This window comes from Pseudomonas bharatica, from assembly GCF_048586865.1.
In the GTDB taxonomy this organism is placed as follows: domain Bacteria; phylum Pseudomonadota; class Gammaproteobacteria; order Pseudomonadales; family Pseudomonadaceae; genus Aquipseudomonas; species Aquipseudomonas bharatica.
This window is the reverse complement of record NZ_JBMAWR010000012.1, coordinates 113,422-166,719: the sequence shown is the minus strand read 5'-3', so window position 1 is coordinate 166,719 and position 53,298 is coordinate 113,422. Positions and strand designations below refer to the sequence as shown.

Here is a 53,298-nt window from a genome sequence, read left to right as displayed (position 1 = left end):
TACCTGTGGGAGCCGGCGTTGCCGGCGATGAGGCCCTGACCGACAACCTCCCTCTCAAGGCCTGGCAGCCAGCAACAAAACCCCCGGCAGCCTGGGGCAAGACGTGCAATGGAGTGCGGCGCAGAGTGGCGCACAACCATAACAACGGCACTTGAGGTCTTCACCATGTCGCTCAACGACACGCTCAGCGCGCACCTGAACCGGGGCACGATCGGGTTTCCCACCGCCCTGGCCAGCACCATCGGCCTGATCATGGCCAGCCCTGTCATCCTGACCGCGACCATGGGCTTCGGCATCGGCGGCAGTGCCTTCGCCATGGCGATGCTGATCGCGGTGCTGTTGATGCTGGCGCAATCGACCACCTTCGCCGAAGCCGCGGCGATCCTGCCGACCACCGGCTCGGTCTACGACTACATCAACTGCGGCATGGGCCGTTTCTTCGCGATTACCGGTACCCTCTCGGCGTACCTGATCGTGCATATCTTCGCCGGTACCGCCGAGACCATCCTCGCCGGGGTCATGGCCCTGGTGAACTTCGAACACCTCAACACCCTGGCCGAGTCCGCCGGCGGCTCCTGGCTGCTGGGGGTGGGCTTCGTGGTGGTCTTCGCGATCCTCAATGCCTTCGGCGTCAGCGCCTTCGGCAAGGCGGAAATCATCCTCACCTTCGGCATGTGGACCACCCTGATGGTGTTCGGCGTGCTTGGCCTGGTCGCCGCGCCGGCGGTGCAACTGGATGGCTGGTTCGGCGAGTCCATGGTCGGGACTGACCTGGTCACCGTGCTGTCCCTGGTGGGCATGGCGATGTTCATGTTCGTCGGCTGCGAGTTCGTCACCCCGCTGGCCCCGGACCTGCGCCGCTCGGCGCGGACCATGCCGCGGGCCATGGCCCTCGGCCTGCTGGGCGTGGCCAGTTGCATGTTCATCTACGGCGCAGCCATGAAGCGCCAGGTGGAGAACGTGGTGCTCGACGCTGCTTCCGGCGTGCATCTTCTCGACACGCCGATGGCCATTCCGAAATTCGCCGAGCAGGTGATGGGTGACATCGGCCCGCTGTGGCTGGGCATCGGCTTCCTGTTCGCCGGGGCCGCGACCATCAATACCCTGATGGCCGGCGTGCCGCGCATCCTCTATGGCATGGCCGTGGACGGCGCGCTGCCCAGGGTCTTCACCTACTTGCACCCGCGTTTCAAGACCCCGCTGCTGTGCATCCTGGTGGCGATGCTGATTCCCTGCCTGCACGCCCTGTACCTGGGCGGCAACACCGACAACATCATGCACCTGGTGCTGGCGGCGGTCTGCGCCTGGAGCACCGCGTACCTGCTGGTGACCCTGTCGGTGGTGATCCTGCGCATCCGCCGCCCGGACCTGCCGCGTGCCTACCGCTCGCCGCTGTTCCCGCTGCCGCAGATCCTGTCGAGCGTCGGTATTGTCCTGGGCATGTGGTTCATCACCCCGCCGGGCATGAATCCTGCGGACGTCTATGTGCCGTTTGCCTGGATGCTCGGGGGCACCGCGGCCTATGCGCTGTTCTGGACGCTGGTGGTGCAGCGGGTCAATCCGTTCAAGCCAGCCTCGGTCGAGGACGTCCTGGCGAAGGAGTTTGCCAACGAACCTGGAGTCCATCATGGCAGCCACTACGCCGAACCTCTGGCAAAAACTGTTTGACCGTGCACCCTCGGGCTATCGCCCGGGGGTGACTCTGGAGCATTTGCGACGCAATCTCGGCCTGGCCGGGTGCCAGGTACTGGAGCCCGGCCGGGCCTGTTTCAGCCTGGCGGACGCGGTGGCGTTCGAGGTGCGCGAGCGCACCGAATCGCAGCTGCTCATGCACATCGTGGTCTGCGAGTTCCGTTTGCAATGCAGTGCCGCATCCGCGGGCAGTGCGACTCTGGAATTGCACCACACTGGCGCGATTCGTCGCAGCGGTCTGGGCTGGAAGCAGAAGGGCGGTGAGGCGGGGTTGATGGAGACCCTGCGCCAGCGCCTGGAGCAGGACCGGACGCTGTACCAGGCGCTGATGCCACTGGATTTCAAACGCCTGCGCCTGGAGCGCGCCGAAGGGCAGTGGACGGTGGTCCTGGAGCATATGGGCGGTAGTGAAGTGGTCAACCGGATGCCGGCGTTTCGGCGGTATATCCGCGTTGATTCGCAGCAGAGGGAGCTGTTGCTGACTGCGTTGATTGGTTTCAAGAGACTGCTGACCCAGGCCTGACCGAGATCCCACAGGCTCGGTGTAAACCAACCTACCGAAAGGTTGGCACTCAATATGCTTCCACACAGGTGCTTACAGAATTGTTGCGTGCATATAGATAACATGTTAACTATTGCCCGACAAAAACAAGATGCCACTGTGGAGGTACGTCATGAGTATCCATCAGGCTACCGGCTCGGCCCTGGATCGCTGGAACGCGGCAATGCAGGCAACGTGCGGGTATTTCGAAACCGAACTTGCGTTCAACCGCTCGCTGTTCATCGGCGAGATTTCCACCTGGTCGCGGGGTGGCCTGGGCATGGCCAACCTGCGCACCAACGCCGGGGTAATCCGCCGTAACGGTCTCAAGGCCGATCGCGACAACGACCGGCATTGCTTCCTGGTCAGCCAGCGCACCGGTTTTTCCCAGATCACCCAGAACGGCACCAGCCTGCAACTGGCTCCCGGCGAGATGCTGCTGATGGACTCGGTGGGCGCCTGCGAAATCACGCCCTTCGGCCTGATCGAACACGCGTCCCTCGGCCTGTCCCGCGATGAAGTCTGCCGCCAGCTGGGCAGTGACCAGCGGATCTTCGGCAAGATCTCCCAGAGCAAGGCCTGCGGGCGCATGCTGCACCTGCTGATGGACCAGTTGTGCAAGGAGAGCGGCACCCAGGATGGCGAACAAGCCGAAGGCGACGCGCTGCACAGCGCCTTCCTGTCGCTGCTGGGCTCGGCCCTCGAAGGCAGCGACCACGACAGCCGTGCGCCTGCCGCCTTGCAAGGCGCCGATTTGCGCAGCTATGTGCAGAAGGTCATCGATGAGTCCCTTGGTCAGCCCGGCCTGACCCCGGTCAGCCTGGCCAGCCGCCTGAACATATCGGTACGCCACCTGTATCGCCTGTTCGAAGAGCAGGGCGACAGCGTCTGCCGCTATATCCAGCGTGCACGCCTGCAACGCAGCGCCGACGACCTCGCCAACCCGATCCACAAGACCGAATCGATCACCACCATCGCTTACAAGTGGGGCTTCACCGATTCGGCGCACTTCAGCCGTTCGTTCAAGAAACAGTTCGAGCAATCACCCAAGGACTTCCGCAGCAGTAGCCTGGCGGGCCTGGTCCTGAGCTGAAGCGACAGTCGAACATGGGTTGACCTGAGCCTGGGCGGATCGCACCAGGCTGGCCCGAGGTGACTACCTATCGGTCGCTAGGTCGTGGAATATTCGCCCGTTTGATCAAGGAAGTTATGCAATGAGAGTGCTGTCGCCTTCGGCGGAGAAGATTTGCCTGGTAGCTGTCGAGCAGTTCGCCGAATCCGGCTACGACGCCGCCTCGCTCAACGATATCGCCGTGGCAGTGGGTATGCGTAAACCGTCGTTGTATGCCCATTTCAGCGGCAAGGTGGACCTGTTCGAAGCGGTGTTCGAGCGGGCCATCGAGGCCGAGCGGCTCTATGTGGAAGGCTGTTTTGCCGCCGATGACGGCTTGCCGGGGGCGCTGTATGCGCAGCAGTTGTCCGAGCGCTTCCTGGCGTCGGCGCATTTGCGCTTCCTGCTGCGGGCGGCGTTCTTTCCGCCGGCGGACCTGCGGCCCTTGGTCTCCTCGGGTTTCGAGGGCTATCTGGCGCGGATGGGCGAGGTCTTCGGCAAGGCGCTGGAACGCCAGTTCCCGCAACTGGACGGGGGCAGGCGAGAGCTGTTCGTGGATGCCTATCTCGGGGTGGTCGACAGCCTGATCGTCGAGCTGATCTATGCCGGGCAGGCGGCGTACGAGCGGCGGTTGCGGGCGATGTGGACGATCTTTGCGGCTTCGCTTCGGGCTGCGGTGTAGATCTTGAGGGCTTCATCGCTGGCAAGCCCTCAAGGTTTATAAAGAAACTCAGGCCACCGCGAAGTAGTGCTTCACGAAGCTCTCGCTCAGGATTTCCCACAGCACCGGCGTGCCCTTGGTCACGAACCAGCTGTCACCCACCTTGTACTCGGTGACCTGCCCGGTGCTTTCGTCGGTCAGGCGCACCGCGCCCGTTACCACCACGGCCTGTTCATTGAACGGGTAGACCATGCGGAACCTGCCTTGGGTAGTGCCGAAATAGGCACTGCTGATGGCGTCGGTCGGTGCGCCGAAGGTCATCTTGCCGAAGGCGCGGACTTCACCTTCGAGAATCTCCGAACCCAGGTCGGCAACGGTGCCCCAGGCGTCGAGTTCGCTGAGCTGGATGTCGTGTTTGGCGGCGTGCAGGGTCATGGCAGGTTTCCTTTAAGGAGGGAAGAAAGGCTGTCATTAACGCCGTTGCAGGGGATGCTGTCTTGCCCCTCCGTGCCGGTGCATTTGATCGGTGATGCCACGCACTGTTAGCGGCCGGACTTTTTGTTAAAGTGTTAACAAGATCAATCTGAGCCCCTTACCACTTCATGTCCAGCCGTCCTCGCCAGTCCCTGACCCTGACCTTGTTGCAAGCCCGCGAAGCCGCGATGCGCTTTTTCCGTCCCTCCCTCAACGAACACGGCCTGACCGAACAGCAGTGGCGGGTGATCCGTATCCTGCGCCAGCAGGGCGAGATGGAGATCTACCGGCTGGCCGACCAGGCCTGCATCCTCAAGCCGAGCATGACCGGCGTGCTGGTGCGCATGGAGGCGGCGGGACTGGTGAAACGGCGCAAGGCCGAGACTGACCAGCGGCGGGTGCTGGTGGAGCTGGCGGAGAAAGGCGAGCAGTGCTTTGCCTCGATGAGCCAGTGCATGGAGGCCAACTACCAGGCGTTGCAGGGGCAGTTCGGGGAGGAGAAGCTGAAGCAGCTGCTGGGGCTGCTGGATGAACTGAAGCAGGTGCGGCGGTGACTGCACCGGCCTCATCGCCGGCAACGCCGGCTCCCACAGGTATCGAGTCCAGCTCATGGACCTGTGGGAGCTGGCTTGCCAGCGATGACTGACTAATAGACGCCGCCGGAGGTTGGCTGTACCACCTGGCCTTCCTTGAACTTCGCCGCCAAGCCCTGCAACCCGCGCATCAGCACCGTGGTATCCACCCCCACCGCGACGAACCTGGCCCCCAGTTCGATATAGCGCCGGGCCAGTTTCTCGTCGGCGCTGAGGATCCCCGCCGCCTTGCCGGCCTTGGTGATCCGCAGGATGGCGTCCTCGATCGCCGCCTGAACCTGCGGGTGCCCCGGATTGCCGCGATGGCCCATGGACGCACTCAAGTCCGCCGGCCCTATGAACACGCCATCGACTCCTTCCACGGCCACGATCTCGTCCAGGTTAGCCAGCGCCTCCAGGTTCTCGATCTGCACCAGCAGGCACATCTGCGCATCGGCGTGATCGAGGTACCCGGGAATGCTGTTCCAGCGCGACGCCCGCGCCAGCGCGCTACCCACGCCACGCACGCCCCTGGGCGGGTAATGCATGGCACGCACCAGTTGCCGCGCCTGCTCGGCACTGTCGACCATCGGCACCAGCAAGGTCTGCGCGCCGATATCGAGGATCTGCTTGATCAGCGCGGTGTCGCCGATCACCGGGCGGATGATCGCCTCGCTGGCATAGGGCGCCACCGCCTGCAGTTGCGCGAGCATGCCGCGCAGGTCGTTCGGCGCGTGCTCGCCGTCGATCAGCAGCCAGTCGAAACCGGCGTTGGCCGCCAGCTCCGCGCAGTAGGCGTCGGCCAGGCCGAGCCACAGGCCGATCTGCGCCTGGTCCTGCTGCAGGCGCTGCTTGAAGCGGTTGATGGGCATGTCCATGGAGACCTCCTGATCAGACGAAACGGCAGGCGATGGAGCCGAGCATGTCGTAGTCGACATGGAAGGTATCGCCCGGGCGCGCCGCCACCGGGCGGGTGAAGGAGCCGCCGAGGATGATCTGCCCGGCCTCCAGGGTGACGTCGTACGGCGCCAGCTTGTTGGCCAGCCACGCCACGCCCTTGGCCGGGTGGTTGAGCACGGCGGCGGAAACCCCGGATTCCTCGATCACGCCGTTGCGGTAAAGCACTGCGGGGACCTTGCGCAGGTCGATATCGGTCGGCCGCACCGGGCGTCCGCCCATGACCACGCCGGCGTTGGCCGCGTTGTCGGAGATGGTGTCGAAGACCTTGCGGGTGACCTGGGTCTGCGGATCGACCTGCTGGATGCGCGCGTCGATGATTTCCAGGGCCGGAATCACCCACTCGGTGGCGTCGAGCACATCGAACACCGTGACATTCGGCCCCTTCAGCGGCTTGCCGAGGATGAACGCCAGCTCCACTTCCACGCGCGGCACGATGAAGCGCTCGAACGGGATGTCGCTGCCTTCCTCGAACAGCATGTCGTCCAGCAGCGCGCCGTAGTCCGGTTCGGTGATGTTGGAAGAAACCTGCATGGCGCGAGAGGTCAGGCCGATCTTGTGGCCGACCAGCTTGCGCCCGTCCTTGATCTTCTGCGCCACCCAGGCGCGCTGGATGGCATAGGCGTCCTCGATGGTGATGCCGGGGTGCTCCAGGGAAAACTGGCGCACCTGTTCGCGGTTGCGTTCGGCCCGGTCCAGTTGGGCCGCGGCGCTGAGGATCTGGCTGTGGTCGAGCATGATCGAGTCTCTTACTGAGGGTTGACGGTGGCGGCGTGGGTGCGCAGCACCAGCAGGCCGCCAAGGGTGATGAAGAAGGCCAGCACGTACAGGGCAAGGCTGGCGCTGTGGGTGGTGTCGCGCATCCAGCCGATCAGGTAGGGCGCGGCGAACGAAGCGATGCTGCCGAACGAGCTGATCAGGGCGATGCCGGCGGCCTGGGTGGTGTTGGCCAGGAAGGCCGGGGGCAATTGCCAGAACATCGGCAGGGCCGCGCTGGCGCCCATGCCGGCGACGATCAGGCCGCTCATCACCAGGGTCGGGTTCTGTGGTGATATGCCGGCCACGGCGATGCCGACGGCGGACATCAGCAGCGGTACGCACAGGTGCCAGCGTCTTTCGCGGCGGCGGTCCGAGGAGCGCCCGCAGGCGATCATGAAGCAGCAGCCGGCCAGGTACGGCACGGCGCTGAGCAGGCCGACACGGCCGTCGCTGCCGATGCCGGCGGCGTGGATCAGGGTCGGCATCCAGAAGGCCAGAGTGTTCACCGCCAGCATGACCGCGCAGTACACCGCCACCAGCAGCCAGACCCGGGCGTCGCCGAGGATGCCGCTGAAGGAAGTGATCGACTTGCGTTGCTCTTCCTTGTCCAGCTCGTCGCGCAGGCTTTGTTTTTGCTCGGCGCTCAACCAGTCGACACTGGCGAAGCTGTCCGGCAGGCACTTGAGGACGACCATGCCGAGCAGGATGACCGGCGCACCCTCGATCAGGAACATCCACTGCCAGCCGCGCAGGCCGGCGGCGTCTTGGAACAGCTCGAGGATGCCACCCGACAGCGGCCCGCCGATCACCCCGGCCATGGGCACGGCGATGGCGAACAGCGCGGTGATCCCGGCGCGGCGCCGGGCCGGATACCACCGGTTGAGATAGACCAGGATACCCGGGAAAAACCCGGCCTCGGCCACGCCCAGGAGGAAGCGCAGCACATAGAAGCCGGTGGGCGTCTGTACCAGCAGCATGCTGGTCGAAAGCGCGCCCCAGACCACCATCAGCGTGGCGATCCAGCGCCGCGGGCCGAAGCGATCCAGGGCAATGTTGCTCGGCACGCCGAACAGCGCATAGGCAATGAAGAACAGTCCGGCGCCGAAGCCGTACACGGTGTCGCTGAAGTGCAGGTCGGTGCTCATCTGCATCTTGGCGAAGCCGATGTTGATGCGGTCGAGGTGGGCGAACAGGTAACACACCAGCAACAGCGGCATCAGCCGCCAGGTCACGGTGGAATGGGTCGAATCCTGACGGGCAAGGGTGACGCTATCTGCGGTATTGGCTGTGCTCATGATCTTGTACTTTTTGTCAGAGTGGCCATGGGATTTTCAGGCGGGGAGGTCAACCCGCCTGGTTGTCGAGAAACGCGTGGACGTTGTTTTGCTTGAAGTTGAGTTGCGGGTGCAGTTCGCTCATCTCGAACGACAGGGCCAGCAAGCGCTCGGCCTGCAGGGCGGCGAAGTGCTCGGTGATCACGGCAAAGAGCTGCTCGGCGACTTTCGTGCGGGTTTCCAGGTCGCGGCCGTGGCCGACCTTCAGGGTCATATGGACGAAGGCGTAGTCGTGCTTGCCGTCGGCCATGCGCCAGGTGTCCAGGCGCACCGCGCGGCTGCGGATGCCGCCCAGGGGAAACACGCCGCTGGCGCCGAGGGTGGCATGGACCTTCTCGAACAGGCCGGGCAGGTCGGCCTGGGCTTCGATGTTGTCGGTGATTTCAGCGATGAAATGGGGCATGGGGCCTCCTTGGAATCAGAGCGGGAAGATGGCGTTGATCTGCCCGGTGCCGGAGCTGCCGAAGGCCTCGGTCAGGACCTCCACCGGCTTGTCGTAATCGGCGCCGCCGAGCAGGCCGAGGAGCATCGCGGTGTCGTGCATGCCGCCTTCGCCGTAGCAGGCCGTGGCGTAGTCGGGGAGCATCGCGCAGAACTCCTTGAAGCGACCCTGCTTCCACAGTTCCACCACGCGCAGGTCGACCTGCTTGTCGAATTCGCGGGTCCAGTTGTGGATGTTGGCTTCGGCGTTGCGGTCGTCGGAGAAACGGTGGGAGAGGGAGCCGGAGGCCAGCACCAGGACCTTGCGGTCGCTCTTGTCGATGGCCCGGCGCACGGCGGCGCCGAAGGCCAGGCTGTCCTCCAGACGGTGCCAGGCGCACCAGGCGGCGATGGACACCACCTTCAGGCGTTCTTCCTCCGGCACGCCCATATGCATGTAGCGCATCGGCACCAGGGTGCCGTATTCCAGCTCCAGGCTCGGGATATTGTGGGCCTGGGTACGCACACCGGCGGCGTTGGCCTCGGCGGCGATCAGTTCGCCCAGTTCAGGACAGCCGGGATACTCGAAGGCCATGTCCTTGATGAAATGCGGCAGTTCGTTGCTGGTGTAGACGCCTTTGAAATGCTCGCCGCAGTTGATGTGGTAGGCGCTGTTGACCAGCCAGTGCACATCGAACACCACGGCGGTATCGGCGCCCAGTTCGCGGGCGCGGCGGCCGATTTCCTTGTGCCCGGCGATGGCCGCTTCACGACAGCCGTGGTGCTTGCCGGGCAACTCCGACAGGTACATCGAGGGGACGTGGCAGACCTTGGCTGCCAGGACGACTTCGCCCATGGTGGAACTCCTGGTTTCTTGTTCGTTACGCGGACCCCTGTGGGAGCGGGTTTATCGGAACGCCGAGCCGCCGCGATTGCGGTAGTGAAGCCACCACCGCAATCGCGGGTGAACCCGCTCCCACAGGTTCGGTGTACACCCTGGATCTAGGCGGGCTTACACACCCCAACGCGGAATGTGGTGGCTGCCCATCGAGATGCACACGTTCTTGATCTCGGCGAACACCTCGAAGCTGTACTGGCCGCCTTCGCGACCGGTACCCGAGCCTTTCACGCCGCCGAACGGCTGGCGCAGGTCGCGGACGTTCTGGCTGTTGATGAACACCATGCCGGCCTCGATGCCACGGGCAAGGCGGTGGGCCTTGCCGATGTCCTGGGTCCAGATGTACGAGGCCAGGCCGTACTCGGTGTCGTTGGCCAGTTGCAGCGCTTCGGCCTCGTCCTTGAACGGGATCAGGCAGACCACCGGGCCGAAGATTTCTTCCTGGGCGATGCGCATCCGGTTGTTCACGTCGGCGAACACGGTCGGCTGGATGAACTGGCCCTTGGCGAGGTGCGCCGGCAGGTTGGCCGGGCGCTCCAGGCCACCGGCGAGCAGGGTGGCGCCTTCCTCGATGCCGATGCGGATGTAGCCGGTGACCTTGTCGTAGTGCGCCTGGGTGATCATCGAGCCGACCTGGGTCTTCGGATCGGTCGGATCGCCCACGATCAGTCGCTTGGCGCGCGCCGCGAACTCGGCGACGAACTGCGGGTACACGCTTTCCTGGATGAAGATCCGGCTACCGGCGGTGCAGCGCTCGCCGTTGAGCGAGAAGATGGTGAACAGCGCGGCGTCCAGTGCCCGCTCCAGGTCGGCATCCTCGAAGATCAGCACCGGCGACTTGCCGCCCAGTTCCATGGAGTACTTCTTCAGGCCGGCGGTCTGCATGATCTTCCTGCCGGTGGCGGTACCGCCGGTGAAGGAGATCGCGCGCACGTCCGGGTGGCGCACCAGGGCGTCGCCGGCGGTGGCGCCGTAACCCTGGATCACGTTGAGCACGCCATTGGGAATGCCGGCTTCCACGGCCAGGCGGCCCAGTTCGTTGGCGGTCAGCGGCGACAGTTCGCTCATCTTCAGCACCGCGGTGTTGCCCAGGGCCAGGCACGGCGCGGTCTTCCAGGTGGCGGTCATGAACGGCACGTTCCACGGCGACACCAGGCCACACACACCGACCGGCTGGTACAGGGTGTAGTTGAGCATCTGGTCGTCGACCGGGTAGGTGTGGCCGTCCATGCGCGTGCAGACTTCGGCGAAGAAATCGAAGTTGTGCGAGGCGCGCGGGATCAGCACGTTTTTGGTCTGGTGGATCGGCAGGCCGGTGTCCAGGGTTTCCAGTTCGGCCAGTTGCGGTACGTTCTGGTCGATCAGTTCACCCAGCTTGCGCATCAGCCGCGCGCGTTCCTTGGCCGGGGTGTTGGCCCATTTCGGGAAGGCTTCCTTGGCCGCCGCGACGGCCTGGGCAACTTCCTCGGCACCGCCGCTGGCGACCTCACCGATGGCTTCGCCGGTGGCCGGGTTGTAGTTGACGAAGGTGTCCTTGCTCTCGACCTCGCGGCCGTTGATCCAGTGCTTGATCATGCTGCTCATGCCTCTTTTTTGTATTGGGCGAAGAACTCGGCTTCGCTGACGATGCGGTTGACCAGGCGGCCGACACCTTCCACTTCCACCACCACTTCATCGCCCGGCACCACGTCGGCCAGGCCTTCCGGGGTGCCGGTGGCGATCATGTCGCCGGGTTGCAGGGTCATGAAGCTGGACAGGTATTCGATCAGGTAGGGGATGTCGAAGATCATGTCGCGGGTCGTGCCTTCCTGTTTCAGCTCACCGTTGATCCAGGTGCGCAGGGTCAGGGTGGACGGGTCCGGCACGTCGGCCACGTCGACGATCCACGGGCCGACCGGGGTGGTGCAGTCGCGGTTCTTCACCCGCAGGTTGGGCCGGTAGTAGTTCTCCAGGTAGTCGCGGATGGCGTAGTCGTTGCAGACCGTGTAGCCGGCCAGGTACTCCAGGGCGTCCTCGCGCTTGACGTTGCGCGCCGGCTTGCCGATCACCGCCACCAGCTCGCACTCGTAGTGCATGTACTTGATGTTGTCCGGGCGCCAGGTGACCTGGTTGTGGCCGGTGTAGGTGCCGGGCGACTTGACGAACGCCAGCGGCTCGGTTGGCGGGGCGAAGGCCAGTTCGGCGGCGTGGTCGGCGTAGTTCAGGCCGAGGGCGAACATGCTGCCGTTGGCAGGCGGCAACCACTCGACCTGGTCTTCGCCGAGCAGCCTGCCATCGGCCAGGCGCACGGCGTTGTCGGCTTCCACGGTCACCGCATGGACTTCACCCTGGAAACGGATACGAGCGTGTTTCATCAGTGGGCCTCCTGTTCGGCGACGATGGGATTGGCCAGGCGCCCCAGCCCGGTGATTTCGATTTCGACCTGGTCGCCCGGCTGCACATCGACACGGCCTTCCGGGGTGCCGGTGATCAGCACGTCGCCTTCATGCAGGGTCATGAACTCGGTGATTTCGGCGATCAGTTGCGCAATGCCGCGCACCAGGTTGGCGGTGCTGTTCTGCTGGCGGACTTCGCCGTTGATGAACAGGCGGATGTCCAGGGCATGCGGGTCGGCGATCTGTGTCACCGGCACCAGCTCCGGGCCGATCACGCAGAAACCGTCACGGCACTTGGCCTTGACCGCCGGGCGGTAGTAGCTCTCTTCCGGCAGGCTGAATTCGTTGACGATGGTGAAGCCGGCAACGTGGTCCAGGGCCTGTTCGGCGCTGACCCGGGTGGCGCGCTTGCCGATCACCACACCCAGGGCGGGGCCGGCCTGCAGGCGCTCGACGCCCTTGGGATAGACCACCGGCTGGCCGTGGCCATTGCGGGTGTTGGGGGTCTTGATGAACAGCACCGGCTTGACCGGTGGCTTCTGGTACGGCGCCTGTTCGAATTCGGCGAGACGCTGTTCCAGCAGCCCCTTGTAGTTCAGCGCAACGCCGAACAGGGTGCCGGTGGCAACGTCATGCAGGGCACGGCTCATGCTCTTCTCCTGGCAGTGGGCGGGACGACACGGGGTGCCCCACGTGGGTAATTGTTAATGTGTTAACGTTATAATTAAGATGTTAACGAAATGCAAGCTGCCGATCGCCGGGCGCAGGGGTAAGCTGGCGGGCAGAACAAGAAAGCGGCAAGAGGTGAGGGCAGTCATGAGCGATCGCACGCCGATCCCCAACATCAACATCGGCCAGGTCTACGACCAGCGCTACAGCGACTCGGAAGTGCATTACGACAAGCTCGGCAACCTGGCCGGGTTTTTCGGGCGCAACATGCCGGTGCACCGCCATGACCGGTTTTTCCAGGTGCACTACGTCAAGTCGGGGACGGTGCGGGTCTACCTGGACGACCAGCAATACGTCGAGTCCGGGCCGATGTTCTTTCTGACGCCGCCGACCATTCCACACTCGTTCGTCACCGAGGCGGATGCCGACGGGCATGTGCTGACGGTGCGCCAGCAACTGGTGTGGCAGTTGCTTGAAGCCGACCCCGGCCTGGCGCCGGGAGCCCAGGTGGCGCCGGCCTGCGTGGCCTTGAGTGGCCTGGAAGGAAAGTTCGCGGTCGAAGCGCAGCGCCTGGAAGTGCTGTTCGACCTGTTGCATGGGGAAGTGGAAGGAACCGAGGCGGGCAGGGAGGCGGCGCTGCACAGCCTGACCCGGCTGCTGATGACCAGCCTGCTGCGCCTGTGTGCCAGGTCACTGCCGGCGCGGACCACGCGGCATGAGGACTTGCACATCTTCCATCGCTTCAATGAGCTGATCGAGGCGCATTACCTGGAGCACTGGCCGCTGTCGCGCTATGCCGAAGGCATCGGGGTGACCGAGGCGCGGCTGAACGATGTCTGCCGGCGAATCGCCGACCTGCCGTCCAAGCGCCTGGTGCTGGAAAGGGTGATGCAGGAGGCCAGGCGGCTGCTGCTGTTCACCGGAAGCTCGGCGAACGAGATCTGCTACAGCCTGGGGTTCAAGGATCCGGCGTATTTCAGCCGGTTCTTCATGAGGTATGCGCAGGTGACGCCGGGGGAGTACCGGTTGCGGCAGGGCGGGTTGCGCTAGGGTGTTCTCTCTGGCCCTATCGCCGGCAACGCCGGCTCCCACAGAGTTCAGCGGTGTACCCAATACCTGTGGGAGCCGGCGTTGCCGGCGATGAGGCCCGAAAGAGCAATGAAGAGCTATCAGCCAGCCACTTTAAGCCCAGGCAAAGCAGCCCGCTTCAACGCCTCCCGCTCCCCGCGGAAATGCGGAAGGATATGCTCCCCCAACCGATAAGCCTCCTCCAGATGCGGATACCCCGCCAGGAAGAACACATCGATCCCCAGTTCGTTGTACTCGCGGATCCGCGCCACCACGTTTTCATAGCTCCCCACCAGCGCCAGCCCCGGCGGAATGCCGATGTAGCCGAAGCCCGCCCAGACGTTCGGGTAGATGAAGAAGTCGTCGAAGCGCTTGCTTTGCTCGCGGTCGCCGTATTCTTCCTCATAACTGAGCTTGCGCGCGGTGCGCAGCCCGGCATGGGCCGCCGCGGCCTTGATGGTGTTCTTCGCCACGCCTTCGTCGAAGAAGCGCTTGGCCTCGGCATGAGCCTGTTCCTCGGTCTCGCGGGTGATCACATCGATGGACAGCCCGAAGCGGATATCGCTGCGCCCGTATTTCAATGCCCGCTCGCGGATATCGGCGATCAGTTCACGGATCCTGTCCGGATGCTCGGCACGCATCAGGTAGAAGTCGGCATGCTTGGCGGCGAACTCCCGCGCCGGGATCGATGACCCGGCGGTGCAGATCAGCGGCAGTTCGGCCTTTTTCTGCGGGCCGCGCAATCCGCCGCCGCCAGCCTTGAAGAAGCGCCCGTCGTAATGGAAGTTCTCCGAGTTCCAGTAGCCGCGCACCACGTCCATGAACTCGGTGGCGCGCTCGTAGCGCTCGTCATGCTCGAAGAAATCCCCGACCTGGCGCTGCACCGCATCAGAGCCACCGTTGATGATGTTCCAGATCAGCCGGTTGCCGGTGGCCCGCTGGTAGGTGGCGGCCTGCTGCACCGCGACCCACGGGGTGTAGTGGTACGGCTGGAAGGCTGCCACGTAGTTCAGCGTGCGGGTTTCCCGGGCCAGCAGCGAGCAGACGGTCCAGGGCTCTTCGCCATAGGGCGCGTTGACCATCAGCACGCCGCCGAAGCCGTTGATCTCCGCGGCCTTGGCGATCTGCCCCAGGTAGTCGATGTAGGTGAAGTGGTCACCGACGCGAAAGCCCGATACCGCGCCGGTGCTGTCGCCGCCGGGGTGCCAGTCGCCGCGGTTGCGCGGGTCGCCCGGGAGGAACTGGGTTTCGCCGTGCAAGGGCAGGCGGGTGAAGAATTCGATACTCATGGGGCGCTGTCCTTATTGCACGCTGGGGTTGCAGACCGGGGCGACGGTTTCGCCGGCGAAGACCTTGCGGGCGAACGGCAGCGAGTCCTTGAGCGAGGCATTGACCGTCTCGCTATGGCCCAGCCCCTTGTACAGATGGCCCTCGACCACCGAGCCGGCCTTGCAGGCGTCCTGCATCAGGGCGACCTGGGTCGAGGCGGCGGGGGTCTTGTCCTCGGCGCCGGTGCCGATGAAGATCGGTTGTGCCAGCTTCAGGGTCGGGTAGCTGACCTGCGCCTGCCAGGCCTTCAGTTGCTCGCCGTCATTGGCCTTGCGCGTATTGGCCGGGGTCAGGCCGGTGCCGATCACGTCGGCGGTCAGTTGTGCCAGGCAACTGGTGCGGGCCTGTTCGAACAGCGGCAGGGCCTTGTCGGTGTAGTAGTCGCGCGGGTCGATCTTCGGGTTGTACTGCTGCGCCGCAAGCAGGGTGTAGAAACCGTAGGCGAGGGCGGCATCGACCTTGTTCGGGTCCTGCTCGCCGACGTTCTTGCTGCCGACGGTGTAGATCACCCCGGTGCCGACGCTGCCCTTCAAGCCCAGGTCCGGCGCGTAGGTCGGCGCATAGGCGGCCGCGGCGAAGGCGCCGGCGCCACCCTGGGACTGGCCGAGCACCAGCACCTTGTTGGCCAGGCCCGGGACGCCGGCGATCACCGCCCTGGCGGCGTCGAGAATGCCGTAGGCGGCCATGCGGTTGTTCAGCAGCGGATGGCCGCCGGGGACGCCGAGGCCCTGGTAGTCGGTGGCGACGATGGCATAGCCCTCGTTCAGCCAGCGCGCCAGGTACTGCACGTCACGATAGGAGCGCCCCGACCAGGACGGCGCGCAGATGTCCGCCACGCCAACCGTGCCATGGCCCCAGGTCACCACCGGCCAGCCACCTTCCGGCGCCTTGCCGTGGGGGATGAACAGCGCGCCGGAAACGGCGATCGGCGTCTTGCCGTCGATACCGTCGGTGGAGCTGTAGAGGATGCGCAGTTGCGAGGCGGCGCCGGGCAGGCTGAGGGTCTGCTCCAGGGGTTCGCTGCGCAGCAGTTTGCCCGGTGTGGCGGGGATCGCCTTGTCGAAGGTGTAGAACGCCGAGACCCGGCCGTCGCCTTGCAGCGGATCGGGCTTGGGTGCGTAGGTTTCGGCGGCCAGGGCAGTCAGTGACAGGGTCAGCAGGCTGAGGCCGATGGTGAGGGCGTGGGGCAGTTTCATGAAGGGTCCTTGAGCGAGACGACGGTCGATACCCTCACCCTTGAGCGAAAGCCATGCCAGTTATCCGGGAAAGCCCCGCAGGCCTTGCCTGGCGCAGCTTTGCGCCGGGCGGCCGGACGCCGGTGGCGGTCGCTGTGCTGACCAGGGAGCACCTCGGTGCTGGCTGATTGCTGCTGGAGCAGCAATCCATCCGCTTGATTCTTTTGGGAATATACAAATGCAAATTAATAATTATTTGTTCTAATTTGTTTCGTGCACTATGAAGGCGCGCCACCCATGCCAGGAATGCCTTCTATGTCGCTGATTACCCATCCCAATGCCCGCGAGTTGAGCAAAACCGTTCGCGCTACCGTCCTGGTGTTCAAGGACCCGCGTTCCCAGGAACTGCTCAGCCGCATCGAGCGCCTGGCGCCCAGCGAAGCCAATACGCTGATCATCGGCGAGACCGGGACCGGCAAGGAACTGGTGGCGCGGCATATCCATCAACTCAGCCGTCGTGGCCGCGAGCCGTTCGTGGCGGTGAACTGTGGCGCCTTTGCCGAAACCCTGGTGGAAAGCGAGCTGTTCGGCCACGAGAAGGGCGCCTTCACCGGGGCGACCAATGCCAAGGCCGGCTGGTTCGAGGCGGCCAACGGCGGCACGCTGTTCCTCGACGAGATCGGCGACCTGCCGTTGAACATGCAGGTCAAGTTGCTGCGGGTGTTGCAGGAGCGCGAGGTGGTGCGCCTGGGCTCGCGCACGCCGATCCCGATCAATGTGCGCCTGGTTGCCGCCACCAACGTCAACCTGGCCGACGCAGTGGTGGCGGGGAATTTCCGCGAGGACCTGTTCTACCGCCTGCACGTGGCGACCATCCGCCTGCCGCCACTGCGCGAGCGCCCGGGGGATATCCTGCCCCTGGCCGAATTCTTCCTTGAGGAACACTGCCAGCGCCTGGGCTACAACCGCGCCAGCCTCAGCCCGGAAAGCGAACGCAAGCTGCTGTCCCACAGCTGGCCGGGGAACATCCGTGAACTGGAAAACGCCATCCACCACGCCTTGCTGGTGTGCCGCCAGCAACGGGTGCAGCCGGGTGACCTGCACCTGGTGGACATGCGTCCGACCGGGGTGCGCCACGAGGAGCATGCCCTGCCGCAACGCCTGCCGGCCGCACCGCCGGATCTGGAAGCGGCGCTGACGGCGCTGTTCGAACAGAACATCCCCGACCTCTACGAGCATATCGAGGAGACCGTGTTCCGCACCGCCTACCGTTTCTGCCACGGCAACCAGTTGCAGACCGGACGCTTGCTGAACATTAGCCGCAATATCGTCCGCGCGCGGCTGGAGAAGATCGGTGAACTGCGCAGCAACAGCGCCTGATCAGATAAAGCGGGTCAGCAGCCAGTACAAGGTGGCGGACAGCAGGATCGACATCGGCAGGGTAAGGATCCAGGCCATCGCCAGGTTGCGGATGGTCCTGCCCTGCACCCCGGAGCCGTTGGCGACCATGGTTCCGGCCACCCCTGAAGACAGCACGTGGGTGGTGGACACCGGCAGGCCGAAATGGTCCGCCGCGCCTATGGTGCACATGGCCACCAGTTCCGCCGAGGCGCCCTGGGCGTAGGTCAGGTGGGTCTTGCCGATCTTCTCGCCGACGGTCACCACGATGCGCTTCCAGCCGACCATGGTGCCCAGGCCAAGGGCCAGGGCCACGGCCACCTTGACCCAGAGCGGAATGAAACGCGTGGCATCGTCGATCGCCCCCTTGAACTGCTGCACGGTCTGGCGCGTGGCGGTGTCCACCTCCAGCAGCCCGTGCTTGTCCATCAGGCGGATCGCCTCGCTGGTCAGGTACATGTCGTTGCGCACGTTGCTCACCGCCTCGGCGGGAATGCCGGCAATGCCATAGCTGTCCACCTGGTGACCAATGTCCCCGGCCAGCGCGGCGAGCGCCGGAACCAGCAGGGGGCTGGCTTGCGGAGTGCGGATGAACTGGGTCAGGACCTCGCGTGGTTTCGCGTTGAGCAGGGGCTCGGTGATGTAGCCCGAAAGTGCCTGGCGCGTGTCCTCGGCGACCACGACGAACTGCTGCGATTGCTCCTCCGGCATGGTCCGGTTCAACGCGTAGGCCATGGGCAGGGTGCCGACCAGGATCAGCATGATCAGGCCCATGCCTTTCTGTCCGTCGTTGGAACCGTGGGCGAAGGACACGCCGGTGCAGGTGATGATCAGCAGGCTGCGGATCCACAGCGGTGGGGGCTGGTCGCCCTTTGGCGCTTCGTACAGGGCGCGGTTCTTCACCAGCTTGCGCAGGCCCAGCAACAGCACGGCGGCGCAGGCGAAACCGAGGATCGGCGAAAACAGCAGGGCATAGCCGACCTTGCCGGCCTGGGCCCAATCGACTCCGGAGGTGCCGTCGCGCCCGTGCATCAGCGCATTGGCCACGCCGACGCCGATGATCGAACCGATCAGGGTGTGCGAGGAAGACGCCGGCAGGCCCAGCCACCAGGTGCCGAGGTTCCAGATGATCGCCGCCAGCAACAGGGCGAAGACCATGGCGAAGCCGGCCGAGGAGCCAACCTGGAGAATCAGTTCCACCGGCAGCAGGGCGATGATGCCGAAGGCCACCGCGCCGCTGGAAAACAGCACACCAAGAAAATTCCACAACCCCGACCAGACCACGGCGAAGCGCGCCGGCAGGGAATTGGTGTAGATCACCGTGGCCACTGCATTGGCGGTGTCGTGGAAACCATTGACGAATTCGAAGCCCAGGGCGATCAGCAGCGCCAGGCCGAGCAACAGGAAGGGGGTCCAGGTGGTGATTACCGTGCCGCTGGCGTCGATATCGCGCAGCAGGCTCCAGGCGGTGTAGAGCAGGGCGCCGATCAGCAGGCTGCAGAAAACCACGGCGGGGGTTCGGCTCGCGCGGGAGCCGGCGGAGGGTGTAGCGAGCACGGCCGAGGGAGTGGCGGCGCTGGTCTGGGTAGTCATGAACGGGTCCGGGGGCGACATTTTCAGGCTCCTGCCTGTACCAGGGCAGCGTACTAGCATAGGCACTGATCGAGCTGACGCCAGTCAATGAAAGCGGGTGTAAGCTCCATTGATTTCAGTGATGGAGGGGGGGCTCATGATCCGTTGGCGACAGGTCCTTGCAGCATCGAACGGGCAGCGCGCGCCATGACCCTGCAACTGCGCCGGGCCGGCGACCTCGACCTGCCCTTTGCCCGTGACCTGACCCGGCGCGGCATGCTGCGCTACTACTGCGAATTCGACCTGCTGTGGCAGGAAGAGGCCTTCGACCAGGCCTGGGGCTGGCGCGAGCAGTGGCTGGTCATGGACGACGAACGGCGCCTGGGCTTTTGCAGCCTCAGCCAGGACATGCGTGCGTTGTATATCCGCGAACTGCATATCGCCCGGGAGTGCCACGGTCGGGGCACAGGCACCTGGGTATTGCGCGAATTGAACGCCTGGGCGGCGCAGCGGCGGTTGTCGTGGCTGCGTTTGACCGTATTCAAAACCAATCCGGCCCGTCAGCTTTATCTGCGTGAAGGATTTTGCGAAGAAGGCACCGAGGAATGCTTCATCCGCATGCAGCGCAGCGTCCGCTGACACCCTTCGAAAGGCGTAGGATGGCTTGTGCAGGACTTCGCCGCGCAGGCATAGTTCACGCTTGTTGACGGTGCAGTGGATGTACCGGGTTTCCTACCCGCTATCGGGTGTTTTGCAAAGGATTATGTATTCGTATGAAGGGTATTGGACTACGTCTCAGGGAAGAACGTGAACGCCTCGGCCTCACCCAGCGGGCATTTGGCGACATCGGCGGGGTCGAGCCCAACGCCCAGGGCAAATATGAAAGTGGCGAGCGCACCCCGCGTGCGGACTATCTCGCAGCGGTCGCGGCACGCGGGGTGGACGCCCTCTATGTGCTCAGCGGCGTGCCGACGCCGGCAACCCTCGACGATCTTCGCCCCGGCGAAAACCATCTGCTCGACTGCTACCGGCGCTTGCAACCGGCGGATCAGCAGGCTGTAAGACATCTCCTGGAGAGCTTGGCGGGCAATGCCGTGTCGCCTGTAGGCAAAGTGGCATCGGCTTGATACGACAGAGCGAAACCGGAGCGTCGAAAAAATGAAATCTGACGTCATATTCGTGACGCAATCTGTTAGGTCCCCCCTGCGATTTTTTGATAAGGTGGCCGGATCCAATTCAGACCGTAAGGCGAGGTGTCTGCTTGATTAGGGTTCTGGTGGTCGATGATCACGATCTGGTACGTACCGGTATAACCCGCATGCTGGCCGACATCGACGGTCTGCAGGTGGTGGGCGAAGCCGACTCCGGCGAAGAAGCGCTGAAGAAGACCCGCGAACTGAAGCCGGACGTGGTCCTGATGGACGTGAAAATGCCCGGAATCGGTGGCCTCGAAGCCACCCGCAAGCTGTTGCGCAGTCACCCCGACATCAAGGTGGTAGCGGTCACCGTCTGTGAAGACGATCCGTTCCCCACCCGCCTGCTCCAGGCCGGCGCCGCCGGTTACCTGACCAAGGGCGCGGGGCTGGAGGAGATGGTCCAGGCCATTCGCCTGGTGTTTGCCGGGCAGCGTTACATCAGCCCGCAGATTGCCCAGCAACTGGCACTCAAATCCTTCGAGCCGAAGAACGCATCGCCGTTCGACAGCCTGTCGGAGCGGGAAATCCAGATCGCTTTGATGATCGTCGGTTGCCAGAAGGTGCAGATCATTTCCGACAAACTGTGCTTGTCGCCGAAAACGGTGAACACGTACCGTTACCGCATCTTCGAAAAACTCTCGGTCACCAGCGATGTGGAACTCACCTTGCTGGCGGTCCGCCACGGTATGGTTGATGCCAACCTCTGAACATGACCCCCGCGTTTGATCCAAGTGCTTTTCTGGCGACCTGCAGCGGCCGTCCGGGTGTCTACCGGATGTTCGACGCTGGCGGTCGCCTGCTTTACGTAGGCAAGGCCAAGAATCTCAAGAAACGCCTGGCCAGCTATTTCCGCAAAACCGGCCTGGCACCCAAGACCGCTGCGCTGGTCGGGCATATCGCCAATGTCGAGACCACCATCGTCTCCAGCGAGACCGAGGCGCTGCTGCTCGAACAGACGCTGATCAAGGAATGGCGCCCGCCCTACAACATCCTGCTGCGTGACGATAAATCCTACCCCTATGTTTTCCTGTCCGACGGCGAGTTCCCGCGGCTGGGCATCCACCGTGGTGCCAAGAAGCAGAAGGGCAGGTACTTCGGGCCCTATCCCAGTGCCGGCGCGATCCGCGAGAGCCTGAGCCTGTTGCAGAAGACCTTCCACGTTCGCCAGTGCGAAGACAGCTACTACGCCAACCGCACCCGGCCGTGCCTGCAATACCAGATCAAGCGCTGCAAGGGGCCGTGCGTCGGCCTGGTGGACAGCCAGGAATACGCCGACGATGTACGCCACTCGGTGATGTTCCTCGAAGGCCGCAGCCATCAACTGACCAACGAGCTCAACGCCGACATGGAGAAGGCCGCCATGTCCCTGGAGTTCGAAAAGGCCGCCGAGCTGCGCGACCAGATCGCCCTGCTGCGCCGGGTCCAGGACCAGCAAAGCATGGAGGGCGGCAGCGGCGACGTCGATGTGGTCGCGGCGTTCGTCAACCCGGGCGGCGCCTGCGTGCACCTGATCAGCGTGCGCGGCGGGCGGGTGCTGGGCAGCAAGAACTTCTTTCCCCAGGTGGGCATCGAGGAGGAGGTGGCCGAGGTCATGTCGGCCTTCCTGTCCCAGTACTACCTGGGCAACTCCGAGCGCGAGCTGCCTGCGGAACTGATCGTCAACGTGCTGCACGAAGACTTCGATGCCCTGCGCGACGCCGTGGAGACCCTGCGCGGCCGGGAATTGAGCATCAGCCACCGGGTGCGTGGCACCCGCGCCCGCTGGCAGCAACTGGCGGTGACCAACGCCGAGCAGGCATTGATGGCCCGTCTTGCCAACCGCCAGCATATGGCGGCGCGTTTCGAGGCCCTGGCCGAGGTGCTCGGTCTGCCCGAGGTGCCGCAGCGTCTGGAGTGCTACGACATCAGCCACTCCAGCGGCGAAGCCACGGTGGCCTCCTGCGTGGTGTTCGGCCCGGAAGGCCCGCTGAAATCGGACTACCGCCGCTTCAATATCGAAGGCGTCACCGCCGGCGACGACTATGCCGCCATGCAGCAGGCCCTTACCCGGCGCTATGGGCGGATCAAGGACGGCGAGGGTAAATTGCCGGACGTGCTGCTGGTGGACGGCGGCAAGGGCCAGCTGAACATGGCCCGGGAAGTGATGCAGGCGCTGCTGGTGCCCGACCTGACCCTGCTCGGCGTGGCCAAGGGCGTGACGCGCAAGGCCGGTTTCGAAACGCTTTACCTCAACGATGTACAGCATGAATTCACCTTGCGCGGCGACTCCCCGGCATTGCACCTGATCCAGCAGATCCGCGACGAGGCCCACCGTTTCGCCATCACCGGCCACCGCGCCCGGCGTGGCAAGGCGCGGCGCACGTCGAGCCTGGAAGATGTCGCCGGGGTCGGGCCGAAGCGCCGCCGCGACCTGCTGAAACATTTCGGCGGCCTGCAGGAATTGTCCCGTGCCAGTGCGGAAGAAATCGCCAAGGCGCCGGGAATCAGCAAAAAGCTCGCCGAGTCGATTTATGACAGCCTGCATAGCGAGTAGAATCCTCCGCTCACCTTGTGGCCAGTTGTCCTGATGAATATCCCGAATCTGCTTACAGTTCTTCGTGTCCTGCTCATCCCGATCTTCATTCTGCTGTTCTATCTCCCGTATCACTGGAGCTACGTAGCAGCCAGCAGCGTGTTCGCCATCGCCGCCGCCACCGACTGGCTCGATGGCTACCTGGCCCGACGCCTGCAGCAGAGCACGCCGTTCGGCGCCTTCCTCGACCCGGTGGCGGACAAACTGATGGTTGCCGTGGCGCTGGTGCTGCTGGTGCAGGTCCACGCCAACCTGTGGCTGACCCTGCCGGCGGCGGTGATCATCGGCCGCGAAATCGTGGTCTCGGCGTTGCGCGAATGGATGGCGGAGCTGGGGGCGAGGGCGCATGTCGCGGTTTCCAACCTGGGCAAATGGAAGACTGCGGCGCAGATGCTGGCGCTGGTCATCCTCCTGGCCAACCCACCGGCCTTCACCGCCTGGGTAGTGCTCGGCTATGCCTTGCTGATGATCGCGGCGGGCCTGACCCTGTGGTCCATGCTGCATTACCTTCGTGCCGCCTGGCCGCACCTGCGCGAAGGCTCCGAGAAAAAATAAAGTTTTTTGAATCAAGGGCTTGACGATATATTTCAAGTCTATACAATGCCCACCATCAAGACGACGCGGGAATAGCTCAGTTGGTAGAGCACGACCTTGCCAAGGTCGGGGTCGCGAGTTCGAGTCTCGTTTCCCGCTCCAAATATGGCGCTTCAGAGTGATTTCTTTGGTCATTCTGGAGTGAAAGAAAAAAGGCCCTTCGGGGCCTTTTTTCGTTTATGCCATATACCTTCTTCCCTCTCCAGCACGCCTGTCTGCTCAATGGACACCATGCTAAGATTTGGTCAGGACTGGAGACCTGAAATGACCCGATCTTCTGATATCAGTGTTGCCACTGAAGTACGAAAGCTTGCCAAAAAGCATAACGTTACCGCAGCGCGTGACGGGGTGAGTGGTATGGCAGTGACTATCAGTCGCCTGGCTGGTGACGTTGTCAATCTGGACGTTGTCGAGCAGTTGTTGGTGAACCTTAAAAGGAAAGGCGTGCTAAGCAAGGTTGAGATCATTGCGCTTCAAGGGCGCTATCTCGCTGAAAAGAGGCGCACCAGGAAACCGATCAGCGCATGACTTTTGACCCGTTCGGAGATTTCGAGACGGCAGGTTATCTGCAGAACGCGCTGCAGCTCAAAGATTCTATCGAGGTTAAAGAGTCGGAGCATTTGGCATTCGAAGCCAGTATCGAGGATGCGCTCGCATTTCTGAAGAATGAGCGTTCGATCGGCTACGCCGCAGTTCTCAAGGCGAAATTCGCGATCCGTCGACCGGGCATCTTGACCGCTATCTACAGCCGTTTGTGGTAGAAATTTCCAGCCGGGAAGAGTGGCCGGGGATCATCAGCGGTATCAAAGGGCTGGATGGGCTGGACAAAGAGGGCATTACGTACGAAAGCCTCGATAATCCCGAAATTCAGCAGATCTACAAAACCTATCGTACTACTGCAAAGGCACTGATGACCGGTAAGGCGAAAGCTGAAACCGAGTCGTGATTCGGGCCTCTTTCCCCGCTCCAAGCGTTGCGTCGAATTTGTCCCAGGACGAATGAACCGACTCATGCCCAAGACTTGACGCCATTTTTCCAGCTTACTAATATCGCCCAGCCAATGATGGCATAGTGATACCGGCAAGGATTCTGGCTCATGCATTTCCACCACCTCGCGATGAGGTTGTGCCTTCTGGCCCTGAGCCTGGGCGCCACTCTACCGTCCTTCGCCGCCACCCCGGGCGACCAGGACCTGATCCGCGATCGACAGGACCGCCTGCTCCAGGAGCAGCAACGCCGCCTTGAGGAGCTGCGCGATCTACCAGGCCAGTCCGCCACGCCGCCGGCTGCCCCCGCCGCCCCAGATAGCCGCTGCTTCCCCATCGACACCATCGAGATCAAGGGCGCCGACCAGCTGTCCCAGACCGACCGCGACAGCCTGGTCAAACCCTGGCTGGGCCAGTGCATCGGTGTCGAGCAACTCAATGCCTTGCTCAAGGCCATTACCGATCACTACCTCGCCCGTGGCCTGGTCACCAGCCGGGCCTACCTGCCGCAACAGGACCTGAGCAGCCGCCATCTGGAAATCCAGGTCGTCGAAGGCCGCCTCGAAGGACTGGATGGCAACGGCGTGTCGCCCCGCGAACTGGCGATGACTTTTCCGGGGCGGGTGGGCGAACTGCTCAACCTGCGCGATATCGAGCAGATGGTCGACCAGCTCAATCGCCTGCCGTCCAACCAGGCCAAGATGGAACTGGTGCCCGGCAGCAACGTCGGCGGCAGCACCGTGCAGGTCGGCAATACACCGAAAAAACCCTGGCGCGCCAGCATTTCGCGCAACAACGACGGCCAGCTCGCCACCGGCGAACAGCAGTGGGGCTATGGCCTGGAATGGGACAGCCCGCTGGGCCTGGCGGACCAGCTCATGCTGCGCGGCGGCCATGACGCCGTGAGTGATCACCAGCGTACGTCCCACAGTGAAATGCTCTTCTACAACCTGCCCTGGGGCTGGTGGAACTTCAGCTACTCGTACAGCCAGAGCGCCTACCGCTCCCGGGCCGAGGCCAACAACTTCACCTTCAAGCAGACCGGCGACACGCAAAACCACCAGTTGCGCGCCGAACGGGTGATCCATCGCGACAGCCTGTCGAAAACCTCGCTCAACAGCGGCATCGCCTACCTGCGCTCGAACAACTACATCGAAGACAGCCGCCTGGAGAACAGCAGCAACCGCCTCAGCGAAGCCCAGTTCGGCATCAACCATGGCCGGCGTATCGGCAATGCCTTCGTCAACCTCGACCTCGGCATGCAGCAGGGCATCGGTGCCTTCGACGCCCAGGCCGATCGCCAGGAGCAGCCCGGCGACCCCGATGCCCGCTACCGCAAGTACAGCCTCACCCTCAGCTACCTGCAGCCGTTCAGCCTGTGGGGCGAGAATTTCAGTTTCAGCAGCCTGGCCACCGGACAGCGCAGCGAGGATCCACTGTACAGCCCGCAACGCCTGAGCCTGGGCGGGCTGTCGTCGGTGCGCGGCTATAAGGACCAGTCCTTGACCGGCGACAGCGGCGGCTACTGGCGCAACGACCTGCGCTGGAGTCGCCCGGTCACGCTTGGCTGGCTGCAGCCGGTGCTCGGCGAGTACGGCGCCAGCCTGGGCTACGACCGCGGGGTGATCCGCGGCGATCGCTACAACGGCGACCAGCACGGCCAGGTCTCCAGCCACTCCATCGAATTCTTCGCCCGCGGCCAGCACCTGGCCGCCAGCGTGACCTTTGCCCATTCCCTGGAGCGCCCGGACGTGATCACCGAGCGCGAAACCCCCGTTTACTTCCGCGTGGAGCTGCTCTTGTAAGCATAGGTATCTAACACACCCCAATCAGGTACAACCCAGCCCTCTGTGGGAGCGGCTGTTAGCCGCGATTGGGCGCGAAGCGGCCATAAAACCTGTTCCTTCGGAGTGTCAGGCAGACCTGGGACTCAGGTTTTACGACGGCTTTGCCGCCGATCGCGGCTAACAGCCGCTCCCACAAGGTACCTGGTTGAGAAGTGTGGATAGCCGTGCTTGTGAGCCCCGCCAAGCCCGAACCGAGACCACGACATGGACGTCCGTCAATTCGCTTTCCTGGCCCGTCTGCCTTCGGCGACCGTGCAACCGCGCGAGTCGTTCTGCGGCATTCCGAAGCGGGCGCTGGCGTTCCTGCTGGCCAACGTCATGTTCTGGCAGCCGGTCTGGGCGCAGGCGGATGGCATCGCGGTCAGCGCGGCGGGCACGGGCCTGGCCCAGGCCGGCAACGGCGTGCCCATCGTCAATATCGCCGCGCCCAATGCCAACGGTCTGTCCCATAACCAGTTCAAGGACTACAACGTCGATGCCAAGGGGCTGATCCTCAACAACGCCACGGATCGCACCCAGGCCACCCAGCTCGGCGGGATCATCGTCGGCAACCCGAATTTCAGCGGTCGCGCCGCCGATATCATCCTCAACGAGGTGAATGGCGGCAGCTCCAGCCAGTTGCGCGGCTACACCGAGGTGGCGGGCAAGTCCGCCCATGTCATCGTCGCCAACCCCCACGGCATCACCTGCGACGGCTGTGGCTTCATCAACACCCCGCGCGCTACCCTCAGCACCGGCAAGCCGGTGATCGAGAACGGCCAGTTGAGCCGCTACCAGGTGGACCAGGGCAACGTCGCCATCCAAGGCGCCGGGCTCAACGCGAGCAACGTCGACCAGTTCGAGATCATCACCCGCGCCACCCAGATCAATGCGCAACTCCAGGCCAGGAAGCTGGATATCGTCGCCGGGCGCAACGACGTCGATGCGCGCACCCTGGCCGCGACGGCCCGCGCCGCCGATGGCAGCCAGGCGCCGGAACTGGCGATCGACTCCTCCGCGCTGGGCGGCATGTACGTCGACACCATCCGCCTGGTCGGTACCGAAGCCGGGGTCGGGGTGAAGCTGGCGGGCGACATGATGGCCGGTGGCGATATCCAGATCGATGCCAACGGCAAGCTCGGCATGGGCCGGGTCTACGCCGGCAAGGACCTGGCCGTCAGCGCCAAGGGTGATGTGACCGGCACCAGCCTTGCCGCGCGCGACCGCCTGAGCATCGACAGCAGCGCGCGGTTGATCAACCAGGGCGTGATCGAAGCCGGGGTGAATGCGGACAACAGCCGCAATGCCCAGGGTGACCTGCGTATCAGCGCACAGGGCATCGACAACAGCGGTCGGACGCTGGTGGCCAGCCGTGACCTCTCGATCACTAGCGCAGCGCTGGCCAACCAGGGCGGTACCGTTAGCGCCGGCGGCAATGCCCAGGTCGATGCCAGCCAACTGGACAACCAGAATCGTGGGCGGGTCCTGGCCGGGGGCAATCTCTCCAGCACCAGCCAGGCCCTGCTCAACGGTCAGGGCGGGTTGCTGAGCAGTGGCGCGGCCTTGAACCTGAACAGCGGCAGCCTGATCAACCGCAAGGGCGAGCTGGCCGGGGCAGGGCAGGTCACATTGCGCGTGGCGAGCCTGGATAACGTCGCGGGGCTGCTCAGTGCCGGCCAGGGGCTCGGCCTGTATGTCGCTGCACGGCTGGACAACAGCGGCGGCGGTCAGATCAGCAGCCGCCAGCAGATGATCGCCAGCCTCGGCAGCCTCGACCAGCAAAGCGGTGGTCGCCTGCGCAGCGACGCCGGCCTGAGCCTTGACCTGCACCATGGCCTGCTGGACAACCGCAGCGGCGTGATCAATGCCGCCGGCCAGTTGACCCTGGACAACCTCGCCACGGTCGATAACCGCCAAGGCGAGATCTCCAGCCAGCGAGCCTTCACGCTCGCCGCCAGCGGCCTCGACAACGGCGCGGGCAAGCTGCTCAGCGACCAGACCCTGACCTTGCGCATCGCCGGAGCCCTGAACAACGCCGCCGGGCTGGTCGCGGCCCAAGGGCTGCAGATCGATGCTGCCAGCCTGTTCAACGGCCAGCGGGGCACCCTGTCCAGCCGCGGCACCCTGGCCGCGCGGATCGGCGCTGCGCTGGACAACCATGACGGCAACCTCAGCGCCCAGGGCAATATCCAGCTCGCCGTGGGCAGCCTGGACAACAGCGCCGGGCGCCTGCATGGCCAGTCGGGCATCAGCCTCGACCTCAACCGTGGCCACTGGAACAACCAGGGCGGCCTGTTCACCGCCCCGGGCCAGGTGCAACTGTTCAACCTCGCCAGCGTCGCCAACCAGGCCGGCGAGATCTCCAGCACCCTGGGCTTCCAGTTGCGCGGCGACAGCCTGGACAACCGGGGCGGCACGCTGCGCAGCGACGCCAGCCTCGACCTAGTGCTGGGCGGCGGCCTGGACAACCGCGGCGGCCTGCTGAGCAGCGCCTCGACCCTGAAGGTCAAGGCCGGAGAACTGGACAACCGCAGCGGCGGGCGCCTGCTCGGTCGCGAGCTGGACGCCAGTGTTGGCGGGCTGCTGCAATCGGCCGGCAGCCAGCTGTATGCCAAGGATGTACTGAGCCTGGACCTGAACAACGGCCATCTGGATAACCAGGCCGGCCTGATCAGCACTCCCGGCCAACTGCTGTTGCACAACCTGGCCAGTGTGGACAACCGCGCTGGCGAGATCTCCGGCAGCCGCGCCTTCGAGTTCGCCGCCCGCAGCCTCGACAACCGTGGCGGCAAGTTGCTCGGCGACCAGTTGCTGACCCTGCGCATCGCCCAGGCCCTGGACAATGCCGCTGGCCTGGTCTCGGCCGCACGGCTCGACGGTCGCAGCGCCAGCCTGAACAACGCCGGCGGCAAGCTGAGCGTCGGCAGCGACCTGGTGTTCAGCACCGCCGGCCTGCTCGACAACGGCAACGGCGAGCTGCTGGCCCGCGACCTGGTGCTCAAGGCTGCCGCGCTGAACAACCAGAACGGCATCCTGCGCGCCGAGCGCAGCCTGGATCTGCAAGCCGGGCAGGTGAGCAACGGCGCTGGCGGGCGCATCAGCGCCGGCGAGCAACTGACCGCCAGCGTCACCGGCCTGGACCAGCAGGGTGACGGCCAGTTGCTCAGCCAGGGCCGCCTGACCCTCGACCTGAACAACGGACATCTGAACAACCAGGGCGGGCGGATCAACGCCCCCGGGCAGTTGCTGTTCAACAACCTGGGCACGGTCGATAACCGTAATGCCGAGATCTCCAGCAACCTGGCCTTCCTGCTGGCGGCGGGCGCACTCGACAACACCAGCGGCAAGTTGCTCAGCGAGCAGGGCCTGACCCTGCGTATCGCCCGCCTGCTGGATAACGCCAAGGGCCTGGTCTCCGCGCCCGTGCTGGATATCCAGGCGGGGCGGCTGCTCAACCAGGGTGGTAGCCTGAGTGCCGGCAGCGAACTGGCCCTTGCGGTCGATGAGGCGCTGGATAACCGCGACGGCAAGCTGCTCGCCGACAACGCCGTGATCCGCCTCGGCAGCCTGGACAACCGCCAGGGCCTGCTGCAGGCCGATACCCGCATGGCGCTGGTCAGCCGCGCAGCCCTGGACAATCGCCAGGGCACCCTGTTCGCCGGGCAGCACCTGAGTGCAGGCGCCGCCAGCCTGGACAATACCGCTGGGCGGCTGAGCAGCCTTGGCAGCGTCACCCTCGACCTGAACAACGGCAGCCTGAACAACCAGGACGGCCTGATCAACGCCCCGGGCCAGTTGCTCCTGCGCAACCTCGGCGAAGTCGGCAACCAGCGCGGCGAGATCTCCAGCAAGCTGGCCTTCGAGCTGGCTGCGACCGGCCTCGACAACACCAACGGCAAGCTGCTCAGCGAGCAGGAGCTGACCCTGCGCATCGCCCGCGCGCTGCTCAACGGCCAGGGCCGGATCGGCGCGGCAGGCGTGGACCTGCGCGCCGCCAGCCTGGACAACCGCGAAGGCCTGGTCGAGGCCCGCAACGGCCTGGCCCTGGCTGTCGCCGGCGTGCTGGGCAACCAGCAGGGCAAGCTGCTCGGTGCGCAGACCTCGGTCACCAGCCAGGCGCTGGACAACAGCAACGGCTTGATCCAGGGTGATAGCAGCCTGGTGTTGCAGCAGACGGCCGAATTGCTCAACGCTGACGGCCAACTGCTCGCCGGCCAGCATCTGAACCTCACCGCCGGCAGCCTGGACAACACCCAGGGCAGCCTGACCAGCGATGGCCGGCTCGACGTGCAGGTAAGCGGACAGGCGATCAACCAGCACGGTCTGCTGGCGGCCAAGGGCGACGCCAATCTGATCCTCGGCAGCCTCGACAATCGCGAAGCCGGACGCATCGCCAGCCAAGCCAACCTGTCGCTGCGCAGCGGCAACCTGGATAACCGTGGCGGCGTCCTGGCTGCAGAACAGGGTCTCAACCTGCGGGCCGGGCAGGTGAGCAATGGCGACGGCGGGCGCATCAGCAGCAGCGGTCAACTGACGGCCAGCGCCAGCGGTCTTGACCAGCAGAACGACGGCCAGTTGTTCAGCCAGGGCGGCGTCAGCCTTGACCTCAAAGGTGGCCTGCTGGACAACCGTGGCGGGCGGATCAACGCCCCCGGCCAGTTGCTGTTGAACAACCTCGGCAGCGTCGACAACCGGGGCGGCGAGATTTCCAGCCAACTGGCCTTCCTGCTGGCCGCCGCTGCGCTGGACAACGGCAGCGGCAAGCTGCTCAGCGAGCAAGGCCTGACCCTGCGCATCGCCCGCCTGCTGGACAACACCCGGGGCCTGGTCTCGGCGCCCCGTCTGGATATCCGCGCCGGCAGCCTGGTCAACCCGTCCGGCAGCCTGAGCAGTTCCGGCGCGATCGACCTGTTGGTAGACGGCGCCCTGGACAACCAGGGCGGCAAGCTGCTGGCCGACAGTGCGGCGATCCGCGTCGGTTCGCTGGACAACCGCCTGGGCCTGGTGCAAAGCGATACCCGCCTGGCTATCACCAGCGTGGGCGGCGTGGACAACCGCCAGGGCACCCTGTTCGCCCGGCAGGGCGTCGAGCTCGGTGCCACCAGCCTGAACAACGCTGGTGGCCGCCTCTATGGCCTGGCCGATATCACCCTCGATCTGAACGGCGGCCCTCTGCACAACCAGGGCGGCCTGATCAACGCACCGGGCCAGTTGCTTCTGAAAAACCTCGGCAGCGTGGCCAACCTCGATGGCGAGATCTCCAGTGCCAGGGCCTTCGAGCTGGCCGCGAACCGTTTCGACAACGGCGGCAAGCTGCTCAGCGAACAGTCCCTGACCCTGCGCATTGCCCAGGCACTGGACAACACCAAGGGCCTGATCAAGGCCGCTGCCCTGGATGTCCGTGCCGGCAGCCTGGTCAACCGGCAGGGCACCGTTGAAGCCGGCAACGGCCTGACCTTGCTGGTGGACAGCAGCCTGGACAACCAGCAAGGCGAAATTCTCGGCACCAGCACAGGGGTGATCAGCGCCACGCTGAACAATGGCGCCGGCCTGATCCAGGGCGACAAGCGCCTGACCCTCGACCTGTCCGGCGCCGGCAGCAATGCCGGCGGCCGTCTGCTGGCCGGCGAAGCCCTGGGCCTGACCGCCGCCAGCTTCGATAACAGCCTCGGCCGGGTTGCCAGCGATGGCACCCTGGAGATTGCCGTTGGCGGGCAATTGCTCAACCGCGACGGCCTGCTGGGTTCGGTCGGCACCTTGCAACTGAGCGCTGCCAGCCTCGACAACCAGCTCGACGGCCTAGTCTCCAGCCGCAGCAACCTGACCCTCGACGCGACCCGCATCGACAACCGCGGCGGCAGCCTGATCGCCAGCGGGCAACTGCGGGTACGTGGCAGCGAACTGGACAACCGCCAGGCCGGCCTGCTCAATTCCGGCGGCGCCATGGCCCTGTACGTGACCGGCGTGGACAACCGTGCCGGGGAAATCTCCAGCGTCTCCGGCCTTACTGTCAACGGCAGCCGCCTGGACAACAGCGGCGGCGGTCGCCTTGTCGCCAACGCTGCCCTGCAACTGACCCTGGCGCGCCTCGACAACCAGAACCAGGGCATGGTCTCCGGGCAGCAGTCCGTCTCGATCACTGCCGGCCAGGTCAACAACGGCGCCCAGGGTAGCCTGTACGGCAAGACCGGCCTGTCGTTGCTGCTGCGTGGCGGCAATGGACTTGCCGGGCAACTGGACAACACCCAGGGTGTGCTGCGCAGCGATGCCGGCCTCGGCCTTGACCTGATCAGCCTGGTCAACGACGGCGGCCGTATCAGCAGTGCTTCGACCCTGCTGGTGACGGCAGGGCAGGGCATCAGCAACCAGGGCGGTCGCCTGACCAGCAGCGATCGCCTCGACCTGAGCGCCGCGCAGGTGGACAACCGCGGCGGCCGCATCGCCAGCGCCAGGGCCCTGACCGCCAGTATCAGCGGCCTGGACCAGCGCAACGGCGGCGAGCTGTACAGCAACAGCGCCCTGACCCTCGACCTCAACCACGGCGTACTGAACAACAGCGGTGGCCTGATCAACGCACCGGGGCAGTTGCTGCTGCGCAATCTTGCCGCCGTGCACAACCGTGGCGGCGAGATCTCCAGCGAACAGAGCTTCGAGCTGAATGCCGAAAGCCTCGACAACAGCGGCGGCGACCTGCTCAGCGACGCGGCGATCAGCCTGCTCGTGAAGCAGGCGCTGCTCAATATCGGCGGGCAGATCGCCGCCGACGGTCTCACCGCCGAAGCGGGCAGCCTGAACAACAGCAATGGCCTGTTCAGCAGTTCCGCCAACCTTGAGCTGAAGGTCGCCGGGGCCCTGCTCAACGAGGAGGGCGAAGTGTCCGGCGCCGGCAGCAGCCGGGTTCGTGCGGCGAGCCTGGGCAACGGCAATGGCCAGGTGATGAGCGACATCGCCCTGGACCTGGGCGTGACCGGAGCGCTGTTCAACCAGGGCGGCACCCTCGGTGCCGGTCGCCAGTTGCAGGTCGCCGCCGGCAGCCTCGACAACCGCCAGGCCGGCAGCCTGGTCAGCGATGGCAGCTTCGGCCTGAACATCAGCGGCCTGCTCGACAACCAGGGTGGCAGCCTGCTGGCCAAGGGCGTGATGGACCTGCTGGTGGGCAACCTCGACAACCGCGGCGGTCGCCTCTCCGGGCAGAACACCCTGACCCTGCGCGGTACCGGCCTGGACAACCGCGACGGGGTGATCCGCGCCAACCAGGACATGCTCCTGCGCCTGGCCCTGCTGGATAACCGCGACGGCCTGATCAACGGCGTGCGCGCCCTCGACCTGGGCGCCACCGAGCTGCGCAACCAGGGTGGCCTGGTCAGCGCCAGCGGCCTGGTTCGCCTCGACGCCGCCAGCGCCAACAACGCCAAGGGCCGTATCGCTAGCCAGAGCGACCTGATCGCCACCGTCGGCGTGCTCGAACAGCAGGGCGGCGAGCTGGTGGCCCAGGGCGAGCTGAGCCTGGACGGCGAGCGCCTGGACAACAGCGCCGGCGGTCTGGTGGGCAGCACAAAAGCGCTGAAACTCCAGGTCGCCAGCACCGACAACCGTGGCGGTGCGATCTCCAGCCAGGCGGACGTCACCCTCGGCGGCACGCAACTGGACAACAGCGGCGGCAAGCTGCTGGCCGGCACCCGCCTTGAAGTCACTGTCACCCGGTTGATCAACCAGGCCAAGGGCCTGTTGTTCGCCCAGGACATCAGCCTGGGCGCTGGCCATCTGGACAACGCCAAGGGCACCGTCGCCGCGCAGCGTTCCCTGGACGTGACCTTGCAGGGCGACCTCGACAACACCGAGGGCAGCCTCAGCAGCGAGGGCAGCCTGAGCCTGGCTGGCAACCGCCTGGACAACCGCTCCGGGAGCATTTCCAGTGCCGGCGTGCTGACCCTCAAGGGCAGCGCCGGCCTGCTCAACCAGGGTGGCGTGGTCGAAAGTGCCCAGACCCTGAACCTCACCAGCGCCAGCCTGGACAACGGCAATCAGGGCCTGATCAAAAGCCAGGGCAACGCGACCCTGGTCACCGGCCGCTTCGACAACAGCCTGGGCGGTCGCCTGATCGGCAGCGCCGCCCTCGACCTGAGCGCCGGCCAGGTCAGCAACGGTGGCCGCATCGCCAGCACTGGCGTGCTCAGCGCCAGCCTCGGTGGCCTGGTCCAGCAGCAGGGCGAATTTTTCAGCAATACCCGCCTGAGCCTCGACCTCAACCACGGCGACCTCGACAACCAAGGCCTGATCAACGCGCCGAACCTGGTCCTCGCCAACCTCGGCGCAGTCAGCAACCCGGGCGAGATTTCCAGCCAGAACGCCTTCAGCCTGGCTGCGCGCAGCCTCGACAACAGCCAGGGCAAGCTGGTCAGCAACCAGGGCCTGACCCTGCGCATCGAGCAACTGCTGGGCAACGTCGGTGGCCGTATCAGCGCCGCCAGCCTCGACCTCGCCAGCCTGCGCCTGGACAACCGCGATGGCCTGCTCAGCAGCCGTGGCGCCCTGACCCTGGTCAACGGCGACTGGCTGCGCAACCAGGGCGGCACCCTGGTAGCCGATGGTCGGCTGGGCATCACCAGCGCCAGCCTCGACAACCGCCAGGGCGAGATCGCCGGCAAGGCTTTGCTGGAACTGAACGCGGGTGCCATCGACAACCAGGGCGGCCAACTGATCGGCACCGAGCGGGTGACCGTCAACGCCGCCAGCCTGGACAACCGTGGCGGCCTGCTGGGCGCCACAAAAGCGCTGAAACTCGAGATCGGCAGCGTCGATAACCGTGGCGGCGAACTCACCAGCAACAGCGACCTGACCCTGACCGGCCAGCGCCTGGACAACAGCGATGCCGGCGTGATCTTCGCCGCCGGCAACCTGACCCTCGCCGTGCAGCAGGTGCTCAACCGCGCCCGTGGCCAGCTCAACGGGCAGGGCGTCAACCTCGGCGGTGCCAGCCTGGACAACAGCGGCGGTGCCATCTTCGCGCAACTGCCACTGGTACTCGCCTTCACCGGCGACCTCAACAACCGCCAGGGCACCCTGAGCAGTGAATCGACCCTGAGCCTCAGTGCCGCCAGTGTCGACAACAGCGCCGGCAGCCTCGGCAGCGCCGGCGACCTGACCCTGACGGCCAGCAACGGCGTGAACAACACCGACGGCGAACTGGTCACCGACGGTGCTCTGGCACTGCGCAGCGCCAGCCTGGACAACAGCCGTGGCAGCCTCAGCGCCAAGGGCGCGGTCAGCGTCACCACCGGGGTTCTAAGCAACAGCGGCGGGCGCCTCAACAGCGCCGAAACCCTCGACCTCACTGCCAGCCAGTTGAACAACGGCGGCAACATCGGCAGCCTCAAGGCCCTGACCGCCAACCTTGGCGGGCTCGACCAGCAGGGCGGCAAGCTGTCGAGCAACACCCGCCTCAGCCTCGACCTCAACGGCGGGCGCCTGGACAACCAGGGCGGCCTGATCAACAGCGCCGGCCCGCTGCTGCTGAGCAACCTGGCCGACGTCGGCAACCGCAACGGCGAAATCTCCAGCGCCCAGGCCTTCACCCTCGCGGCCCGCAGCCTGGACAACAGCAACGGTCGGCTGCTCAGCAACCAGGCCCTGAACCTGCTCATCGCCCAGGCCCTGACCAACGCCAAGGGCCTGGCCGGTGCTGCCAGCCTGGTTGTCAGCGCCGCGTCCGTGGACAACCGCGAAGGCATCCTCAACAGCCGTGGTGACCTGCAACTGACCAGCAACGGCCTGCTCGACAACCGCCAGCAAGGCCTGGTCAGCGCCGCCGGCATCCTCACCCTGAACAGCGGCGACCTCTACAACCAGGCCGGCAGCCTGCTCGGCGCCAGCGCCGCAAGCCTCACCGTGCGCGCCCTCAATAACAGCGCCGCCGGCCTGATCAACAGCCAGGGCGGGCTCCAGCTCCGCGCCAGCAGCCTCGACAGCAGCGGCGGCGAAGTCTCCGCACGCAGCAACCTCACCCTGGACCTCGGCGCGTTGCTGTTGACCGGTGGCCGCATCGTCGGCGACCAGGCCGTCACCCTCGACCTCAACGGCAATGACCTCAGCAACACCGGCGGCCTGATCCTGGCCAAGGGCGCGCTGACCTTCGACCGGGTCGGCGCCTTCGGCAACGCCGGGGGCGAGCTGTCCACCCAGCAGAGCCTGACCCTCAACGCCAATAGCCTGGACAACCGCAACGGCAAGCTGATAGGCGTCGATCGCCTGATCCTCAACGTCGGCAGCGTCAACAACCAGCACGGCCTGCTGTCCGGCTGGCAGGGGCTGAGCCTGCATGGCGGCAGCCTCGACAACCGCAATGTCGGCACCTTGTCCAGCCGCGATGGTGCGCTGGATGTGCAACTCAGCGGGGCCTTGCTCAACGGCGCGGACGGCGCGCTGGTCAGTCAGGGACGCACGGATATCGGCGCGGCCAGCCTGGATAACACCGGTGGCGTGCTGTCCAGCGGCGGGCAATTGCAGCTGGCGGTCGACAGCCTGGGCAACCAGGGCGGCAGCATCGATGCGCAGCAGGCGATGACCGTCACCGGCACCCATCTCGACAACAGCAATGGCCGTATCGCCGGCAACGGCAGCCTGGTCTTCGACCTGCGCGGCAACCTGATCAACACCAACGGCGAAATCGTCAGCGCCGGCAACCTGCTGCTGAAACAGGCGCAGCAGCTGCTCAACCACGGCGGCAAGATCGTCAGCCGCGCCGGCCTCGAACTCAACGCCGGCATCCTCGACAACAGCCAGGGTGGTGCCGTGGCGGCTCGCAACCAGGTGAAGCTGGTCGCCGGCTCGACCCTGCGCAACGACGCTGCAGGCCAGATCTTCAGCGAAAGCGCCGACGTGCTCCTGCAGGCCGCCGCGCTGATCAACCAGCAGGGCCAGGTGCAAGGCCGCAGCGGGCTGCTGCTGGATGTCGCCGGCGCGCTGAACAACCGCGGCGGCACCTTGCTCACCCAAGGCGGCAACCTCGTGGTGCAGCGCGCCGCCAGCCTGGACAACCAGGCCGGGGTGCTCGCCAGCGTCGGCGGGACGGTCGATCTCTCGCTCACCGGCCTGCTCGACAACCGTCAGGGCGGGGTAGTGCAGGGTCAGCAAGTGCAGGTACAGGCGGGCACGCTCGACAACAGCGCCGGGCGCATGGCCGCACAAACGGGCGACCTGCGCATCCGCGGCGGCAACCTGATCAACGCCGGCGGCGGCTTGTATGCCAAGGGACTGGTGCGGGTAGACGGCCTGGAGCTGGACAACAACGGCGGGCAACTGGCCGGCAATCGTGTCGAACTGGCGCTGGCTGATGCTCTGAGCAACCGCTCCGGAATCATCGAAAGCGACACCCACCTGCTGCTCTCCGCGAGCACCGTGGACAACCAGGGCGGCGTGCTGCGAGCGCTGGGCGGCGCGGGCAAGAGCGACTTCCAGGTACGCGGCGGCTTCGACAACCGCAACGGCAAGCTGGAAGCAGGCAGTACCGACCTGACACTGAATGCGGTGGGGCTGAACAACCTCGGCGGCTCGGTGCTGCATGGCGGCAACGGCACCTTCGATATCTCCACCGCCAATGTCAGCAATGCCGGCGGCAACCTGGTCACCCGCGGCGGGCTGACGTTGACGGCGGATAGCTGGACGAATGGCAGTGTGATTCAGGCGGGGCGGTTGACGCTGAACGTCGGGGAACTGACCCAGCTTGCCGGCGGGCAACTGCTCGCCTCGGAAAGCTTCAATGGCAGCGGTGGCAACTGGACCACGAACGGGCTGATTGCCAGTGACGGGCGTCTGGACCTGAATCTGGCAGGCACTTTGAACGCGGGTGCGCGGATTACCAGCCTGGGGGAGATGAACCTTGGGGTGGGGCAGTTGCTGGTTGGCAGTGCGGCTAGCATTACCGGTGGCGGAAATACCGGCATCAGGGTTGGCGGGCTGCTGAATAACGCGGGACGGGTGGCTGCGGTTTCCAACCTGACGTTGTCTGCCGGGAGTATTGCCAACTATGGGTCGCTGGGCGGAAGCCAGGGGTTGACCGCGACTACGGCGAACCTGCTGAACCAGGGCGGGTTCGTGTTCAGCGGTGGGGATATGGGGTTGTATGCGAATAGTCTTTCCAACGCGGAAGGGGATATCTACGCACTGGGGGCGATTCGGGTTGCGAGGGATGTGCAGGGGAATCGGTCGGCGTTATTGGAGAATGTTTCTGGGACTATTGAGAGTGGTGGGGATCTTTCTGTTATATCGGCGGTTGTTTCAAATAAGCGTACTGAGTTTGAGCTTCAGTCTAACTTAACGACAGCGTACGTCGGAGTTAAATGCGTTTCTTGCTACAGTCTAGATGAGACCTGGGGTGGGATTGCGCCTGAGCTCTCCCACTGGGTATGGGCGCAGAAATATAGCGGTATTTCTATTGAGGGAGATGCTCCCAAGCAAGCTAGTCTTATTTCTGGGGGGCGTCTCGCCATCCAAGGTGAGGATGTTTCAAACTCCAACTCATTGATGTCGGCTGTAGGCGAGATTTCTATAAAAAGCAATAGTTTTTCCAATGTGGGAAGCTCGCTTGGTAGTTATACCGTTCTCAAGTACATTGATATCAGTTCTCCTGGTTGGGATGTGCTGGCAGATATTCTGAAGTATAACTCAGAAAATGATGCTGGCTACAATGGGGGCGTTCACTTCTGGAATGCTGTAGGAACGGAAATAGTTACACCTACAAGGGTCGAAGCGATTACCGCAGGTCAGGACTGGCAGTGGGAAGAGTATCAAGTTATCGGGAGCATGTGGATTCACCGAGATAAGTGGGCTCCAAAGTACGGCCTATCCATCCCCGCAGCCAATTATAAAGGGGCTAGCGCGGTTGAAGCACCTCTGGCGGTAAAAAACGCTAGATTAATATCAGAGAAAATCGTTACTGATGTCGGCTCTAGCTTTCTGTCTTCGATTGTTCAAGCAGGTGGCGAAATTTCCATTACTGCGAACAATAAAATTATTAATGGTGTAGAGCGGTCGTATACAACCGGCGTAACGGGTGACTCCCGATCGTTTGATGCTGGGGTGACTGGAGCTGGTATTTCCAGTGTGATTTTGTTGAACAAGCAACTCTCTTCTAACTTGGCTCAACAACAGATAAACCCCCTGGGTCTCCCTGGCTTCACCCTTCCCACCAACCAGAACGGCCTGTTCCGCCTGAGCGGCCAGTCCGCCAGCACCGGGCAGATTAGCCAGATCGACAACACCCCGCGCAACTGGACCCTCGGCGGCGCCAGCATCGACCTGGCCCAACGCGAACAATCCGCCCCCGGCACCACCGGCCGCACCTTGCAACTGGACGCCATCACCCAGTTGTCTGCCAGCACCCGGCAAAACACGGTCTCGGCCCGCGAGGCAAGCACCGTCAGCGCCGATGCAACCGCTATCAGTGTGTCTACCGTGGGGGCCGTCAATAACGGCACCTGGCAGTCCACCCGCAGCGATGGCAGCGGCATCACGCGCATCGACGATATCGACGGTCAAGGATCTGCCGGCGACTCCAGCGGCGCGCTCAGTGCAGCGGGCCAGAGTGTCGATGTCTCCGGTATCACCGGTAGCCGCGATACCCAGGTCGGGGTCACCACCCCAAACGGCAATTCCACCCCGAACGTACCCGGCCTGTCCAATGGCAGCCGTGATACCACGGTGGTCGGCGGCCAGCAGGGGCCGGACCTGAACATTCCCGGCCTGGCCCCAGGAAGTCGCGACACTGCGATCGGCGTCACCGCTGCCGTCCCTGGCCTGTCCACGGACGGGCGGGACACCACTGTCGCGGGCCAGCCCGGCGGCGCGCCTGCACCCGGCAACCAGGCCGGGATCGGAATGGGGCAGTCATCACTCCCGGCCACCTTCGACCCGACTTCGGGCCAGCCAGTCGTGCCAGCGTCCGAGCGTCCGGGGACGCCGCAGATCGACCCCCGTAGTACCGCAGTCACCGCCCCGGTCACCACTCAGCCGACCCCGGCCGGCAGCCAGACCATCGACCGCGTCCAGGGCCTGCCCGACCGCAGCGCCGCTGCGCAACCCCACAAATACCTGATCGAAACCAATCCGCTGCTCACCGAACTCAAGCAGTTCATGAGCTCCGACTACCTGCTCGCCGGCCTCGGCTACAACCCGGACGACAGCGCCAAACGCCTGGGCGACGGTTTCTACGAGCAGCGCCTGATCCAGCAGGCCATCGTCGCCGGCACCGGCCAGCGCTTCATCGCCGGGCTGACCACTGACGAAGCGATGTTCAAGTACCTGATGGACAACGCCATTGCCAGCAAGCAGCAACTCAACCTGGCGATTGGCGTCAGCCTCACCGCCGAGCAGATCGCTGCGCTGACCCACGACATCGTCTGGCTCGAAGAAGTCGTGGTGAATGGCGAGAGGGTCCTGGTGCCGGTGCTCTACATGGCCAACGCCAATGGTCGGCTGGCGCCAAATGGCGCGTTGATCGCCGGTAATGACGTCACCCTGATCGCAGGGCAGGATCTGCTCAACGCTGGCACGCTGCGCGCCACCAACAACCTCTCGGCCATGGCGGGCAACGACCTGATCAACAGCGGCCTGATCCAGGCCGGCAACCGGGTCGACCTGCTGGCGGGCAACGACATCGTCAACAAGGCCGGCGGCATCATCTCCGGACGCGATATCAACCTGACCACGGTGCTGGGGGATGTGATCAACGAGCGCACGGTGACCAGCCACGTCACCAACAGCGCTCGCCTGTATGAGCGAACCGATTACGTTGACAGCGCCGCGCGCATCGAGGCGGCCAATAACTTGAGCATCGGTGCCGGCCGGGACTTCCTCAGCCAGGGAGGTGTGCTGCAGAGTGGGCAGGATATTTCGATCAAGGCTGGCCGCGACGTGCTGCTTGGCTCTGCCGAAGCGATCAACAGCGCCGCCTATGGGCGCACCACCACTCAATCGGTCACGCAGAACGGCTCGTCCGTTACCGCCGGGCGCGATGTCAGTGTGGTTGCTGGTCGTGATCTGGCTGCGGTGGCCAGCCAGATCGATGCGCAGCGCGATATCGATGTCTCAGCCGTGGGCGACGTCATGCTCATGTCGGCGGCGGATGAAGACCACTACGCGTACATGTCGAAAAAGCTGAAGGTCAAGGAAGATCACGTCAGCCAGGTCTCCACTTCCCTGAGCGCGGGCGGGGATGTCGCCATCACTGCCGGTCAGGACCTGGCGTTAAGCGCCAGCCGGGTCAGCGCCGGCGATGAGGCTTACCTGGTAGCAGGTGGAAAACTGGCCCTGTTGGCAGCGGAGGACAGCGACTATTCGCTCTACGAGAAAAAGAAGAAGGGCAGCTTCGGCAGCAAATCCAGCAAGCGCGACGAAATCACCCAAGTCACCACTATCGGCAGCGAAATCACTACCGGCGGCGACCTGATGCTGGAAAGTGGCAGCGACCAGCACTACCAGGCGGCGAAGCTCAACAGCGGTGGTGATCTGACCCTCGACAGTGGCGGGGATATCACCTTCGAAGCGGCCAAGGACCTGCACCAGGAAAGCCACGAGAAGAGCAAGTCCAACGCTGGCTGGTTCAGCATGAAGGGCAAGGGCAGCACCGACGAAACCCTGCGCCAGACGGAAATGGTGGTCCAGGGCGACCTGGTGATCAAGGCGGTCGGCAACATCAAGGCCGATGTGCTGCAGGTCAACCAGCAAACGGTGCACGAGTCCATCGAAGCGATGGTCAAGGCCGATCCGAAGCTGGCGTGGCTCAAGGAACTGGAAGCGCAGGGCGGAGTGGATTGGCGGCAGGTGCAGGAGATTCATACCAGCTTCAAGTATTCGAACTCGGGGTTGGGGCCGGCGGCACAGATCATTATTGCGATCCTGATGTCCGTGATCGTTGGCCCGGCGGCAGCCGGAATGGTGACCGCCGGAGGTGCCACTGCCGCCGCAGTGGGAGCGGTAGCGGCCAGTGCGGCAACTACCGCCACGGTCAGCGCTGTCAACAATCGGGGCAATCTTGGGGCGGTGTTCAAGGACGTAACTTCCTCTGACGCCATCAAGGGATATGCCGTCGCCGGCATCACGGCAGGTATTACCAAGGGCCTGATTGATCCGAAGTTTGGTGGGACCAATCCCGCTTTTGAAAATACTGCCGGGTTCGATATAGGAACCATGGAAGGCTTCACCGGTTACAGCATTCGTGCCGGTGTGATCGGTGTCACAAACGGCGCCATCAATACCGCCATCAATGGCGGCAGTCTTGGTGGCAACCTTGTGTCCGGCTTGGCGACCCAGGCCAGTAATGTCGCCATGGCTACTGGGTTCAATGCGGTGGGTACGTGGGCCGAAGGGAAATACGCTGATGGCAGCTTGCAGAAGATCGTTGCTCACGCCTTGGTGGGTGGTTTGCTCAGCGAGGCCACTGGCGGAGACTTCAAGACCGGCGCGTTAGCGGCGGGCGCCACAGAGGCAATGGTTGAAGCACTGTCCAATGAATTGACGATGAACAAGGACATGGAGTCCATTGCATCCCAGATCATTGGAGTTGCCGCAGCGGCCATTACTGGTGGCGACATGAGCAAGGCTGCGGAACTGGCAAGGAGTTCCAACGCCTACAACCGGCAACTGCATGATTTCGAGAAAAAGCAGATCGTCAAGGAGGCCGCCAAGCTGACGGCTCAAGGGCAATCCAAGTCTGGAATGCTCTGGGAAGACTTGCTGATGATCGCCTCTGGAACGGAGCTGGACGCAGAGGGTGCCATGAGGCTTCAGGGCATTCTCAATATCTATGGGGCAGATAATCCGAGCGGTGACTGGTTCAAGGAGGACATGGCGCGGGCATTTGCGGTTGTTGACCAGCTAGCCAGCCAGGGGTTGATGCTGACCTGGAATGACGGCTCTGCCGTCATCGCCGATGGAGAGCCCGTGTACGCGTTCCGCGCTACGGAAAAGCAGTGGGCTGACGTCAATCTGTTCAATACGGATTTGAGCCGGGCACAAGCGACCAATTATCACCTCTCGTATACCGAGCTGGTGCCCAAGGAGTGGAAAGCACAGTTCGGCTCTGCTCAGGCAGGACAGTATCTGAGAGAGATTGCCCAGGCGGCGGGGAGCAGTCCGGATGATCTGAATGTCGCATTTGAGCGGATGGCTACGGTTGCCAACGGCGGCGTGCTTCCGGTGACTTGGGATGTGGACGTTGCATTGAGTTTGGCAGGTGGGGGGCTTGGACTGGAGGCAACCAGGAATCTTGCGAAATGGATTTCCGGAAAGCTTACTGCAGGCGGTACCAAAGCGAACGGGGCGATTGCAGAGGGAGGGCGCTTAGTCTACCTATCCAATTCCACCGCACCTATGATTAGGGATAGACTTTCATCGGCAATTAGTGAAATTCGAATAGGGTTGCCTCGTGAAGGAAACGTCGCATTTGCTGAGGTGGATGTTGCTGCGCTGTCACCAGAAACTATGGTGATGAAGGCATATAGTCGGTTTAACGATAGGGTCGAGGAATTTTTACCGAAGCCCAGTGGCGATTTGAACTCATGGGTGTTGAAACCTCAAGTTTCCACGTCGAAATATGTAGGGACACCTGAGGGATATCTGCGAGACATGGATACGGAGTTTAAGATTCTGGAAACTTTAGCTCAGCGTCTAGGTCCTAGCTCCCAGGTCTCGGGGCGAATAAATTTGATTTCAGAGAAAGTGGTTTGTCCAAGTTGTAGTGGTATCGTCTCTCAGTTTCGTGAGCGGTATCCTAATATTCAGTTGAATGTATTTACTGTGGAGAAATAATGATGGCGTCCGACTTGAGTGTGGAAGAAATTTATTCGATAGTTTCTAGGCTTTATGATGAGGCGATACGTCAGTTGCATCTTCGGCCAGAGCAGGCTTTTGCATATGTTCAAGATGAAGCGGGCTCGATTTGTCCGTCGGGTGATGTGGGTATTAATGTGGTGTTGCAAACTGCAATATTTAGAGAGGGTATGAGGTATGGGTTGGAGTTGTCTAGAGCAAGTCCTTATGCAGAGGATATGTTGGAGGCTTTGTCTAAATTATATGAAGAATGCGATGTTGATGATTTGGTAGGGGTTGGGCTTCAAAGGGAACAGTTGCGAGAAGTGCTCGATTCTATGGCGAAGGTAAAAAGAAAGTATCTTTTTTTGGGGTAGGTTGCGGGGGGGGAGGGGACGGATGTATTTTTATCGCGACCGAAAAGGGGACGACCGAAAAGGGGACAGATTTATTTTTCTAGTAGGGAATAAATCTGTCCCCTTTTTGCATATTAATCCTAATGCGATTCCCTCTGGTATAGATCGGGCTGCTTTTTATAAATGGAAGGTGCAATGCTGGCAGCAACGATCCGCAGATTTAAGGAATTAAGTATGAGCCAAGTTATAGTGCAAAAAATTAGAGAATTAGTGTCATTAAATCCTGACGTCGTGTGCTTCGGTAGTGAGGCTGATCAGGTGGGCGACGACTGGATTAAGAAGGCGGAGCAGAAGTTAGGGTTTGAGCTTCCAAGGTCGTACAAGTGGTTTTTGAACACGTATGCGGGTGGGGAGATTGGTGCTGAGGAAGTTTACAGTATTTATGGTGTGGACTTTGAAAACGTCAATGGGGGATATTGTCTATCAACATATCGTGGGTGTAAAAAATAATTTGGTAGATGATAAAAAGCTCGTAATTAGTGAAACTGACATGGGTGAGGTGTTTTTCTTTGATTATTCAAGGTTTGTAGATGGTGAATGCCCGGTGAGCCTTCGGCTTCCGTCTGGCGAGAACGTAGATTACGCTTCGGATTTTCATGAGTTTATATATAAACGGATTTTAGCTCATATTTGAATTATCTCCTACGTGGTCACAACAATAAATAAATCTGTCCCCTTTTCCCTTTTTTTCTACTCGCTAGAATTAAGGCGGAAGCTACTATAATTGGTAGCCAGGTTAATAAGTGGCTTACAAGGAATTGAAGATGGATTACTACTTGCTCAGGCAGGATGTGGCTGTAGTGGATAAATGGGTTCTTGGTGATATACGTCATGTTGATAATTGGAAGTTTAGTGATCCTCCAGACAGCTTCATGGAGCCAGCTGCGTATGTCCTTGATGTGCGATTTGATGGAGTGGAATTAGATTATACCCTTGCAGGGTATGCGAGCGCTCCGGTGTTGAGCAGGAAGGCCAAGGACTCGTTGGTAGGTTTGCCTGAGGTTGATGAACCATATAAGAATGTGGTGTTTGAGTCTGTTGTTATTGAGGGAAAGAAAACTTCTGGCAGCTACTATATAATGATAGTAGAAAGTCAGGCTGACTGCGTTGATGAGACTAAGTCGAAATTTGAGGTTTATACAACTGAGGATCCTGTTAGGCCTGATTTGGCTGGTTGCTATCGTGCTTTCTACAATCTTGTTATCGATGGCTCAAGAGTTGGAGGTAAGCATATTTTCAGACTGAAGAATTATTTGGGGGCGCTAGTTGTTAGCGGTGAGGTGAAAAGGCGATTCGAGCAGGCCGGTGTAGTAGGTGCGATCTTTGAATCGGTGAATGGAGATAGAGTGACGGTTGCGTGAGTTCCAGCGTGGGGGAAGGAGGGGACTTGGCAGCTAGCCCAAAAAAAGGGGACCAAAAAAGGGGACAGCAAAAAAGGGCAGAAAAAAGAAAAAAGGGGACAAAGAAAAAAGGAAAAAAGGGGACAGATTTATTTTTTTCCGGGAAAAGGGGAGGGTAGGAAAAGGGGCAGATTAAGTAGAAAATAATCTGTCCCCTTTTTTTCAAGTTAAAAATCCGAATAAGTACGAGCAGGGTTTGGTTCGCGGTGCTGAACTGCTGAGAAGTGTGGGATATGCGGGGTTCTAGATGACGAAAAAAGTTAAGTTTGGCGATGTATTGCAGATTTTAACTTCCGAAGGAATTGCTTATGCGCAGGTTACGCACAAGAGTCCAGAATTTGGTTATTTGATTCGGGTTTTTTCTGGAGTCTATGGGAAACAGCCAGACAGCTTTCTGGATGTGGTGCGTAACCCGGTTCAGTTTTCTGCTTTTTTTGTAGTTCAGAGTGCTGTCAATCAAGGGTTGTTGACAGTGGTCGCCAATGTGCCTGTGCCTGAGGTGCTACAAAGTTTTCCAGTGTTCCGTTCCAGGAACCGCGGCGCGGGTGGGTCTATTTGGTTGTGGGATGGAGAAAAGTCTCTTCGGCTGGAGAGAGACCTAACGCCGCAGGAATTGGAATATCCCACTGAGGGTATAATTAGCGCTCCTCTTTTGGTTGAGCGAATTGAAATGGGTTATCGTCCTGAAGTACATGAGGTGTGGTGAGAGGAAAAGGGGACGACGAGGAAAGCGAGCGGAAAAGGGGACAAGGAAAAGGGGACGGGAAAAGGGGATCGGGAAAGGGGACAGATTTATTTTTCTCCGGTTGGAATCCAGTGGAAAATAGACTGTGTTCTTTTGCTACGGTCCGCTTGCCGGCAAATCCAGACAAAGCGACTAGACTGAAAGCCTCAACGGAGTGAGGTTGCTATGCCAAGGGTTGGACGAGTAGTACTGCCGAATTATCCCCACCATGTTGTACAACGTGGTCACAACCGACAGGTCGTTTTTGCAGCGCCGCAGGACTATCAACGTTACATCCAAGACCTGCGTGAGCTTAAGGACGCATTTGGTATAAAAGTCTACGCGTATTGCCTCATGACAAATCATGTCCACTTATTGGTGCAGCCAGGGGAAGCAGTAGCCAGTCTTGGGCAGCTGATGAAAGCCCTTGCGGCGCGTGCTACTCGCTACCGCAATAAACTGGAAGGGCGCACCGGGACACTATGGGAGAGCCGTTATAAATCTAGTGTTGTACAGTCAGAAACCTATTTGCTTGCGTGTTGCAGATATATTGAGTTGAACCCGGTGCGAGCCTTTATGGTTCTTCAACCAGAAGATTACCCTTGGTCGAGCTATCGAGGCCGAATTAGCTCGCAGCTGGATTCTGACTGGCTGGATATTGCCCCGTGTTTTGAGTCGCTGGGTGAATCACCAAAAGAAATAGTGGATCGTTATATGTCCTTTGTCAGGCAAGCTAGCCCACAGGGAGAGCTGGATTTCATCAGAAAAGCCTTGCAGCGGGGTCAGTTGACAGGGACGTCTCGTTTTGTGGATGAGGTTGAAGAAATAACGGGCATCCGAATAGAGTGGCGTGGACAGGGCAGGCCGAATGCGTGTAATAAATAAATCTGTCCCCTTTTTTCAAAATGCAAAGCAATATGTAGAGAAGGCTAAGAGTTTCTTAACAAATCCTCCTCAGGGAACTCTGATAAAGACCAATGCACGAGGAGATATACTTAGATATGACCCTAGCACAAATACATTTGGTGTGTTAGGACAAGATGGGGCACCTAGAACGATGTTTCGTCCTACTGATGGAATTAACTACTGGAATCGGCAATAGGATATTAAGCAGTGAGATACCATTGTCCTTGTTGTGAATATTTGACATTTGATGAAAGTCCTCCAGGAACTTTTGAGATTTGTCCTGTTTGTGGGTGGGAAGATGACGATGCGCAATTCCGTGATCCCACTTACGATGGGGGGGCGAATTCCGTCAGCCTTGAGCAGGCCAGAATTAATTTTGTTACCATCGGTGCTAGCGACAAGAAGTTCTTGAACTCTGTCCGTGAGCCATTTGTAGAAGAGATTCCGGACTAACTCGGTGCAAAACGAAAAGGGGACCGAAAAGGGGAAAAGCGGGAAAAGGGGACCGGGAAAAGGGGATAGATTTATTTTTTCTGCTAGACGAATGACATCGGGTGGAAAATAAATCTGTCCCTTTTTTATTTTTTATTGGTCCTTTAAGTGATCAGGCCCGTGCCGCTGGAAAAGGTCAGATCTATTTTTCTCGGTTAAGTGAACTGCATCACGTCTCGCAACCCATAGCCCTTTGTCCCAAGCTGTCGCATTTAGCGTCAAAACTTCCACTGCTTCCGACTTTCTTGTAGGCAATTTCCCAAGCATACTCCCGACCCCCGCCTGTTGGTTGCGTCCTGCGGAAACCCTGCCTAGTCTTCGCCGGTCGTCGCACATCGACGATACGGATTAGCAGTCCGTCGAAATGATGAAACCACCAGCAACCTGTTTATGGCGGCTGTGCGTGTGGGCACCTTCGGGTGCGCCGGGTTTTCTCATTTCACCGGTCTGCTAACCCACGCACAGTCGCCACCATACATTCGTTTAGCAGCGAGTCCAGTGGCGAATTCATTCGATGAAATGAGGAAACACGCCATGAAGAAACTTGTTCCCGACCCACCGCCGGCTCTCTGTGTCGGTCCCGGCCTTTCCCATGAGGAAGCCATCAAGCGCGCGGCCGACCATCTCAACAGGGCCATTCTCCAGACCGCCTACCTTCCCGATCCTCCTGATGCCCGGCATAGGGAAATGCTCAGCAACGCGGTGTTGAACATGAGGATCTCAAAGGCATTGCTGTCCCTGGTCGTAGCGGAGTCGCCGGTGACCATACCGGTGTGAACAGCCCTCGTGACTGGGAACAGCGCATAATTTCTTGATTCAGACATAACCGGCAGAGGCGGTTCACCTTCGATAACGTCAGTGAGGTCACTGCCGTCGTCACAGGGGAACCGTCCTCTCTCATTGGTTCGATCGATGCTCTTCCTGGTCACAAGGCACAGCACAAAAGCCAATCATTACCCTAACCGTAACAAAGCACCTCTTCCCTTGATTGATGCCCTGCGGCCTGCACTTCTAATGTGCCTTCACGAAAGCGGATTTCGTGGAGTTTCCAATGCCAACAACACGCTCCCCTGCGCCGCGCTGTTCCTGTCGCCGCGCCGGGACGATCCGGCGATTCGCTCGGTGCGTGCCCTGGCCCGGCGTGTCCTCGCGCCTGGATCCCCTGTATTTTCTGCTGCGCCAGGAGGTGAACCGCAGCCGATAGCACTACCGATTACCGAAGCACAAAAACAATAACTTCGACGAATCAACGAGGGTAAAAACAATGATCATCTACGGTGTAGCCCTACCTGCCTTTTGTTCCCGGGCCGGTTTCATCAGGCTGGACAGCGGATTGCTGTCCGATGAAACGAACCTGCTGCCTCGGGAGGCCGTATGAGCCCTGAAATTGCAACGATCATCGGTCTGGTGGTGATGTTCATCGTGGCCACGGCGCTGCCGATCAATATGGGCGCAGTCGGCTTTACCCTGGCGTTCATCGTTGGCGGCGTGTGGGTCGGCATGGGGGGCAAGGAGGTTCTGGCCGGGTTCCCCGCCGATCTGTTCCTGACCCTGGTCGGGATTACCTATCTGTTCGCCATCGCCCAGAAGAACGGCACCATCGACCTGTTGGTGCATTGGGCGGTGAAGGCGGTACGAGGCCATATCGTGGCCATTCCCTGGGTGATGTTCATCGTGACGGCCGTGCTCACGGCTTTCGGTGCGCTGGGGCCGGCTGCGGTTGCGATCATCGGCCCGGTCGCGCTGCGTTTTGCCAAGCAGTACGAGATCAATCCGTTGATGATGGGCCTGCTGGTGATCCACGGTGCGCAGGCGGGCGGGTTCTCGCCGATCAGCGTGTATGGCGGCATCACCAACCAGGTGGTACAGAAGGCCGGGCTGGATGTCACGGAGATGGCGGTGTTCCTCACCAGTCTCGGCTTCAACGTGCTGATGGCGTTCATCTGCTTCTTCGCCTTTGGCGGCATCGCCTTGCTGCGCCGTGGGCGTGCCGTGGTCGAGGAGCCGTTGCTCGCCGGTGTGCAGGCGTCGTCGCGGGAGTTCGCCATCGAGGGCCATGGTGCGTTGGTCAGTGCCGGTGGCGGTACCCTGTCCAATGATCCGCAGGCGCTGAGTGAGCTGCAGATCAATCGCGATCACCTGATCACGCTGGTCGGCCTTCTGGGGCTGGGCATCGCCGCGCTGGCGTACGACCTGAACGTCGGCCTGGTGGCGATCACCGTTGCCGTCGCTATCGCGATCGTTTCGCCGTCGGCGCAGAAGGGCGCGGTGGACGGCATCAGTTGGTCCACGGTGCTGCTGATCAGCGGCGTGGTGACCTATGTCGCGGTTCTGCAGAAGGCGGGTGCGGTCGATTTCGTCGGCCACGGCGTCAGTGCCATCGGCATTCCGCTACTGGGTGCGCTGCTGGTCTGCTATGTCGGGGGCATCGTCTCAGCGTTCGCATCGTCGGCGGCGGTGCTGGGGGCAACCATCCCGCTGGCGGTTCCCTTCCTGATGCAGGGCCATCTCGGCGCGGCCGGTGTTATCTGTGCGCTGGCGGTGTCTTCCACGGTGGTGGATGTCAGCCCGTTCTCCACCAATGGCGCCCTGGTGGTGGCTTCGGCGGCGAAGGAAGAGCGCGAAGCCTTGTTCCGTCGCTTTCTTGTCTACAGCGGGTTGGTGGTGGCCTTCGGGCCGTTGCTGGCCTGGCTGCTGTTCGTGATGCCGGGCTGGATGTAGGCCCTGCGCAGGTGGCGGCCACGGGTCGCCACCTCACGTCTGCCGGCATGCGCTGCGGCGTTCCTATATGCTCACGGGCAGCCCCTTCCTGCCTGGACCCGAGTATGCAAATCGACGAAGAGCTGACCCTCAAAAAGCTGGAGATCTTTCTCTCGTTCATGCACAACGGCAACCTTGCCCGCGCCGCCAGCGAGCTGGAGACCAGCAGTGTCAGCGTGCACAGGGCCATCCATTCGCTGGAGAACGCTTTGCGCTGCCCGCTGTTCAAGCATGAAGGGCGCAAGCTGACGCCGCTGGAAAGCGCCTATGTGCTGGAGGAAAAGGCCCGCAAGCTGATCCAGGACGCCGGTGAAATGGTGCGTCTGACGCGTGAGGCCGCCGGCTTCTCGTCCGAGCGTTTCAAGCTCGGCGCCTTGTATTCGCTGACGGTGAAGACCGTGCCGCAACTGGTCATGGGCCTGAAGCTGCGGCGCAGCGAGCTGAATATCGACCTGATCCTGGGCTCCAACGTCGACCTGATGTATCGCCTGAAAAACTTCGAACTGGACGCCATCCTGGTTTCCCTGGACGAAAGCACCAGCGACCCGACCTGCGAACAGCTGCCGTTGTTCTCCGACGATATCTTCCTGGCCGTGCCCACCGACTCGCCCTTTGCCCAGGAAGCCGAGGTGGACCTGGCCGATCTCGCTGCCTCGACGTTCATTACCCTGGCCCAAGGCTTCGCGACCTACCGCGATGGGGTGCGGGTGTTCGAGCAGGCCGGGTTCGAGCCCAACGTGGCCATGCAGGTGAACGACATCTTCACCTTGCTCAGCATGGTCAGTTCCGGGGTGGGCTACGCCTTGCTGCCGGGGCGGATCTCGGCGGTCTATGAAAACCGCGTCAAGCTGATCCCGCTGCAGCCGCGCTATCGCCTGCAGCAGCATATTGGTGTGGTGTTCCTGAAGAGTCGTGAGCGGGATCCGAACCTGCTGGCGCTGGTTGCCGAGTGCCGTATGTATAGCCGGGGGCGTGAAGAGGGGTGAGAAGGTTCGTCAGGAGATTGCGTCAGGGCTGACAGGTGCTTGGCATGGCTTTTCTGGCGCCCTTGAGATCGAGCGCCGCGCGGGCGGCGCTCGATCTGAAGAGCACTGCAGATCTAATGGCTAGCACAAAACCCGCACCTGCGATCATGACAAGGAGGTATCTGCCTCCCTGCGCAGCAGCGCATCCAGGGTATCCGCACGGGCGTCCTGGCAGGCGATCACGGTTCCGGGGGTGAACACCGGCCGGGCCAGGCCGCTGAGCACGGCGCCGGGTGGCATCTCCACCAGCAGGCGCACGCCCCGTTCCCAGGCGGTGCGGACGGTCGCCGCCCAGTCGACGCGGCGGCACATGTTGTAGGCCAGGTCGTCGCGCAGGGCCTCGGCGCTGGCTACGGGCCTGGCGCTGTTGCTGCTCAGGAACCTGATGCCGGGGCGGCGCAGGGGGACCGCGGCGAAGGCCTGTGCCAGTTCCCTGGCCGGCGATTCCAGCAACGGGCAATGGGACGGCACGCTCATGGCCAGGCGCCTGGCCGCGCGAGCGCCCATGGCCAGCGCTCGTTGGGCGAGCCGTTGCATGGCCCGGTCATTGCCGGCGACCACGAACTGTTGCTCGGCATTGATATTGGCCAGGAACAGCGGCTCGCGCTCGGTCTCGATCAGTCGTTCGACGCTGCCCTGGTCCAGGCCGATCAAGGCCGTCATGCCGTAGCCAGCGGGGTAGGCGCGTTGCATCAACTCGCCGCGCAGGGCCACCAGGCGCACCGCGTCGGCGTAGTCCAGGGCGCCGGCGATCACCGCTGCCGGGTAGGCACCGATGGACAGCCCGGCAACGTAGTCCGGTGGCGGGTTGCGTTGCAGCAGCCCGCGCGCGGCTGCCACGCCGGCCACCAGCAGGCACAGTTGCACGGCGCGAGTGGAGGCCAGTGCCTCGCGGCTGTCGAGGCCCAGCAGGGATTCGCCGAGCACATCGCCGGCTTCTTCCAGGCAAGCCCGGCCCGAGGCGTCCTGCACCAGGCCTTGGAGCATTCCGGCGCGTTGCGCGCCCTGGCCGGGAAAGGCGAACAGGCTGCTCATGCCGGCTGCTCCGCCAGGTGCCAGGGATCGCTGACCAGGCGGGCGCCGTCGCGGTGCTTGAGCAGCACCCTCGCACTGTCCGTGACCCACTCGGCCAGGGCCACGGCGCCGTTGGGCGTTTCCAGTTGCAGGTCGATGCGGCAGGCCATGGCCTTCAAGGCCTGGCCCAGGCTTCGGGCTTCGCCACGGCTGATGGGCGTCGGTGTCCGCAGCAGCAGGTCGAGATCACTGTCGGCGTGCAACACCGTCAGCCCGGTCGCCAACTGGTAGGCGACGCCACCGGTAGGGCCCCAGTCGAGGCCGGTGCTGTCCAGGATCGGTGTTACCTGGTGCAGGGCAACCAGCGCTGGCAGGTCCGCCGGGCCGTTCAGGCGCAGGTCCTCGGGGCGGCGCCGGCAGCGCACCACCGCCGTCGCCATCCAGGCCGCCAGGCGCCGCGCGCGCTGGTCGCCGCGCACGCCGACCGGCACCGAACCCGCCTCGCCGCTGGCCCGGCGCACCACCACCGGCAGGCCAGCGCCCAGCACCTGGCGCGCCCAGTCCGGGGCATCTTCGG

Annotated in this window: 38 protein-coding genes, 1 tRNA gene and 1 pseudogene (1 of these 40 only partly in view); 26 read left to right on the top strand and 14 right to left on the bottom strand. The window is 62.8% G+C overall.

Features of this window, described 5'->3' with window-relative positions; translation table 11 throughout:
• The first annotated feature begins 165 nt into the window (after positions 1-165).
• The 4 genes from ACKLLE_RS15690 to ACKLLE_RS15675 all read left to right on the top strand — a co-directional run bounded on the left by ACKLLE_RS15690 (position 166) and on the right by ACKLLE_RS15675 (position 4,026).
• The gene (locus tag ACKLLE_RS15690) at positions 166-1,668 is read left to right on the top strand and encodes an APC family permease (RefSeq protein WP_420058465.1); all 1,503 of its coding nucleotides are present in this window, start codon (positions 166-168) and stop codon (positions 1,666-1,668) included.
• Positions 1,628-2,215, top strand: a complete 588-nt coding sequence (locus ACKLLE_RS15685) for a DUF3156 family protein (RefSeq protein WP_420058463.1) — start codon at positions 1,628-1,630, stop codon at positions 2,213-2,215. Before ACKLLE_RS15690 ends, ACKLLE_RS15685 begins: the two co-directional genes overlap by 41 nt.
• Positions 2,216-2,366: 151 nt before the next feature.
• Positions 2,367-3,326 (top strand): transcriptional regulator FeaR, encoded by a 960-nt coding sequence (feaR, locus tag ACKLLE_RS15680; RefSeq protein ID WP_064304456.1) that lies wholly within the window; start codon positions 2,367-2,369, stop codon positions 3,324-3,326.
• A 121-nt stretch (positions 3,327-3,447) separates the two neighbouring features.
• Positions 3,448-4,026, top strand: a complete 579-nt coding sequence (locus ACKLLE_RS15675; RefSeq protein ID WP_064304455.1) for a TetR/AcrR family transcriptional regulator — start codon at positions 3,448-3,450, stop codon at positions 4,024-4,026.
• A gap of 48 nt (positions 4,027-4,074) precedes the next feature.
• Here ACKLLE_RS15675 and ACKLLE_RS15670 read toward each other — a convergent pair whose 3' ends face one another.
• Positions 4,075-4,440 (bottom strand): cupin domain-containing protein, encoded by a 366-nt coding sequence (locus ACKLLE_RS15670; RefSeq protein WP_009394240.1) that lies wholly within the window; start codon positions 4,438-4,440, stop codon positions 4,075-4,077.
• Positions 4,441-4,607: 167 nt separating this feature from the next.
• On the opposite strand from ACKLLE_RS15670, the gene hpaR reads away from it, so the two are divergent.
• Positions 4,608-5,033 carry a homoprotocatechuate degradation operon regulator HpaR gene (gene hpaR, locus ACKLLE_RS15665; protein WP_009394239.1) on the top strand — a complete coding sequence of 142 codons (426 nt, stop codon included), beginning with the start codon at positions 4,608-4,610 and terminating at the stop codon, positions 5,031-5,033.
• Positions 5,034-5,125: 92 nt separating this feature from the next.
• On the opposite strand, the gene hpaI is transcribed toward hpaR, so the two are convergent.
• The 8 genes from hpaI to ACKLLE_RS15625 all read right to left on the bottom strand — a co-directional run bounded on the left by hpaI (position 5,126) and on the right by ACKLLE_RS15625 (position 12,444).
• On the bottom strand, positions 5,126-5,929 hold the full coding sequence (gene hpaI / locus ACKLLE_RS15660; protein ID WP_420058462.1) for a 4-hydroxy-2-oxoheptanedioate aldolase: 804 nt from the start codon (positions 5,927-5,929) through the stop codon (positions 5,126-5,128).
• 13 nt (positions 5,930-5,942) lie between these two features.
• The gene (gene hpaH / locus ACKLLE_RS15655) at positions 5,943-6,746 is read right to left on the bottom strand and encodes a 2-oxo-hept-4-ene-1,7-dioate hydratase (protein ID WP_009394236.1); all 804 of its coding nucleotides are present in this window, start codon (positions 6,744-6,746) and stop codon (positions 5,943-5,945) included.
• A gap of 11 nt (positions 6,747-6,757) precedes the next feature.
• Positions 6,758-8,062, bottom strand: a complete 1,305-nt coding sequence (locus ACKLLE_RS15650) for an MFS transporter (protein ID WP_420058461.1) — start codon at positions 8,060-8,062, stop codon at positions 6,758-6,760.
• Positions 8,063-8,111: 49 nt separating this feature from the next.
• Positions 8,112-8,504 carry a tautomerase family protein gene (locus ACKLLE_RS15645; RefSeq protein WP_420058460.1) on the bottom strand — a complete coding sequence of 131 codons (393 nt, stop codon included), beginning with the start codon at positions 8,502-8,504 and terminating at the stop codon, positions 8,112-8,114.
• Between the two features lie 15 nt (positions 8,505-8,519).
• Positions 8,520-9,377 (bottom strand): 3,4-dihydroxyphenylacetate 2,3-dioxygenase, encoded by an 858-nt coding sequence (gene hpaD / locus ACKLLE_RS15640; RefSeq protein WP_420058459.1) that lies wholly within the window; start codon positions 9,375-9,377, stop codon positions 8,520-8,522.
• Positions 9,378-9,533: 156 nt separating this feature from the next.
• Positions 9,534-10,994: a 5-carboxymethyl-2-hydroxymuconate semialdehyde dehydrogenase gene (gene hpaE / locus ACKLLE_RS15635; RefSeq protein ID WP_420058472.1), complete on the bottom strand. Its 1,461-nt coding sequence runs from the start codon at positions 10,992-10,994 to the stop codon at positions 9,534-9,536.
• 5 nt (positions 10,995-10,999) lie between these two features.
• The gene (locus tag ACKLLE_RS15630) at positions 11,000-11,773 is read right to left on the bottom strand and encodes a fumarylacetoacetate hydrolase family protein (RefSeq protein ID WP_420058458.1); all 774 of its coding nucleotides are present in this window, start codon (positions 11,771-11,773) and stop codon (positions 11,000-11,002) included.
• Positions 11,773-12,444 carry a fumarylacetoacetate hydrolase family protein gene (locus tag ACKLLE_RS15625; RefSeq protein ID WP_064304450.1) on the bottom strand — a complete coding sequence of 224 codons (672 nt, stop codon included), beginning with the start codon at positions 12,442-12,444 and terminating at the stop codon, positions 11,773-11,775. The genes ACKLLE_RS15630 and ACKLLE_RS15625 overlap by 1 nt, the downstream gene beginning before the upstream one ends.
• Positions 12,445-12,610: 166 nt before the next feature.
• On the opposite strand from ACKLLE_RS15625, the gene hpaA reads away from it, so the two are divergent.
• Positions 12,611-13,513, top strand: coding sequence for a 4-hydroxyphenylacetate catabolism regulatory protein HpaA (gene hpaA / locus ACKLLE_RS15620; protein WP_009394229.1), 903 nt, complete (start codon positions 12,611-12,613; stop codon positions 13,511-13,513).
• A gap of 119 nt (positions 13,514-13,632) precedes the next feature.
• Here hpaA and ACKLLE_RS15615 read toward each other — a convergent pair whose 3' ends face one another.
• Together ACKLLE_RS15615 and ACKLLE_RS15610 are read right to left on the bottom strand one after the other, a co-directional pair.
• Positions 13,633-14,820: an LLM class flavin-dependent oxidoreductase gene (locus ACKLLE_RS15615; RefSeq protein ID WP_420058457.1), complete on the bottom strand. Its 1,188-nt coding sequence runs from the start codon at positions 14,818-14,820 to the stop codon at positions 13,633-13,635.
• Positions 14,821-14,832: 12 nt separating this feature from the next.
• A complete protein-coding gene (locus tag ACKLLE_RS15610) occupies positions 14,833-16,056 on the bottom strand; it encodes a lipase family protein (RefSeq protein ID WP_420058455.1) in 1,224 nt (407 codons plus the stop codon).
• A gap of 294 nt (positions 16,057-16,350) precedes the next feature.
• Between ACKLLE_RS15610 and ACKLLE_RS15605 the strand changes: the two genes are divergently transcribed.
• Positions 16,351-17,415, top strand: a complete 1,065-nt coding sequence (locus ACKLLE_RS15605; RefSeq protein ID WP_420058454.1) for a sigma-54 interaction domain-containing protein — start codon at positions 16,351-16,353, stop codon at positions 17,413-17,415.
• Here ACKLLE_RS15605 and ACKLLE_RS15600 read toward each other — a convergent pair whose 3' ends face one another.
• A complete protein-coding gene (locus tag ACKLLE_RS15600; RefSeq protein WP_420058471.1) occupies positions 17,416-19,026 on the bottom strand; it encodes an inorganic phosphate transporter in 1,611 nt (536 codons plus the stop codon). It abuts the gene before it with no gap.
• A 186-nt stretch (positions 19,027-19,212) separates the two neighbouring features.
• Here ACKLLE_RS15600 and ACKLLE_RS15595 point away from each other — a divergent pair, with 186 nt between their 5' ends.
• The 19 genes and pseudogenes from ACKLLE_RS15595 to ACKLLE_RS15505 all read left to right on the top strand — a co-directional run bounded on the left by ACKLLE_RS15595 (position 19,213) and on the right by ACKLLE_RS15505 (position 51,668).
• Complete coding sequence (locus ACKLLE_RS15595; RefSeq protein ID WP_420058453.1) at positions 19,213-19,644, top strand: GNAT family N-acetyltransferase; 432 nt, start codon at positions 19,213-19,215, stop codon at positions 19,642-19,644.
• A 134-nt stretch (positions 19,645-19,778) separates the two neighbouring features.
• Positions 19,779-20,132, top strand: coding sequence for a helix-turn-helix domain-containing protein (locus ACKLLE_RS15590; protein WP_009394223.1), 354 nt, complete (start codon positions 19,779-19,781; stop codon positions 20,130-20,132).
• Between the two features lie 134 nt (positions 20,133-20,266).
• Positions 20,267-20,908, top strand: coding sequence for a response regulator transcription factor GacA (gene gacA, locus ACKLLE_RS15585; RefSeq protein ID WP_009394222.1), 642 nt, complete (start codon positions 20,267-20,269; stop codon positions 20,906-20,908).
• Between the two features lie 2 nt (positions 20,909-20,910).
• Entirely contained in the window at positions 20,911-22,734 is a 1,824-nt protein-coding gene (gene uvrC, locus ACKLLE_RS15580) for an excinuclease ABC subunit UvrC (RefSeq protein WP_420058452.1), read from the top strand.
• Between the two features lie 33 nt (positions 22,735-22,767).
• A complete protein-coding gene (gene pgsA, locus ACKLLE_RS15575; protein ID WP_009394220.1) occupies positions 22,768-23,328 on the top strand; it encodes a CDP-diacylglycerol--glycerol-3-phosphate 3-phosphatidyltransferase in 561 nt (186 codons plus the stop codon).
• Positions 23,329-23,393: 65 nt separating this feature from the next.
• Positions 23,394-23,469, top strand: a tRNA-Gly gene (locus tag ACKLLE_RS15570).
• Between the two features lie 162 nt (positions 23,470-23,631).
• Entirely contained in the window at positions 23,632-23,895 is a 264-nt protein-coding gene (locus ACKLLE_RS15565) for a hypothetical protein (protein WP_064302947.1), read from the top strand.
• A pseudogene (locus ACKLLE_RS15560) lies at positions 23,892-24,313 on the top strand (hypothetical protein). The gene ACKLLE_RS15565 and the pseudogene ACKLLE_RS15560 overlap by 4 nt, the downstream one beginning before the upstream one ends.
• Positions 24,314-24,463: 150 nt before the next feature.
• Positions 24,464-26,158 (top strand): ShlB/FhaC/HecB family hemolysin secretion/activation protein, encoded by a 1,695-nt coding sequence (locus ACKLLE_RS15555; RefSeq protein ID WP_420058451.1) that lies wholly within the window; start codon positions 24,464-24,466, stop codon positions 26,156-26,158.
• A gap of 246 nt (positions 26,159-26,404) precedes the next feature.
• Complete coding sequence (locus ACKLLE_RS15550) at positions 26,405-43,984, top strand: two-partner secretion domain-containing protein (RefSeq protein WP_420058450.1); 17,580 nt, start codon at positions 26,405-26,407, stop codon at positions 43,982-43,984.
• A gap of 2 nt (positions 43,985-43,986) precedes the next feature.
• The gene (locus ACKLLE_RS15545) at positions 43,987-44,361 is read left to right on the top strand and encodes a hypothetical protein (protein ID WP_420058449.1); all 375 of its coding nucleotides are present in this window, start codon (positions 43,987-43,989) and stop codon (positions 44,359-44,361) included.
• A 174-nt stretch (positions 44,362-44,535) separates the two neighbouring features.
• On the top strand, positions 44,536-44,850 hold the full coding sequence (locus tag ACKLLE_RS15540) for an SMI1/KNR4 family protein (RefSeq protein ID WP_420058447.1): 315 nt from the start codon (positions 44,536-44,538) through the stop codon (positions 44,848-44,850).
• A 314-nt stretch (positions 44,851-45,164) separates the two neighbouring features.
• Positions 45,165-45,761 carry an imm11 family protein gene (locus ACKLLE_RS15535; protein ID WP_420058446.1) on the top strand — a complete coding sequence of 199 codons (597 nt, stop codon included), beginning with the start codon at positions 45,165-45,167 and terminating at the stop codon, positions 45,759-45,761.
• 286 nt (positions 45,762-46,047) lie between these two features.
• The gene (locus ACKLLE_RS15530; RefSeq protein WP_420058445.1) at positions 46,048-46,506 is read left to right on the top strand and encodes a hypothetical protein; all 459 of its coding nucleotides are present in this window, start codon (positions 46,048-46,050) and stop codon (positions 46,504-46,506) included.
• A gap of 204 nt (positions 46,507-46,710) precedes the next feature.
• Positions 46,711-47,409 (top strand): transposase, encoded by a 699-nt coding sequence (locus ACKLLE_RS15525; RefSeq protein WP_420058444.1) that lies wholly within the window; start codon positions 46,711-46,713, stop codon positions 47,407-47,409.
• A gap of 228 nt (positions 47,410-47,637) precedes the next feature.
• Positions 47,638-47,883: a CPCC family cysteine-rich protein gene (locus ACKLLE_RS15520; RefSeq protein ID WP_420058443.1), complete on the top strand. Its 246-nt coding sequence runs from the start codon at positions 47,638-47,640 to the stop codon at positions 47,881-47,883.
• Positions 47,884-48,456: 573 nt separating this feature from the next.
• Positions 48,457-48,699 (top strand): hypothetical protein, encoded by a 243-nt coding sequence (locus ACKLLE_RS15515; protein ID WP_420058442.1) that lies wholly within the window; start codon positions 48,457-48,459, stop codon positions 48,697-48,699.
• A gap of 597 nt (positions 48,700-49,296) precedes the next feature.
• On the top strand, positions 49,297-50,643 hold the full coding sequence (locus ACKLLE_RS15510; protein WP_009398922.1) for an SLC13 family permease: 1,347 nt from the start codon (positions 49,297-49,299) through the stop codon (positions 50,641-50,643).
• A 104-nt stretch (positions 50,644-50,747) separates the two neighbouring features.
• On the top strand, positions 50,748-51,668 hold the full coding sequence (locus tag ACKLLE_RS15505) for a LysR family transcriptional regulator (protein ID WP_420058441.1): 921 nt from the start codon (positions 50,748-50,750) through the stop codon (positions 51,666-51,668).
• A 144-nt stretch (positions 51,669-51,812) separates the two neighbouring features.
• On the opposite strand, the gene mdcH is transcribed toward ACKLLE_RS15505, so the two are convergent.
• Together mdcH and ACKLLE_RS15495 are read right to left on the bottom strand one after the other, a co-directional pair.
• The gene (gene mdcH / locus ACKLLE_RS15500) at positions 51,813-52,742 is read right to left on the bottom strand and encodes a malonate decarboxylase subunit epsilon (RefSeq protein ID WP_420058440.1); all 930 of its coding nucleotides are present in this window, start codon (positions 52,740-52,742) and stop codon (positions 51,813-51,815) included.
• Positions 52,739-53,298, bottom strand: partial view of a malonate decarboxylase holo-ACP synthase gene (locus tag ACKLLE_RS15495; protein ID WP_420058439.1) — the 3' portion only. Its footprint extends 58 nt past the window's final position; the window shows 560 of its 618 coding nt (coding positions 59-618); the start codon falls outside the window, past its right edge — the gene reads right to left on this strand; its stop codon occupies positions 52,739-52,741. The genes mdcH and ACKLLE_RS15495 overlap by 4 nt, the downstream gene beginning before the upstream one ends.

What these genes read in the sequence shown, in the direction of transcription:
- ACKLLE_RS15685 (WP_420058463.1), top strand. Translation starts at nt 1,628, where the DNA reads ATGGCAGCCACTACGCCGAACCTCTGGCAAAAACTGTTTGACCGTGCA.
- hpaI (WP_420058462.1), bottom strand. Translation starts at nt 5,929, where the DNA reads ATGGACATGCCCATCAACCGCTTCAAGCAGCGCCTGCAGCAGGACCAG.
- ACKLLE_RS15610 (WP_420058455.1), bottom strand. Translation starts at nt 16,056, where the DNA reads ATGAAACTGCCCCACGCCCTCACCATCGGCCTCAGCCTGCTGACCCTG.
- ACKLLE_RS15605 (WP_420058454.1), top strand. Translation starts at nt 16,351, where the DNA reads ATGTCGCTGATTACCCATCCCAATGCCCGCGAGTTGAGCAAAACCGTT.
- ACKLLE_RS15600 (WP_420058471.1), bottom strand. Translation starts at nt 19,026, where the DNA reads ATGACTACCCAGACCAGCGCCGCCACTCCCTCGGCCGTGCTCGCTACA.
- ACKLLE_RS15525 (WP_420058444.1), top strand. Translation starts at nt 46,711, where the DNA reads ATGCCAAGGGTTGGACGAGTAGTACTGCCGAATTATCCCCACCATGTT.
- ACKLLE_RS15675 (WP_064304455.1), top strand. Translation starts at nt 3,448, where the DNA reads ATGAGAGTGCTGTCGCCTTCGGCGGAGAAGATTTGCCTGGTAGCTGTC.
- ACKLLE_RS15545 (WP_420058449.1), top strand. Translation starts at nt 43,987, where the DNA reads ATGGCGTCCGACTTGAGTGTGGAAGAAATTTATTCGATAGTTTCTAGG.
- hpaA (WP_009394229.1), top strand. Translation starts at nt 12,611, where the DNA reads ATGAGCGATCGCACGCCGATCCCCAACATCAACATCGGCCAGGTCTAC.
- hpaD (WP_420058459.1), bottom strand. Translation starts at nt 9,377, where the DNA reads ATGGGCGAAGTCGTCCTGGCAGCCAAGGTCTGCCACGTCCCCTCGATG.
- mdcH (WP_420058440.1), bottom strand. Translation starts at nt 52,742, where the DNA reads ATGAGCAGCCTGTTCGCCTTTCCCGGCCAGGGCGCGCAACGCGCCGGA.
- ACKLLE_RS15670 (WP_009394240.1), bottom strand. Translation starts at nt 4,440, where the DNA reads ATGACCCTGCACGCCGCCAAACACGACATCCAGCTCAGCGAACTCGAC.
- hpaR (WP_009394239.1), top strand. Translation starts at nt 4,608, where the DNA reads ATGTCCAGCCGTCCTCGCCAGTCCCTGACCCTGACCTTGTTGCAAGCC.
- ACKLLE_RS15625 (WP_064304450.1), bottom strand. Translation starts at nt 12,444, where the DNA reads ATGAGCCGTGCCCTGCATGACGTTGCCACCGGCACCCTGTTCGGCGTT.
- ACKLLE_RS15690 (WP_420058465.1), top strand. Translation starts at nt 166, where the DNA reads ATGTCGCTCAACGACACGCTCAGCGCGCACCTGAACCGGGGCACGATC.
- ACKLLE_RS15535 (WP_420058446.1), top strand. Translation starts at nt 45,165, where the DNA reads ATGGATTACTACTTGCTCAGGCAGGATGTGGCTGTAGTGGATAAATGG.
- ACKLLE_RS15510 (WP_009398922.1), top strand. Translation starts at nt 49,297, where the DNA reads ATGAGCCCTGAAATTGCAACGATCATCGGTCTGGTGGTGATGTTCATC.
- ACKLLE_RS15505 (WP_420058441.1), top strand. Translation starts at nt 50,748, where the DNA reads ATGCAAATCGACGAAGAGCTGACCCTCAAAAAGCTGGAGATCTTTCTC.
- ACKLLE_RS15630 (WP_420058458.1), bottom strand. Translation starts at nt 11,773, where the DNA reads ATGAAACACGCTCGTATCCGTTTCCAGGGTGAAGTCCATGCGGTGACC.
- ACKLLE_RS15565 (WP_064302947.1), top strand. Translation starts at nt 23,632, where the DNA reads ATGACCCGATCTTCTGATATCAGTGTTGCCACTGAAGTACGAAAGCTT.
- ACKLLE_RS15530 (WP_420058445.1), top strand. Translation starts at nt 46,048, where the DNA reads ATGACGAAAAAAGTTAAGTTTGGCGATGTATTGCAGATTTTAACTTCC.
- ACKLLE_RS15615 (WP_420058457.1), bottom strand. Translation starts at nt 14,820, where the DNA reads ATGAGTATCGAATTCTTCACCCGCCTGCCCTTGCACGGCGAAACCCAG.
- uvrC (WP_420058452.1), top strand. Translation starts at nt 20,911, where the DNA reads ATGACCCCCGCGTTTGATCCAAGTGCTTTTCTGGCGACCTGCAGCGGC.
- ACKLLE_RS15550 (WP_420058450.1), top strand. Translation starts at nt 26,405, where the DNA reads ATGGACGTCCGTCAATTCGCTTTCCTGGCCCGTCTGCCTTCGGCGACC.
- ACKLLE_RS15540 (WP_420058447.1), top strand. Translation starts at nt 44,536, where the DNA reads ATGCTGGCAGCAACGATCCGCAGATTTAAGGAATTAAGTATGAGCCAA.
- ACKLLE_RS15645 (WP_420058460.1), bottom strand. Translation starts at nt 8,504, where the DNA reads ATGCCCCATTTCATCGCTGAAATCACCGACAACATCGAAGCCCAGGCC.
- hpaE (WP_420058472.1), bottom strand. Translation starts at nt 10,994, where the DNA reads ATGATCAAGCACTGGATCAACGGCCGCGAGGTCGAGAGCAAGGACACC.
- feaR (WP_064304456.1), top strand. Translation starts at nt 2,367, where the DNA reads ATGAGTATCCATCAGGCTACCGGCTCGGCCCTGGATCGCTGGAACGCG.
- ACKLLE_RS15650 (WP_420058461.1), bottom strand. Translation starts at nt 8,062, where the DNA reads ATGAGCACAGCCAATACCGCAGATAGCGTCACCCTTGCCCGTCAGGAT.
- ACKLLE_RS15590 (WP_009394223.1), top strand. Translation starts at nt 19,779, where the DNA reads ATGAAGGGTATTGGACTACGTCTCAGGGAAGAACGTGAACGCCTCGGC.
- ACKLLE_RS15555 (WP_420058451.1), top strand. Translation starts at nt 24,464, where the DNA reads ATGCATTTCCACCACCTCGCGATGAGGTTGTGCCTTCTGGCCCTGAGC.
- ACKLLE_RS15515 (WP_420058442.1), top strand. Translation starts at nt 48,457, where the DNA reads ATGAAGAAACTTGTTCCCGACCCACCGCCGGCTCTCTGTGTCGGTCCC.
- hpaH (WP_009394236.1), bottom strand. Translation starts at nt 6,746, where the DNA reads ATGCTCGACCACAGCCAGATCCTCAGCGCCGCGGCCCAACTGGACCGG.
- pgsA (WP_009394220.1), top strand. Translation starts at nt 22,768, where the DNA reads ATGAATATCCCGAATCTGCTTACAGTTCTTCGTGTCCTGCTCATCCCG.
- ACKLLE_RS15595 (WP_420058453.1), top strand. Translation starts at nt 19,213, where the DNA reads ATGACCCTGCAACTGCGCCGGGCCGGCGACCTCGACCTGCCCTTTGCC.